This window comes from Brevibacillus sp. (assembly GCF_003521185.1).
In the GTDB taxonomy this organism is placed as follows: Bacteria; Bacillota; Bacilli; order Brevibacillales; family Brevibacillaceae; genus Brevibacillus; species Brevibacillus parabrevis.
Window position 1 is genome coordinate 57672 of sequence record NZ_DOTK01000007.1, and the last position, 57671, is coordinate 115342.

General features: G+C 54.6%; 47 protein-coding genes (2 of these 47 cut by a window edge). 4 read left to right on the forward strand and 43 right to left on the reverse strand.

The window, feature by feature from the left end:
• The 8 genes from DEP07_RS01890 to DEP07_RS01925 all read right to left on the reverse strand — a co-directional run.
• Positions 1-1550, reverse strand: partial view of a vWA domain-containing protein gene (locus DEP07_RS01890; protein ID WP_281869692.1) — the 5' portion only. The gene continues 307 nt to the left of window position 1, outside the view; the window shows 1550 of its 1857 coding nt (coding positions 1-1550); its start codon is at positions 1548-1550; its stop codon lies off the left edge, out of view.
• 16 nt (positions 1551-1566) lie between these two features.
• Positions 1567-2448 carry a DUF58 domain-containing protein gene (locus tag DEP07_RS01895; protein WP_242774300.1) on the reverse strand — a complete coding sequence of 294 codons (882 nt, stop codon included), beginning with the start codon at positions 2446-2448 and terminating at the stop codon, positions 1567-1569.
• A complete protein-coding gene (locus tag DEP07_RS01900; protein ID WP_122966381.1) occupies positions 2445-3428 on the reverse strand; it encodes an AAA family ATPase in 984 nt (327 codons plus the stop codon). The genes DEP07_RS01895 and DEP07_RS01900 overlap by 4 nt, the downstream gene beginning before the upstream one ends.
• 17 nt (positions 3429-3445) lie before the next feature.
• The gene (locus DEP07_RS01905) at positions 3446-5188 is read right to left on the reverse strand and encodes a hypothetical protein (protein WP_287102023.1); all 1743 of its coding nucleotides are present in this window, start codon (positions 5186-5188) and stop codon (positions 3446-3448) included.
• Positions 5189-5191: 3 nt separating this feature from the next.
• Positions 5192-6085 carry an ABC transporter permease gene (locus tag DEP07_RS01910; RefSeq protein WP_122966383.1) on the reverse strand — a complete coding sequence of 298 codons (894 nt, stop codon included), beginning with the start codon at positions 6083-6085 and terminating at the stop codon, positions 5192-5194.
• Entirely contained in the window at positions 6082-7008 is a 927-nt protein-coding gene (locus DEP07_RS01915) for an ABC transporter ATP-binding protein (RefSeq protein ID WP_122966384.1), read from the reverse strand. Before DEP07_RS01915 ends, DEP07_RS01910 begins: the two co-directional genes overlap by 4 nt.
• Positions 7005-9377 (reverse strand): DUF7408 domain-containing protein, encoded by a 2373-nt coding sequence (locus tag DEP07_RS01920; protein ID WP_287102024.1) that lies wholly within the window; start codon positions 9375-9377, stop codon positions 7005-7007. The genes DEP07_RS01915 and DEP07_RS01920 overlap by 4 nt, the downstream gene beginning before the upstream one ends.
• Before the next feature lie 179 nt (positions 9378-9556).
• Complete coding sequence (locus DEP07_RS01925) at positions 9557-10534, reverse strand: proline dehydrogenase family protein (RefSeq protein ID WP_287102025.1); 978 nt, start codon at positions 10532-10534, stop codon at positions 9557-9559.
• 123 nt (positions 10535-10657) lie between these two features.
• On the opposite strand from DEP07_RS01925, the gene pdxR (DEP07_RS01930) reads away from it, so the two are divergent.
• Complete coding sequence (gene pdxR, locus DEP07_RS01930; RefSeq protein WP_287102026.1) at positions 10658-12058, forward strand: MocR-like pyridoxine biosynthesis transcription factor PdxR; 1401 nt, start codon at positions 10658-10660, stop codon at positions 12056-12058.
• Positions 12059-12581: 523 nt separating this feature from the next.
• On the opposite strand, the gene DEP07_RS01935 is transcribed toward pdxR (DEP07_RS01930), so the two are convergent.
• The 9 genes from DEP07_RS01935 to pdxR (DEP07_RS01975) form a co-directional block, all read right to left on the reverse strand.
• Positions 12582-13136 carry a glycerol-3-phosphate responsive antiterminator gene (locus DEP07_RS01935; RefSeq protein WP_122966389.1) on the reverse strand — a complete coding sequence of 185 codons (555 nt, stop codon included), beginning with the start codon at positions 13134-13136 and terminating at the stop codon, positions 12582-12584.
• 13 nt (positions 13137-13149) lie between these two features.
• Positions 13150-14817, reverse strand: coding sequence for a glycerol-3-phosphate dehydrogenase/oxidase (locus tag DEP07_RS01940; protein ID WP_173596642.1), 1668 nt, complete (start codon positions 14815-14817; stop codon positions 13150-13152).
• Positions 14818-14972: 155 nt separating this feature from the next.
• Positions 14973-16472 carry a glycerol kinase GlpK gene (gene glpK / locus DEP07_RS01945; RefSeq protein WP_122966391.1) on the reverse strand — a complete coding sequence of 500 codons (1500 nt, stop codon included), beginning with the start codon at positions 16470-16472 and terminating at the stop codon, positions 14973-14975.
• Between the two features lie 104 nt (positions 16473-16576).
• Positions 16577-17428 carry an MIP/aquaporin family protein gene (locus tag DEP07_RS01950; RefSeq protein ID WP_122966392.1) on the reverse strand — a complete coding sequence of 284 codons (852 nt, stop codon included), beginning with the start codon at positions 17426-17428 and terminating at the stop codon, positions 16577-16579.
• A 283-nt stretch (positions 17429-17711) separates the two neighbouring features.
• A complete protein-coding gene (locus DEP07_RS01955; protein ID WP_287102027.1) occupies positions 17712-18158 on the reverse strand; it encodes a YvaD family protein in 447 nt (148 codons plus the stop codon).
• The gene (locus DEP07_RS01960; RefSeq protein WP_287102028.1) at positions 18155-18526 is read right to left on the reverse strand and encodes a DMT family transporter; all 372 of its coding nucleotides are present in this window, start codon (positions 18524-18526) and stop codon (positions 18155-18157) included. The genes DEP07_RS01955 and DEP07_RS01960 overlap by 4 nt, the downstream gene beginning before the upstream one ends.
• The gene (locus DEP07_RS01965) at positions 18523-19104 is read right to left on the reverse strand and encodes a TetR/AcrR family transcriptional regulator (protein ID WP_173596639.1); all 582 of its coding nucleotides are present in this window, start codon (positions 19102-19104) and stop codon (positions 18523-18525) included. The genes DEP07_RS01960 and DEP07_RS01965 overlap by 4 nt, the downstream gene beginning before the upstream one ends.
• A gap of 719 nt (positions 19105-19823) precedes the next feature.
• Positions 19824-20345, reverse strand: a complete 522-nt coding sequence (locus DEP07_RS01970; RefSeq protein WP_063231731.1) for a hypothetical protein — start codon at positions 20343-20345, stop codon at positions 19824-19826.
• 1135 nt (positions 20346-21480) lie between these two features.
• A complete protein-coding gene (gene pdxR / locus DEP07_RS01975) occupies positions 21481-22908 on the reverse strand; it encodes a MocR-like pyridoxine biosynthesis transcription factor PdxR (RefSeq protein ID WP_063231729.1) in 1428 nt (475 codons plus the stop codon).
• A gap of 114 nt (positions 22909-23022) precedes the next feature.
• On the opposite strand from pdxR (DEP07_RS01975), the gene DEP07_RS01980 reads away from it, so the two are divergent.
• Positions 23023-23595, forward strand: coding sequence for a GNAT family N-acetyltransferase (locus DEP07_RS01980; protein WP_287102029.1), 573 nt, complete (start codon positions 23023-23025; stop codon positions 23593-23595).
• On the forward strand, positions 23585-24469 hold the full coding sequence (locus DEP07_RS01985; protein ID WP_274874389.1) for a hypothetical protein: 885 nt from the start codon (positions 23585-23587) through the stop codon (positions 24467-24469). The genes DEP07_RS01980 and DEP07_RS01985 overlap by 11 nt, the downstream gene beginning before the upstream one ends.
• A 198-nt stretch (positions 24470-24667) precedes the next feature.
• Here the strand turns inward: DEP07_RS01985 and DEP07_RS01990 are convergent, their stop codons facing one another.
• From DEP07_RS01990 to DEP07_RS02035, 10 genes are all read right to left on the reverse strand, one after another.
• The gene (locus DEP07_RS01990; RefSeq protein WP_429827489.1) at positions 24668-26287 is read right to left on the reverse strand and encodes a ribonuclease H-like domain-containing protein; all 1620 of its coding nucleotides are present in this window, start codon (positions 26285-26287) and stop codon (positions 24668-24670) included.
• Positions 26277-28559, reverse strand: coding sequence for a DEAD/DEAH box helicase (locus DEP07_RS01995; RefSeq protein WP_287102031.1), 2283 nt, complete (start codon positions 28557-28559; stop codon positions 26277-26279). Before DEP07_RS01995 ends, DEP07_RS01990 begins: the two co-directional genes overlap by 11 nt.
• 178 nt (positions 28560-28737) lie before the next feature.
• Positions 28738-30108: an alkaline phosphatase gene (locus DEP07_RS02000; protein WP_122966783.1), complete on the reverse strand. Its 1371-nt coding sequence runs from the start codon at positions 30106-30108 to the stop codon at positions 28738-28740.
• A 210-nt stretch (positions 30109-30318) separates the two neighbouring features.
• Positions 30319-30825, reverse strand: coding sequence for a DUF4358 domain-containing protein (locus tag DEP07_RS02005; protein ID WP_122966782.1), 507 nt, complete (start codon positions 30823-30825; stop codon positions 30319-30321).
• Between the two features lie 16 nt (positions 30826-30841).
• A complete protein-coding gene (locus DEP07_RS02010) occupies positions 30842-31990 on the reverse strand; it encodes a DHHW family protein (RefSeq protein ID WP_242774279.1) in 1149 nt (382 codons plus the stop codon).
• 14 nt (positions 31991-32004) lie between these two features.
• Positions 32005-33411, reverse strand: coding sequence for an MBOAT family O-acyltransferase (locus tag DEP07_RS02015; protein ID WP_242774276.1), 1407 nt, complete (start codon positions 33409-33411; stop codon positions 32005-32007).
• A 43-nt stretch (positions 33412-33454) separates the two neighbouring features.
• Positions 33455-34123: a GDSL-type esterase/lipase family protein gene (locus tag DEP07_RS02020; RefSeq protein ID WP_242774273.1), complete on the reverse strand. Its 669-nt coding sequence runs from the start codon at positions 34121-34123 to the stop codon at positions 33455-33457.
• A 180-nt stretch (positions 34124-34303) separates the two neighbouring features.
• The gene (locus DEP07_RS02025) at positions 34304-36106 is read right to left on the reverse strand and encodes a sensor histidine kinase (RefSeq protein WP_287102032.1); all 1803 of its coding nucleotides are present in this window, start codon (positions 36104-36106) and stop codon (positions 34304-34306) included.
• Positions 36103-36780, reverse strand: coding sequence for a response regulator transcription factor (locus DEP07_RS02030; protein WP_122966778.1), 678 nt, complete (start codon positions 36778-36780; stop codon positions 36103-36105). Before DEP07_RS02030 ends, DEP07_RS02025 begins: the two co-directional genes overlap by 4 nt.
• 36 nt (positions 36781-36816) lie before the next feature.
• Positions 36817-37410 (reverse strand): TetR/AcrR family transcriptional regulator, encoded by a 594-nt coding sequence (locus DEP07_RS02035; protein ID WP_173598560.1) that lies wholly within the window; start codon positions 37408-37410, stop codon positions 36817-36819.
• Positions 37411-37527: 117 nt separating this feature from the next.
• On the opposite strand from DEP07_RS02035, the gene DEP07_RS02040 reads away from it, so the two are divergent.
• A complete protein-coding gene (locus DEP07_RS02040; protein WP_122966776.1) occupies positions 37528-38079 on the forward strand; it encodes a hypothetical protein in 552 nt (183 codons plus the stop codon).
• A 241-nt stretch (positions 38080-38320) separates the two neighbouring features.
• Here DEP07_RS02040 and DEP07_RS02045 read toward each other — a convergent pair whose 3' ends face one another.
• The 16 genes from DEP07_RS02045 to DEP07_RS02120 form a co-directional block, all read right to left on the reverse strand.
• Positions 38321-39751: a hypothetical protein gene (locus DEP07_RS02045; RefSeq protein ID WP_287102033.1), complete on the reverse strand. Its 1431-nt coding sequence runs from the start codon at positions 39749-39751 to the stop codon at positions 38321-38323.
• Between the two features lie 154 nt (positions 39752-39905).
• On the reverse strand, positions 39906-40217 hold the full coding sequence (locus DEP07_RS02050) for a hypothetical protein (protein WP_122966774.1): 312 nt from the start codon (positions 40215-40217) through the stop codon (positions 39906-39908).
• 22 nt (positions 40218-40239) lie between these two features.
• Positions 40240-40467, reverse strand: a complete 228-nt coding sequence (locus DEP07_RS02055) for a hypothetical protein (RefSeq protein WP_122966773.1) — start codon at positions 40465-40467, stop codon at positions 40240-40242.
• Between the two features lie 129 nt (positions 40468-40596).
• A complete protein-coding gene (locus DEP07_RS02060) occupies positions 40597-41847 on the reverse strand; it encodes a cysteine desulfurase-like protein (RefSeq protein WP_274874394.1) in 1251 nt (416 codons plus the stop codon).
• Between the two features lie 28 nt (positions 41848-41875).
• A complete protein-coding gene (locus tag DEP07_RS02065) occupies positions 41876-42592 on the reverse strand; it encodes an aspartate/glutamate racemase family protein (protein WP_280648614.1) in 717 nt (238 codons plus the stop codon).
• A gap of 41 nt (positions 42593-42633) precedes the next feature.
• The gene (locus DEP07_RS02070) at positions 42634-44211 is read right to left on the reverse strand and encodes a hydantoinase/oxoprolinase family protein (RefSeq protein ID WP_287102034.1); all 1578 of its coding nucleotides are present in this window, start codon (positions 44209-44211) and stop codon (positions 42634-42636) included.
• Positions 44208-45305 (reverse strand): DUF917 domain-containing protein, encoded by a 1098-nt coding sequence (locus DEP07_RS02075; RefSeq protein WP_173598563.1) that lies wholly within the window; start codon positions 45303-45305, stop codon positions 44208-44210. The genes DEP07_RS02070 and DEP07_RS02075 overlap by 4 nt, the downstream gene beginning before the upstream one ends.
• A 25-nt stretch (positions 45306-45330) precedes the next feature.
• Positions 45331-46656 (reverse strand): purine-cytosine permease family protein, encoded by a 1326-nt coding sequence (locus tag DEP07_RS02080; RefSeq protein ID WP_287102035.1) that lies wholly within the window; start codon positions 46654-46656, stop codon positions 45331-45333.
• Positions 46657-47142: 486 nt separating this feature from the next.
• The gene (locus tag DEP07_RS02085) at positions 47143-48516 is read right to left on the reverse strand and encodes a hydantoinase/oxoprolinase N-terminal domain-containing protein (RefSeq protein ID WP_122966767.1); all 1374 of its coding nucleotides are present in this window, start codon (positions 48514-48516) and stop codon (positions 47143-47145) included.
• Between the two features lie 3 nt (positions 48517-48519).
• Positions 48520-49629 (reverse strand): DUF917 domain-containing protein, encoded by a 1110-nt coding sequence (locus tag DEP07_RS02090; RefSeq protein WP_287102036.1) that lies wholly within the window; start codon positions 49627-49629, stop codon positions 48520-48522.
• A gap of 58 nt (positions 49630-49687) precedes the next feature.
• Positions 49688-51103 carry a sigma-54 interaction domain-containing protein gene (locus tag DEP07_RS02095; RefSeq protein WP_122966765.1) on the reverse strand — a complete coding sequence of 472 codons (1416 nt, stop codon included), beginning with the start codon at positions 51101-51103 and terminating at the stop codon, positions 49688-49690.
• Positions 51104-51242: 139 nt separating this feature from the next.
• Positions 51243-53048, reverse strand: a complete 1806-nt coding sequence (locus DEP07_RS02100) for a DUF2201 family putative metallopeptidase (protein ID WP_173596625.1) — start codon at positions 53046-53048, stop codon at positions 51243-51245.
• A gap of 3 nt (positions 53049-53051) precedes the next feature.
• A complete protein-coding gene (locus DEP07_RS02105; RefSeq protein ID WP_122966553.1) occupies positions 53052-54116 on the reverse strand; it encodes an AAA family ATPase in 1065 nt (354 codons plus the stop codon).
• Between the two features lie 212 nt (positions 54117-54328).
• Positions 54329-55474, reverse strand: a complete 1146-nt coding sequence (locus DEP07_RS02110) for an HlyD family secretion protein (protein ID WP_287102037.1) — start codon at positions 55472-55474, stop codon at positions 54329-54331.
• A 36-nt stretch (positions 55475-55510) separates the two neighbouring features.
• Complete coding sequence (locus DEP07_RS02115) at positions 55511-57070, reverse strand: DHA2 family efflux MFS transporter permease subunit (protein ID WP_287102038.1); 1560 nt, start codon at positions 57068-57070, stop codon at positions 55511-55513.
• Between the two features lie 12 nt (positions 57071-57082).
• Positions 57083-57671, reverse strand: the 3' portion of a protein-coding gene (locus DEP07_RS02120) for an HlyD family secretion protein (protein ID WP_287102039.1). The gene runs 68 nt beyond the window's last position; 589 of the gene's 657 nt are visible here — the last part of the coding sequence; its start codon lies off the right edge, out of view; the stop codon is at positions 57083-57085.

Genomic DNA, 57671 nt, shown 5'->3' on the forward strand with positions numbered 1-57671 from the left:
CCATCGGGATACGTCAAGCTTCTCTCCGTTGCCCCCGGCGTGAGCGGAATGCTCAGGCTCTCTCCCGGATGACTGGTGGCGATGGGTGCCGTTTGCGCTGGCGACAGCCAGTTCACAACATTTTGCATGAAAATGGGAAAAGCCGGGCGCAACGGAAAATCGGAATCGTGCAAGTCAAAAGCAAACACGACGATGCGCCTGCCGTCGATCACGCCTGCCTTGACCAAATCCGCGTCACCAGCTCGCACGAGTGTCTTCATCCCGGGCATTTCGCCTAAAACCGCCGCTTTGGCAATATGCACCTCGCGCCAATCCACGTATTTGAGCATCGGATCATCTGCGGAGACGGCTTGCGGTCCCTGCTCCAGCTCCTGCTCGCCTGCAAGCGGCAGCCAATCCGTTTTCCTGTCTGGCGCGATCAGCAAAATATTGCCCTGCGGCAGCTTGTCCGGCACTTCGCCGTCGAACACCCACAAATCGCGCGCCTCGGCATTCGGCTCGGGAGCGTTCTGGACGGTTTCCACCTCCAGGCTGCCAACGGTCTGCATGACCTGATGCAAAAAGCGATTGCCCGCCGGAGTGTACAGCACGGCTTTTCCTTTGCTCGCCGCAAATGGCACGCTCCAGATTTCATTGTCTTGCGGCAAGCCGTCCTGCTCCGGCGCAATGACAGCGCGATAGGCAGTCGAGACAGGCAGCTCTGTGAACGAAAACGTCCCGGAACCTGCTGTCTCGATGGCAAACTGGTTCGTGTCCAGCAGCTTGCCTTTGTCATCAAAAATCGTGACGGTTCCTCGCGACTGGGCGCTGCCATGGTTATCGATGCGCAAAAGGGCTTCGACACCGTTTGGCCCGGCCTGTGTCACAAAGGCGGCAATCGCCGCATTTTCACGCGTTCGCCCCATCTGCATGAAGCGAAAGCTTGCGGACGAGGCGGACAATGACTGAGTCGTCAGCTTGCGCTCCACATTGCCATCCCCGATCCAGATGACGCCGCTTCCCGGTTCATTCGCCGCGATCGCTCCCGCCAGCGACAGCGCAGACAGCGGGTCAGACGTTCCCATGTTGGCTGTCAGCTTTTGCAGCGCCGCTGTCAGCTCGGTTTTGTCGGCGCTTTTGGACACCAGCACATTCGGCTCGCTCCCGGCGGCAATCACGGTCATCGTCTGAGCGCTGCCGAGCTTCTCGACCAGCGCCTTCGCTTCGGAGACGGCCCGTGACAGCCTCGTCTCTTCGCCCTCTTTTGCCAGCATGCTGCCTGATGTATCGACGACAAGCACGGTGTGGTCAGCCGTGATCCCTTCCGTTGGCATGGCTGGTCTGGTCAGCGCCAGAACGAGCAAGCATGCCGCCAGCAGTTGCAGGAACAATAGCAAGTTGCGCCGCAGCTTTTCCCATGGCCGCACCGCCTCCCAGTTTTGCAACGTTCGCTGCCAAAGCAGCGTGCTCGGCACGACGCGATCCTCTACTTTTCTTTTGAGCAGGTAGAGGACGATGATGGCCGGGATGATCAATGCAAACCAGATGCTGGAAAGTCCCATCCACTGCATGAAGTCTCTCTCCTCTCTAGCGAATCATGCCCGCCTGCCGAAATACGTGAAAGACGACCGATTCCAGCGATTGCTCCGCTTCGATCTCTGTGTAAGCGATGCCTCTTCCGTAAGCAAAAGCAGCCAGCTCCTGGCGAAAATCGCGCAAGCTTTTCGCGTACTCGGCCAACAACAAGGCAGTCATCGATGCTTCTTTTGCCTGTCCGGTCTCGGCGTCGATCAACCGGAGCTCGCCTGCGTAATCCGGCTGCCGTTCCTCCTGGGAAAGTACCTGCACAAGCGTCACCTCTTGCCGCGCCGCCTGCAAGTAGGCCAGCCCTTCCGCGTAGCCGTCCGGGAACAAAAAATCGGAAAGCACGATCGAAATACCTGCTTTGCCGCGAACTGCTCCAGGCTGGCGGAGTGCGCCATGCAAATCCCCCGGGCCGCCTTCCCCGATCGCCGATAAAAAGGAAAGCAGCCGATGCGCCTGACCTTTGCCCTGCAACCCTTGCAAGGACGCTACGATGCGGTGATCGAATGCGTAGACGGATACGTGATCGAGGTGGCACAGCGACAAGTACCCCAAAGCCGCGGCAATCTGCACCGAGCGCGACAGCTTGCTCGGCTGCCCGTAGCCCATGGAGCGGCTGCAATCGATATACAAGCTCACGTGAAGCTCGGTTTCATCCAAATACTTTTTCAAAAACAGCTTGCCGGAGCGCGCATACGCATTCCAGTCCAACTGGCGCAAGTCGTCTCCCGGCACGTACGCCCGGAAGTCGGCAAACTCCATCGAGCTGCCCAGCTGTCTGGCCCGTCTCTTTCCCGCATGGCTGCCGCTGACGGCTTTCCTGGTGGCAAGCTGCATCCGTTCCAGTCTGGCAAGCCATGCCGGGTCAAGCAGGTGCTGACTCATGCTTTCTGCCCCGACAGCGCGTCCAAAATATCGCGGATGATCTGATCGGCCCGCACTCCGCTCGCCTCGCCTTCAAAATTGAGGAAAATGCGATGGCGAAGGGCTGGCAAAGCTACCGCTTCCACGTCCTCGTAGGCGAGATTGTAACGCCCGGAAAGCAGCGCCCGCACTTTTGCCAGGGAGACGATTGCCTGCACCCCGCGCGGCCCTGCCCCGTTTCGCACGTACTGATTGACAGAAGCGACAGCCCGCTCGCCAGGGTGAGTCGCAAGCAGCAAGTTGACAGCATAGTCCAGCACCGCATCTGCCACCAAAATGTCGCGGGCGGCCTGCTGAATTTGCCCGATTTGCTCGCCGGATGCCACCTTTTCTACCGGAATCGCTTGCCCGGTCGTCGTGCGCTGTACGATTGCCTTCAGTTCGTCAGCTGTCGGGTACGGCACGTCGATTTTCAGCAAAAAGCGGTCCATCTGGGCCTCGGGCAGCGGATAAGTCCCTTCTTGCTCCAGCGGGTTTTGTGTCGCCAAAACGAAGAACGGCGCAGGCAGCGGTCGAGTGACGCCCCCTGCGGAAACCGTGCGCTCCTGCATGGCCTCAAGCAGCGCGCTCTGCGTCTTCGGTGTTGCCCGGTTGATTTCATCGGCGAGTACGACATGGGCAAAAATCGGTCCGTGCTGGAACTGGAACGACTGCTGCCCCGTCTCGTCCACGAGAAGAATGTTTGTCCCTGTAATATCAGTCGGCATCAAATCAGGAGTGAACTGGATGCGTTGAAAAGACAGTTCAAAAGCTTGCGACAAAGTTTTCACGAGCAGCGTCTTCCCCAGACCGGGTACGCCCTCCAAAAGAGCATGGCCTCCCGCGAACACCGCCCACAAAAGTTGCTCGACGACGTCTTTTTGTCCCACCAATACTTTTCCGATCTCTTGTCTGACTAGCTCTACTCGCTGCAAGCAATCTTCTAGCGTTTGCTGTGCCATAGCCGCGCCCTCCTTTTCTAAGGCTCAATTTTGCTGAAATAGTCTTTGACGATATCTTGATAGTCGCCGGGAATCGTGCCTTTTTCCATGCTCTCGCGGGCGAACTGCTCGTACTGGCCGTACACTTCCTCATACGGCAGCGTTCCGCCGGAGGTCACCTGTGTCTGGCTGTTTTGCTGCGACTGGGAAGGACCTGCTCCCAAAGGGCCGCCTACCGTTTCGGAAGGGCCATTTTCCCCGCCGATGCGGCTGGTCGGAATCGTGACCAGCTCGTGCTTTCCTGCGCCCAGTCCGCCTCCCGGCCCTTGACCATTTCCGTTTCCGTTTCCGCTTCCGCCGCCTGCGCCTGCTCCGGCGCCATTTCCCGAACCATTTCCCGCACCGTTCCCGGCACCTTTTCCTGAGCCGTTGCCTTGACCTGCTCCTGTGTTGCCGTTTGCAGGCGGATTCGCCTGATTCGTCTGATTGGCCGCAGCGTTCGCATTGGCTGACGCTCCGCTGCCCGTTGCTGCCTGGTTGTTTCCCGGGGTAGTCGACGCAGGGACTGCCTGGCCTGCTCCGGTTCCACTCGCCCCGTTATTGCTTCCGGCAGCTGCGGCGCTTGCCAGCGTCATCTGCGACTGAGTGAGCGAAGCTGCCGCCTGGGAGGCCGCGAGCATCGCCTGCTGGGACTGCTCGGTTGCTCCCATCGCTTGCAGCAGGCTGTTTTCCAGCGCCTTCATCGCTTCCGGGTCTTGCCCGGCTGCGATTTCCTTGGCGGCCTGTGCCAACTGGTTGGCCGTATCCGCCAGCTCTTGCGCATTGGCGGATTCCGCGTCCTTTTTCAACTGTTCTGCGGCTTTTTCCAGTTCCCGGGCCAGATCAGCCCGCTCCTGTTCTTTCATCTTTTCCAGCTCTTTTGCCATCTCGGCAAGCGCCGTTTTCAATGCTTCGCGATCGCTTTTGGCCAATGCGTCGGCCACTGATTTTGTCGACTTCTGGCTGCCGAGACTGCGTTGCAAGCTTTGCAGCGATGCTGTCTTGTTCTGCTCCGCTGCCCGCAGCTTTTCCAGCTGCTTTTCTGCCGCCCGCAGCGCGTTGAGCCGTCCGGCGGGATCGTCTGCTTTGGCGATGCTCTTCTTCGCTTGCTCCAGCATCTCTTCCAGCTGTTTCTTCTGAGCCTCGCTCAACCCTTCATTTGCTTTCGTTTTCGCCTTGATTTCCTCGATTTCTTTTTCCACCTTGGCGATTGCCTGTTTTGCCTGCTCCATCTGAAGAAGCCGCACATCTTGCGGATTGGGCCAAACCAGGAGCAGCAAGCACAGCAAAAGCAAACCGCCTGTGACGAACAACCTGTTTTTCAGCCCGGCCCAAACGCGAATGCTCTCGATAATATCCGGCAAGTTTTTGCGCAAATGCCGCAGCGCATCTTCCCGCTGCATGACCGCGACGGAGGAGGTGCTTTCGCGATGCTCCCACGCCGTTTCCACACGCTGGGCAAGCCCGTTGCCGTCTGCCGCCTGCGCACTCTTTTGCCAAGTCGTTTGTCGCCACTTCGTGCTCATCCAGCCAATCGCCAGCCCTAGAGGAAACATGGCTACCGCCAGCCACGCGTAATACGGGATCGGCCAAAAACGGGCAGCGAGGAGAAGCAGTCCGCTTCCCCCCGCCCCCCACAAGCCGTACAACGTGATTTGTTGGATCAGTACCTGGTTTTGCAGCTTTCTGCGTACTGGCTTCAGCAGCGACTTCAGCTCATTGTCCGGTTTCGCGGTAAACATGGCTTACTGCTCCCCGGCTGACGCCTTGCGCTTCCGTCCGCGCACAGGCTGGATGAAGTAAATCGCAAGTAACAAGCAGACAACAGTCAATCCCCCATAAAACAGGCAGTAATTCCAAAATGGATCGACATTCGCCCAAAAGCTCTGGGCGTTGGTGAAGCTGCTCAAATCCTGGACAGGCCCTTCTTCAAAAATGTTCAGCATGGCAAACACCGGGTTGATGCTGTGCAACAGATCGGGCCAGATGGAGTTCGGCGGAGAAGTCACCTGATTCATCCGATTTTGATAACGGATGAACTGGCGAATAATTTCCGCCAGCACGCTTGTGCCGATCGCCACACCGAATACGACTGCATAACTGACGACCGTGGCAATTCCCGTCCGTTTGATCAAGGTCGATATAAGTACGCCGATGCTGCCGACTACCAGCATGGTAACGACGTAGAAGCCGAACACTTTGATCAGTTGCAGCGGAGACACCCCGCCATACAAAAAGACAATCGCATACAGCGGGATGGTGGCGAACACGAGAAACATCATGAAGCTGAGCGAAGCCAGCCATTTTCCCAAAATCAGCCTCGTGGCGCTTATGTTTGTCGTCAGCAGGATGCTCAGCGTCTGCCGTTCGCGCTCTCCCGAGATTACGCCGGCGGTCAGACCCGGAACGAGAAAGCCGATCATGCCGAGTTGAAAGATCGACAGCATCATGAACAGCTCCCGCGTCTCGCCAGGCTTGTAGTAGCTGCCGCCATTCGTCATGAAAAAGATGGCGAGCAACGTCATAGTTCCCAACACCAGCAAGTAAAACAAAATGATCCACGGGGCGCGGTTCGTCCGCATCCGCAATTTCCATTCGTTGAATAACACAGGGTTGCGCAATCTTCTCAGGACGTTCATGAGCCCACCCCTTTCGTAATTTCCAAAAAGATGTCTTCCAGATCGCCCACCGCTTCGTTGAAGGCTGCCACCGGATAACCAGCTGTCGTCAGTTCCCGCAACAGCTCCACCTGCTGCTCGTCGTTTCCGGCAAACCCGGCGACAACCCAGCTTCCTTCACGCGTTACGCTCGTGATCACAGGCATTTCACGCAACCGCGTCATCGCTTCCTCAAGCTGGCCAGTCAAGCGAATGCGCAGCACGCGCTGCTCCTGCATTTTCGCGTAAATCTCATCGACTCGTCCAAATGCGACGAGATTCCCTTCTTCAATCACCCCGATGACATCGCACATCTCTGCCAGCTCAGGCAAAATGTGCGAGCTGATGATGATCGTCTTCCCCATATCGCGCAGTTCCTTCAAAATCTCGCGCAGCTCGATCCGCGCCCGCGGGTCCAAACCGGAGGCGGGCTCGTCGAGAATCAGCACTTCCGGGTTGTGCACCAGGGAGCGGGCCAGCCCAAGCCGCTGCTTCATCCCCCGCGACAACGAATCAACGTACGCGTCGCGCTTGTGGCTGAGATTGACCAGATCGAGCAGTTGCGGAATGATCTGTTTTCTTTCCGCAGCCGGAATATCGTAGTTCGCACCGTAAAAGTCCAGGTACTCCTCTGCCGTCAAGTTGTCGTAGACGCCGAAAAAGTCCGGCATGTAGCCGATCAGTTTGCGGACTTCCTTCGGGTGACTCGTCACCTCGTAGCCGCCCACGTACGCTTTGCCGCTCGTAGGGGCAAGCAAGGTAGCCAGAATGGACATGGTCGTAGATTTTCCTGCCCCATTCGGACCGACGAAACCGAAAACCGTGCCCTTTTCAATGTCCATTGTCAGGCCCTTCAACGCCTGCATTTTCCCGTAGCTCTTTTGCAAATTGCGAATTTGGATCACTGCTGGCTCACCTTCCCTTCCACGCTCACATTCGGAATGCCGATATGGCGTTCATCAGGCAGCTGATGGGCAAACTTGATGCGCATCATGCCGTCTGCCGACACGTACAGGGCAGCCTTGTCGCCTGACATGACGGTGTTGTTGAACGCTTTTTCAAACGGCTCGTAAGCTTTTGCCTTCCAGTTGTACACTTCCTTGGAAAATGGCGTGTTGTCATCCGACCAGGTGTACAAATACACGTTTGTGATCTTCAGCTTCTTGTTTTCCTGACTCAGATTGAAGTCAAAGGTAATGTCTCCTGCCGGCAAGCGGTAGCCGTCCCCTTCATCGCCAACCGGAACGGAGCTGCCCGACATCGTGACATCGAATGTACCTGTCGGATAGTAGACATGTCCGTCTTTGGAAGGCTGCACCTTCAGTTCGGAAGTAATTAGTGTAAGGCTCTCCAGCTTGGTGTTTTCGTTTTGCACGACAGCATCGACAACCGATTGGTTGGTCCAGCCTGCGATTCTCACGATTTCGTTCTGATTGTTTCTGCGATCAGTCATTTCCAGCATTTCGATCATGACTTGCTCACGCGTCTGCTCTGTTTGAATGGAGCGCAGATGCGCAGGCAGCGCCGTCGTAGCGTACGATTGACGATTGCTCCATCTCGCCTGGGCTGCTGGCTGGAACGGCAGATTGACTTCAATGCTTGCTCCAGGTGCCAGCTCGCTAATTTCCTGCACTTGGTTACCGGAAAAAATCGTCAAATCGCGCAGGGCAAACTTGGTCTTGTTCGTAACCGTTCCTGTTAAGGCTCCTTCTTTGTAAGACAAGTTCGACTCAAAGCTGCCTGCATCGGAAATCGTATGCTCTGTCGCCACTTTGCGCGTCGACCAAAATTCTACGTCGCGGAACTGAATATCCGTTTGATCCGCCTGGGTGGAAGTCCAGATTTTAGGAATCACATCTGTCCGCTCCCGATCTGCAAGCGGTTGGGCTTGTCCTTGCCCTTTTACAGTCAGGCGATACTCACCGTTTCTTGGCACAAAAAAGGAGGTAAGCCCGTTTACTTTTGCCTGTCCATCGTTTTGCAGCTGGACGAAGCTCACTTGATGGACGAGGACGCCCGTACCACGCTGCAAAGCGCCAAACGAGAAAATCCCGATCCCCGTGAGAATCGCCAAAGCTGGCACGATGCCCCACATGTAGCTTTGTTTGCGCCATGCCCGCAAAATGAAAAACAAAATAGGTCCGGCAATCAGGGCATATATCCCGAACAACAGGGCAAACCAGCTTACTTCCGGAATTTTCAGGTCCGGATTCATATCTGATGCTTCGCGCAGCGGCCAAATGCCGTCAAGCGAAGACGACTTGAAGTCGCCGAGCGAGGAACCAAACGCTTTGATTAAAAGGTCAGACCAGAAGCGGCTGTTCCCGGCCCAGCTGGCGACAGGCTCCTCCGCCAGATCGTAGGCTGCGTACAGCACTTTGCCCTCCCCTACGTTATGTACGACAAACAGCGGGATTGTTCCCTCGCTGTACAGCACTTTCCCGGCTTTTACTGTACCGTTGCTGACCGTAAACGGAGCCGTCAGCTCAACGGGCTTCGTTTTATCCGTCTTCAAGTTGGCCAGCGACTTCACGCTCGTAGTCCCGGTCACTTCCACAGGAGAGAGGTCAGCGAGCGCTCCTGCGGTTTTCTTGTACTGGGCACCACCTGCCAGAACGAGCTTGCCCCCGGCTTTTGTCCAGTCGCGTATCGCCTGAATTTGCTGCTCATTCAACGAATCCAGGGCAAAATTGTTCAGGATCAGCATGTTGAGCATTTGCAGCTGCACGCCCGAAGTCGGAACATTCTCCGGCTTCATCGGCACTGCTTTCGCCGGATTCGGAAACGTGTCCCGCGGCAGCGCCGAGAGGAAATTCGCGGTATCTGCGTTTTGCCCCAGCACCCCGATCATTACCATATCGTTACTGTAGCTTTGACCATTCAAGGGCGCTTGCGCTACGATCTTGTCGTTTACCATCATGGCTACATACGTACTGTTGTACAGCTCTGAACCAGGCACCATGATCGTTACTTGCTTGGTCACGCCTTTGGCAATCGACACTGGCTGGTAATAGGCGGCGGAATACTGATTGTTCCCTCTGTTCCCCGTCGCTACCATCAGGTTGCCTTCCGTATCAGCGCCTCCATTTGTTACAGTCACCACAATCGGCACTTGCCCTGCTTCCTTGTACGCGCCATCGATCCCTGCGCTCACCCTTAGCTGGATCGTGCCCTCTGCCAGAGCGACCGCCCCTTGGTGCGCAGGTCCCAACACCAGCAGCAACAGGAGCGCGAACATGGAAAGCAGCCATCGCTTGCCCTTCACCATTTTCATTCCCTCAATACCTCCATGGTCAATTCGTTTGCAGTCTATTCGTCTTTTTCATACAAATTAAGACGCGATTGACGGGAAAAAAGCTACAGTTAATTTTGCACAGGGGAACGATTGGCCTTCATCGCAGGTGGAGTGTATGCAAAAAGCTGCCCCGCACGGAAAGGAGGCAGCTTTTCGTCTCATGCTTCGACTCTGGTTGTGTCGTACTCGGAATCGCGAATCCGGGTCGGATCGAACATGTCCGCGATTGCCTGATGCACATGCGCCGGATGCTCGGCAAGCCTGTGGCACAAGTACAAGTACCACTCGGTTCCATACGTCAAATACACCCGCACGGGCAGCCCCTTTTTGCGCAGCTCGCGGGCCAATTCGGGCCGCACGCCGTAGAGCAGTTCCAGCTCCACATTCGGCCGCTGCAAGTAACCTCGCTCACAGAGGGCAGCCACAATCGCCTGGTCATGCGTTGCCAATGCGCAGTCGTGACCAGCCTCCACGCACCGCTCAGCCAGTTGCAAATACCGCTCGTTCAGCTCCGGCGACCTCGGCAGCGCCAGTTGTTGCGGCTCCTGGAACGCTCCTTTGACGAGGCGAATTTTTCCTGGCAGATGCAGCAGTCGCTTGAGATCGTCCACGGAGCGGTGCAGATGGGCCTGAAGCGTGATGCCTACGTTAGCGTGGCGCTCTGTCAGGCGCTCGTATATTTGCAAAATCGCCTCGGTTTTCTCCGACTCCTCCATGCTGATCATCAAATACTGCCCGTGCGCTTTGGCGCATTCCGCCATTTCCTTTACGTGTTCCAGCGCGGTCTTCGGCTGAATCAACAGCCCCAGATGCGAGAGATCAAACGAAATGTTGGCAGCGGTGTCCAGCCGGGAACAGTCTTTCGCTACCTGCAAAAATTCCCGCTTGGCAAGCTGTGCCGCTGCTTCGTCCAGCGTATTTTCCCCGATGTACTCGATGGATGTCTGATAGCCCCACTGCTTTAATCTGGCGGCAATATGCATCGCTTCTTCACGAGTCTCGCCTGTTACATAGCGCTTCGCGGCGGATAAAAGCAGCTTGTACAACTGGGGTGTGCTTTGGACAAATTGCTTGATGCTCTCATCCCGGGCGATTGTTTTCAATACGTGGGCAGTCTGCTTTTCCTGGTTGTTCACATGCACTCTCTCCTTTGACTGGGCAATCTTCTCTTCCCTCACCCTAACATGATAAGCTGGAGACGATCAGATCCAGTTTGGGCCTGTTTGGACAGGACCAGTTGGAAAGGAGGCGCATTCGCCATGCTATGGGTGCCCATCGATCGGGACAAGCCGATTCCTTTGACCCGGCAAATTTATACAGAATTTCGCGACAAAATATTGCGTGGCGACTGGGCAGCCGGCTTCAAGCTGCCTTCCACCCGAAAAATGGCGCAAGAGCTGCGCATTTCCCGAAATGTCGCGATCGAAGCCTACGACCAGCTTTTCGCTGAAGGATATATCGAAAGCAGACAAGGCTCGGGCTATTTTGTCGCCGCAGGCATTTATTTGGAGCAGTTCGCTCGCGGACAGGAACGACCGCTCCCCTCGGCAGGCGATCAGCCGGAGCACCTCATTGATTTTCGTTCAGGCGTGCCTGCGCTCGAACAATTTCCCCGCAGCTTGTGGGGCAAAACCGTACAACAGGTGTGCCACGATGCCCCCTTGTCGGCTTTCGGCTACAATCGGCCCGAGGGACGCGCTGAGCTACGCGATGTACTGAGCCGCTATCTGTACCGGACGCGCGGCGTGCAATGCACTCCTGAGCAAATCGTCATGACCTCCGGCGCGACTCAGGCGCTTACTTTGATTGCCAAAGTTTTGCTGAACCGCGAAAGCTGCGTGCTCATCGAAGACCCGATCACCCAGGATATCCAGTCGATCTTCACCTCGACAGGAGCCAGACTTTGTCCGGTTCCCGTTGACGAGTACGGCATGAACATGCACAGTCTGCCTTCGCCACTCGCTGGCAGCAGACCCCGTTTTGCCTTTGTGACGCCATCCCACCAGTTTCCGCTCGGCACTACGCTGACGATCCAGCGGCGAATCCAGCTGATCCAATACGCGCGCTCAGTCGATTGCTACATCGTCGAGGACGATTACGACAGCGAATTTCGCTATGAGAGCCCGCCCATCAGCTCGATCCAGGGGTTGGCCCCCGAGCGGGTAATCTACATCGGCTCCTTCAGCAAAATATTGTCGCCTGGCCTGCGCCTCGGCTACCTTGTCCTGCCGGAAACATTGGTCGAGCGGTATCAACAAGCCAAATGGCTGTCCGACCTGCACACGCCTTCGCTCGAACAGCTCGCTCTCGGTCGCTTCATCGAGGAAGGCCATCTGGAAAAGTACATCAGCAAAATGAAAAAGCTGTACAAAAAACGGCGCCAATGCCTGATAGAGGCGCTGCGCCGCACGTTTGCCGATCGCGCCACCATCTGGGGAGAAGCTGCCGGGCTGCACATCGTCGCTGCTTTTGACGGCATCTCTTTTACACCGGATGTCTTGACTGCACTGGAAGCTGCTGGCGTGCGCGTCTACCCTGTGGAGGAACATGCGATTGGGAAAGGCAGACATGAAGACAAGATTGTGATTGGGTACGGCAATGTTTCCGAGGACGGCATAGAAGAAGGTGTCCGCAGAATGGGAATCGTTCTCAGCCGTTGACCTGCAACGGACCAAGCCATGCAGCCCCGCATTGAAAAAAGCCAATCTCCCGCTAATGTGGAAGATTGGCTCTTTTTAAGAGAGAAATTACCAATGACGACGGCCGCAGCATTGGGGCGGACAGTTGCGGCAACGGTCAGGACATCTGCGTCTGCGGTTCCAGCCTTGCGAGCTTCCTCCGCCGCGATGATCCCAGCCAGGAGGGCGTTGACCATCCCGCTGCCATGGATAATAGGAAGATTGCCCAGTCGAAGAAGAATACGAGGACTGCCATTGCGAACTTTGATAATTCATGCTGTCGCCTTCTTTCCTCTTGTTTTTGGATGACTATATGTATATATGCCAGAGGAGGTAAAGCCGCATAGACAACTATCTTTCCCAGAGGAAAAATCAGGTATCTACCTATGTTTTCTACTACCTTTCCCAGCTGCATGCCTAAGACGCCTGACGCGCCAAAAGGCAAAAAACCGGAACATTCCCCGCTTGGAATGTCCGGCTTTTTGCTGGATTCGCCCTTGTTATCCTATGATTTTGCCCACAGCTCTCTGCGGGAGGTAGTGACAGAGGTCGCACCTGCCTGCAAAGCCCGATCCACGTCTTCCTTCGTACGGATGAAGCCACCTGCGATGATCGGGATACGGGTCCGCTCCATGATCTCCTCGATCAAATGCGGGATGATCCCCGGCAGCACTTCCACGTAATCCGGTTTCGTCCGCTCCAGCTGCGTAAGGCTGCTGTCCAATGCCATCGTATCGATCAGGAAAAGACGCTGGATGGAAATCAGCCCTTTTTTCTTCGCGGCCAAAACCACACTGTTTCTCGTCGTGATGATTCCGTCAGGCTTCACTTCCTGCGCAAGAAATTCCATCGCATACTCATCCGACTTCAATCCGTCGATGAGGTCGGCGTGAATGAGCAGTTTTTTTCCAAACGCTCTCGCCCGCTTGCCCAAAGGCTTTACTTGCGCTACATGGGCGTTCAGCAAAATAATGCGTTCGTAGCACGTCTCCATCAGCTCGTCAAATTCTTTCAGTGTTCGGGCAGCCGGAAGAATAGGCTGATTAATCTGGTTGGCCAATCAGGAGTCACCCCTATTGAAATGTTTTGGCTAGATGGTATTCCTCGGCAAAAGCTTTCAAGTCCCGGTCTTTTTGCTCTGCGTCCGCATGCAGCTTGTTGGCCAGCTCATCGGCCACCATCGGGTATATGCTTTCCAATGAATCGCGTTCAAAAAACAGTCGGCCTGTGCGACGGATCAAAAAGTCGCTGACAGTCATGACCATTTCTTCTTCCAGTGCGTAGTGCAGCTCAGCCAAAAGCAGCGCTTCCGCCGCCGACTGTGTCTCGTTGTTGGCAATGTATTCAAGACACGCTGTTACTATTTTTTCGCTATTGCTGCCGAACTTTCCTACAAGAACGCGAATTTGCTCTTCCGAGATGCCAAAATCGCGCACCCGCTCTGCTTGCTTTTTCACATAGGCAGGGATCATTTTCCCGGAGGCGAACTCGCCGCCCGACAGCACGATTGTGTCCGTTTGGCACGGCTTGAACGATCTTCCTTCTTCTGCCGTCAACTGTTTGGCGACTACGTCCACGATGCGCTCTGCCATCTTGCGGAATCCGGTCAGCTTGCCGCCCGCAATCGTAATCAGCCCGCTATTCGAATAAAAAATCTCGTCCTTGCGCGACAGCTCGGAAGGCGATTTGCCATCCTCGTGAATCAGCGGTCGCAGCCCTGCCCAACTGGAGCTGACATCCTGCTCGGTCAGTTTGGCAGTCGGGAACATTTCGTTGGCGGCGCGAAGCACGTACTCCATATCTTCACGCGTCACCGTCGGGCGCTCCAGCACTCCCTGGTAGTTCGTGTCTGTCGTGCCGATATACGTGCTGTTATTCCTTGGAATCGCAAACAGCATGCGTCCGTCCGAGACATCGAAGTAAACGGATTGTTTGAGCGGCAGTCGGTTGTACGGAACAACGAGGTGGACGCCTTTGGTCAGGTGCAGTCTTTTGCCGTACAAGGAACGGTCTTTTTCCCTGAGTTGATCGACCCATGGGCCTGCGGCGTTGACGATTTTTTTCGCGTACAGCTCGTATTCGCTGCCGGACAGCAAATCTTTCGCACGAATGCCTGTCACTTTGCCGTTCTCGTAAATAAACTCGGTTGCCTCCGTGTAGTTTGTGCACAAAGCCCCGTGCGCGCGCGCTGTCTTCATGACTTCGACCGTCAGACGGGCATCGTCGGTGCGGTATTCGAAGTACAGTCCGCCGCCTTTTAAAATATCCGTGCGCAAAAGCGGCTCTGCTTCCATCGTCCGCTGTTTGTTCAGCATGATGCGGCGCTCTTTGCGCTCGACGCCCGCCAACACATCGTAAATGTACAAGCCGACGGACGTAGCCAGCTTGCCGTACGTCCCTTTTTCCACGATCGGCAAGATCATTTTTTCCGGAATGACGATGTGCGGAGCATTGCGATACAAAATGGCGCGCTCTCTGCCCACCTCGCGCACGAGCTGCACATCGCCCTGCTTCAAGTAACGCAATCCTCCGTGGACGAGCTTGGTCGAACGGCTGCTCGTACCTGCGGCAAAGTCTTGCTTTTCTACCAGTCCTACGGTAAGTCCGCGCGAAGCGGCGTCAAGGGCAATCCCCGCTCCGGTGACGCCTCCTCCGATGATTAAAAGATCGAGGCGCTTGCTCGCCATTTCTTCCAGACATGCCTGACGCGTAAATGATGACAATTTTCGTTGAGCGTTCATCGTTGATCTCATCCTTTCTGACGAAAAAACAAAAAACAGCCAATATCCAAAAGAAGCAACGACATTGTCCATTGCCCTTTTGATACTGGCTGTCTCCACGGTCTCCACAGCAAATGATTAACTTATCTTTACTCTATTCCTCTTTGGCGCAAAAATCAATGCCTAATCTTGTAACCCATCGTCGCCTTGACAGCCTGCTTCCAGCCCTCGTACAACTCCTGGCGTTTTTCCTCGGCCAGATCAGGCACAAACGAACGCTCGACGACTTTGTTGTGCACGATGTCTTCCTTGCTGTTCCAGTAGCCGACAGCAAGCCCCGCCAAGTAAGCAGCACCGAGTGCAGTCGTCTCGTTGACGCGCGGGCGCTCTACTTCTGTCGCCAAAATATCGGACTGGAACTGCATCAGGAAGTTGTTGGCTACCGCTCCGCCATCAACAGCCAGCTTTTGCAGCTTGATCCCGGAATCGGCTTCCATCGCTTCCAGCACGTCACGCGTTTGATACGCCAACGATTCCAGGGCAGCGCGAATCAGATGATCCTCGGTCGTACCGCGAGTCAAACCGAAGATCGCTCCTCTTGCCTCCATGTCCCAGTATGGCGCTCCCAAACCGACGAAGGCCGGAACCATGTATACTCCATCCGTGCTGTCTACTGCCATCGCATGCTTTTCCGAGTCGGATGACTTTTCGATCAGCTTCAGTCCGTCGCGCAGCCATTGAATCGCCGCGCCCGCCACGAAAATGCTGCCTTCCAGCGCATACTCGACTTTGCCGTCTACTCCCCAGGCAATCGTCGTCAACAGCCCGTTTTTCGAAGCAACCGCCTTTTCGCCTGTGTTCATCAGCATAAAGCAACCTGTGCCGTACGTATTTTTCGCAGCGCCCTCGGAGAAGCACGCCTGCCCGAACAAGGCAGCCTGCTGATCGCCCGCGATTCCGGCAATCGGGATCTGCACCTGGAACACTTTTTCATCGGTGTAGCCGTACAACTCGCTGGATGGGCAGACGCGCGGCAGCATCGCTTTCGGAACGTGCAGCATGGCGAGCAGCTCGTCGTCCCACTCCAGCGTGTGAATGTTGAACATCAATGTGCGCGAAGCATTGGAATAGTCGGTCACGTGCACGTTGCCGTTTGTCAGCTTCCAGATCAGCCACGTATCGATCGTGCCGAACAGCAGGTCGCCGCGCTCTGCTTTTTCTCTCGCACCTTCCACGTGTTCGAGCATCCACGCTACTTTTGTTCCAGAAAAATACGCGTCGATCAACAGTCCGGTTTTTTCCCGCACGGTTTGCTCGTAACCTTGCTCCTTGAGCTGGTTGCAAATATCGATGGTCTGTCTGCTCTGCCAAACAATCGCATTGTAGATCGGCTTTCCGGTGTGACGATCCCAGACAACGGTCGTTTCCCGCTGGTTCGTGATCCCGATGCCCGCGATTTGCTCCGGCTTCACGTGATTTTCCAACAATACCGCTTTCAATACTTCCAATTGCGACTCCCAAATTTCCTCCGCGTTGTGCTCCACCCAACCCGGCTTCGGATAAATTTGCGTGAACTCTTTCTGGGCAACCCCGATGATCGCACCGGATTTATCGAATAAAATAGCGCGAGAGCTTGTCGTTCCTTGGTCGAGCGAAAGCATATATTTGTTGTCCATAGCGGCTATTCCTCCTTATAATAGAAGCATCGGATCTTTTCTATTTAGCTACAGGCAGGGTATTTTCCCTGCTTCTTTTTTTATGGGTGAAAACTTCTATATCGTCAATGCGATTGGGAACGCGCCCGGTCTGTCACCAGACGTTCTTTGCCAGTCGCACTTGCTGCATTCGATTTTTTGCTGGCAGCGCCTACGGCTATGGCGATGACCATAAATACAGCCAAGCCTACAACCCCTGTCAAGCTGTGATCAGTGAACGTCCATTTGTAAAAGAACGCGCCGCCCACTGCTCCGATGATCGGACCGACAACCGGAATCCACGCATATCCCCAGTTGGAATGACCTTTGCCATGAATCGGCAGCAGGGCGTGCGCGATGCGCGGCCCCAGGTCGCGGGCAGGGTTGATCGCGTAACCAGTCGTTCCGCCGAGAGACAAGCCGATTGCCACGATGAGGAAACCGACGACAAACGGATTCAATCCTTCTGCAAATTTATTCGCTCCAATCGCCAGAAGACCAAGCACGAGGAAGAAAGTACCTAAAATTTCGCTAAACAAGTTGGCTACTGTGTTTGGAATCGCTGGACCTGTGGCAAAAATCCCCAATTTGGCTGCTGCGTCATCTGTTTCGCGCCAATGCGGGTAGTAAAAAATCCAGACGAAAGTCGCTCCCATAAATGCCCCGATCAGTTGCGCGATGACGTAGCCCGGCACCTGCTCCCACGGAAATTGACCGATGCTGGCCAGTGCGATCGTAAGCGCCGGATTGAGATGCGCGCCGCTAATGCTGCCTACGGCGTAAGCACCGCATGCGACTGCAAGACCCCAGCCGAGCGTGATGACAATCCAGCCTCCATTTTGCGAGTATGCCTTTTTCAAGCTTTGGCCGGCGCATACACCTGCCCCCAAAATGATCAGGATCATCGTCCCGATCAACTCTCCTACGTAAACAGACATGTCCCTTACCCCCTTATTTGGAAAACACCTTGTTCCAAGAGACTGCACATCGCGTCGCGGGCAACCCAATTTCGAAGCGCTTACATTTCGCCCAACTCCTTTGCGTCGTTTATGGAGAAAACAAAAAAGCCAATACTCGCAAAAATGCAGGGCGCTGCCCTCTTTTTGCAAATATTAGCTGATCTCCCAATCTCCACAGCACTATTAACTTATGTCCTACTATATAGTGGACATATAAAATCTGTCAAGAATCCGTTTTCTTTTCAATCGCAGCTTTTTTGGTTCATGGCTGGCTTTGCGCTTCGCACTGCGGCTTGCAGCCTTTTCGCCCCACGCTCCCCGCCCTTAGAAAGCCCGGCAGAAAAAACAGGGGATAGATCAGCAAAAACAAGTTCGGCAACCACCACGACCAGTCGAAGTCAGCCTTGAACGCCCAAAAGGCGATCGCCTGCAAGCCGGAGCACGATGTGAGCACGAGCGAAACGATGGCGAGCGGCTTCCAGTTGTCGCTCCCCCTCCGGTAGCTGTAGAGGCTTGCGAACCCCGTGAGCGAAACCAGCATATCCAGAGGAAAAAAGGACAAGTTCCACGCTACCAGGTTCGGATCGCGATAATCCTGGTACATGTACTCCGCAGGCAACAGCCCGAAAAACACAATCGCCCAGTAGACGATGAAAGCCACATCCGTCAGCCAGAAAAACCAGAACAGCTTGGGCTTCGCTCTGCTCATTTGACCGTCAATCCCCCGTCCTGCTGCGCTTTTGCAGGCTCTTGGGCATGTGCGCCGTCACCGAGATTCAGCAGGACGCAGCCCGCAATAATCAGCCCGACCGCCACCATCTTTTTCACGGTAAAGGCATCCTTGAAGATGATGACACCGATCAGGGCAATAATCGCCGTGCCCAGCCCGGACCAGATCGCATAGGCAGTGCCCACCTCCATCTCTTTGAGCGCGAGGCTCAACGAAGAAAAGCACAGCACGTAAAAAACAAACATCAACACAGTAGGAACCGGCTTGCTCAGCCCTTCCGACAGCTTCATGGAAGTCGTTCCCGCTACCTCCAGCAAAATCGCCAGCAGCAAATACACCCAACTCATTCTCCCTGATCCCCTTTCTCCGCTGACGAAGCCAGCACACCGCCGAGCAAAATATCGATAATCGCGTCCAACGCTTCCGCGATTGTCATCTGGTAGCTGGCTGACAATTGTTGGTCAATCAACTGTTCGAGCGCACCTGTGTACATCAAAATCAGGATGGGCAGCTGCACGCGGCGGAACACGCCTGCCTCGATGCCTTGCTCCAAAAGCACGCGGACATGCTCCCACTCTTCTTGGTAAACCTCTTCAATCATTTGCCACTGCGCAGGATAATAGCGCTTCAACTCGTACCAGACGCGCAAGTCCGTCCTGGAAAATCCGCCCGGCACCAAAGCCAGCAGCTCGCGCATTTTTTCCTGCAAACCGAGGTTTGGATCGTACAAAATCCGGTCTTCTTCGGCCTTCAATTCCTCGATGCTATCCGCAATGATCCTCTCGATGAGCGCTTCCTTGGAGGGAAAACTTGCGTACAGCGTCTTTGTGCTGATTCCCGCCCGGCGAGCCAAATCGGCCATCGTAAAACGGATGCCTCTCGTTTCGATTTCCTGCTGGGCGCATTGTAAAATTCGCTCTTGCATGTTCAGGAAAGCTCCTCTCGAAAACTCAGGAAAATATTTTGTTTTCTATATTTTCCTGTGACTACAACAAGTAGCATACTTGCCTGCTTCCTTGTTGTCAACTTGTCAGCTGTCGCCAAACCACGCCTGGCACAAAGCGGCAATTCCCGATCGAAATGAACTGTCACAGAAAAACATTCCAAATTTCCTACGAAAATGCGCTCTAGCTATTGCTTGAACACTAAGCAAATGATCGAGAGAAGTCTGAACTGATCCGCTAAGTGTAAAGAGTCTTACGAGAAGGCTTACTAAAACACATGTCTCCATTAGCCTAGGAACATATCAACTTCCTTAGAGAGTATGGTTTTGATCCGAAAGAAGTTACTACCTTAGAAACATTGAGACCATTGAACATTCGTATTTTGCAGCTCCCTCATGCGCTAGAAGACTGGAAAAACAAAAAACGCACAGGTACCTAAAGAGGTTTTCGCCCCTAGAACTGTACGCCATAACTGCACTATTGAATTTCCACTTAAAGATGGATCTAAACAGCTCATTACAATGCGCATATTTCGCTGTTTTATTAGTTGGGGTAGTACCAGCGTCGCTGACACCACCCTCAACTTCATCGATTAAACCGGAAATTTGCTACATTTTGATCGAGCCAGGCTTGCATACCACCGTAAAACTTCCAAGCTTAACACTAGAGTCAACTAGAAAAAAAAGTTATTAACGATTCATTACTTATATAGGTAATCATAGTCGACTACAGTACTATAAGTAGTGTCACCTAATTTGACTCTATCAACATCACCACTCCAAGTAGTCACCGGCCCATAAAATTTTCCGTATTTATTCTGCGTTACAGTAAACTTTACAGGACCACGCTCAGATCGATCCCGAATTTCAGTACCAAAATCACTATCGTAAATCGAAGTGAGTACTGCAATACCAGCCATGTACGGCCCCACAGTTGGAATTAAGCCCATGAGATATTCAGCAGCTGCCTCTGCATAGCCTGTATCGTAATTTTTTGCAAATTTACGCGCTTGTGGGGCCATCAAATAAAACTCATAATCTGTTTGCGACCAGTTAGCCTGACTCCATTGAGATTTATGATATATTTGCCTTTTTACTACTACACCAACAACATCTCCTTTTGCTGCTTGAGCAACATTTGAAGAAGCGCCGAATCCTGCAACCCCCACTAACATTAGAGCAAAAGTCATTACCATCGCTAAAAGTCTTTTCATTTTCAACATTTTTACAGTCCCTTCAATTAATTTAGTTTCGAAACAAAAAAGTTGTCATTCCTCCCCTTTCCCGGCAGAAATTAACCTCTTTTTTGTTGCAGTAAAAGGGACTTTTGTTGTTTAATTAAAAGGATGTAGCCCTTTTTCACAACAAGAAAGGGGTTCACGCTAAGCCGCTACCAAGGGTGACTCGCCAAAGTTCTACTTGGTACGGCTTTTTTCTACATTTCTACAGAAATAATTGTAATTTCTTCTAATTTTATCCTTTTTAGTTAATTTTTTGTATTATTTTTATATTTTTAACAATACACATATAATTTTCCATATAAATAAAAAAATGTAAGAGCAAATTAAAATACTCTTACATTTTTTGTCTCCGTTATTCTTTTAAACTTTTTTTATCCTGAAAAATCCAGTTACCCAATGAGTTACTATGTGAACTATTATGGAGATTAAATATATCTTAAGAAAACTATACTCTTTTAACCATTCAATATTTTGACTATACGCAAGAATAAAAAGAATTATCAGACATAATATTGAAGCGCACAAACTAATTAGATATCTTCTTTTCATATGGTTAGACATTAAAGCATACCCCCATAAAATTACTTTTAAGCTTTTGTAAATTCATTAAAAATTACAATTCCCGACTTTACCCTATCACTTAATTTATATCTCCAAAAAAGTGCTATTTCGATGGCGTTGATAAGCGCGTTCTACATTAGTGAGAGGCTTCTCTTTTAATTAGCCTTCAGAACGTTTTTTAAGCCATTCATTTACTAATTGAGGGCCAAACAAGTTTTACGTGCCGACAGTCTATAAACTGGCATACCTTGTTAAATGTACCTCGTCAGTGTTGCTTTAGAAATTCCCAAATAGTCCATGACCTCATTTGATTTGAGATACTTTTTTTCAATCATTTGCTATTTCATTTCCCCCTCCACGCCAAAGGGTTTTACATACACAAAAGGATTAAATTGGTATTGATTTAATTTTATGTGAAGGCTCAGTAAAAATCAACAAAGATCATAAACAATCAATCATTACCTCATTTTCACTCAACTCGTACCTGACGCGCAAATCCGTCCTGGAAAATCTGCCCGGCTGGCCAAATCGACCATCGTATCCCGCTTGCTTGTTGTCAACTGTCGCCAAACCACGCCTGGCACAAAGCTGCAATTCCCGGTTCGATCTGGTCGAGGGCAATGCCTGAGAAGCCGAGGAAAAATTCTTTGGGCATGTCCGCAGGCGGCTTGAGCCATGTAAAAGCCGCAGAAGACGCCCGCACTCCCGCCTGAATCGCCAGCCGTTTCAGCTCTTCTTCCGACCGCTCGCTGTAGACGCGCAGCAATACGTGGAATCCGGCATCTGCTCCGATCACTGCGGCCCGCTCGCCAAAATGCTTTTGAACGGCGGCGAGCAGGGCATCGTGCTTTTTCCGGTACAGGCTGCGCATTTTGCGGACGTGCTTTTCCAGATGGCCGTTTTGCATGAATGCTTCCATCGCGCGTTGATGCAGCCGCGACGCTGACTGCTCCAGCAAAGTGTCGCGCAGCAAGGTGTAGTAGACATCCAGCAAGGAGCTTGGCAAAACGATGTACCAGATGCCGAGCGCAGGCGCCATGACTTGCGCGAAGCCGCCCATGTAGATGACATTATTTTGCGGCAACAGCCCTTGCAGCGCAGGAATCGGCCTGCCGTGGTAGCGAAACTCGCCGTCGTAGTCGTCTTCGATGATGTACCCGTTGACGTTTTGCGCCCACTCCAACAGCTGCAACCGCTTGGAGACAGGCATGATCATCCCGCGCGGATATTGGTGCGAGGGAGAAACGACGGCGAGCCGCACCTGCGACTCGTACAGCTCGGAAACATCGATCCCGTCCTCCGTGAGTGAAATCGGCACCGTCTCATATCCATGCTGGCGGAATGTATTGGCATAGAGCAGGTAGCCCGGATTTTCCACGCCGATGCGCTCCAACTGCGGCTTGAGCATCAGACAGATGAGCGAAAGCAGCCCGAACTGATCGGCTCCAACGACGATTTGATCCGGCGAACAGGTTACTCCGCGATACCTGTGCAAATAATCGGCGATTTGCCGACGCAGCCCCGGCTCGCCCTGCGGATCTCCATAGAACAAATCTTCTTCCCGCGCCGGGCACAGTAGTTGATTGTACAATCGGCGCCAGAGCGTGTACGGAAAAAGAGAAAAATCGTTTTGCGACATATGAAAATCGTATTGGTAGTTTCGTGCATCACGCACAGTCGGTCGGTTCCATCCTAAGTGTTCATGCTGCCTTTTTTCTTTTGGCGAAAATTCGGGATCGGGCAGCTTTTCCACGAAGTAGCCGCTGCGCGGTCTGCTCTGAATGAATCCTTCGGCGAGCAACTGCTGGTAGGCCATTTCTACAGGTGTCGTGCTCAGGCCAAGCGAATCTGCCAGCTTGCGGACGGAAGGAAGGCGAACTTTCTCCGCCAGCCTGCCCGCAATGATTTCGTTTTTGATATACGTATACAGCTGCACATATTGCGGCTCGTTTGTCGCTTCATTCCATTTGGGTGTCAACAGCAGCATCGTGTATGCTCCCTCATCTGTCCTTTTGTTTTTTAGCAAACTGCGCATTTTCAAGTATACACTTGTCCACTATGCTGTTAAAAAGCGAATCTGGCAAGGAGGACAGCAAACATGTCTACTCATAACGAATACAGCGCCCCCGTCCGTTTTCTGGAGGGACAGCGCGTCTATCTCCGCCCTTTTGGACAGGACGATGTGGACTTTTACTATCATTCGCTCTACAGCAGCGATACACGAAAACTGACAGGCACGCAAAAGCACTTTACCCGCGAGCAGATCGAGCAATATTTTGAGAGCAAAAGGCAAGATTCTGCCAGCGTGCTGCTTGCGATCGCCTTGTGCGAAAACGATGAGGTGATTGGTGACGTTCAGCTAGGCGATATCGACACTTTCAACCGCAACGCCTACATTCGCATTGCCATCCATCAACCCGCCTACCAGAGCAAAGGCTACGGCAGTGAGGCGCTGCTGTTGATGCTCGACTACGGGTTTGGCATTCTCAACCTGCACCGGATCGAGCTGAACGTATTCGCCTACAATGACCGGGCGATCCACACTTATGAAAAGCTCGGCTTCCAGCGCGAAGGCGTGCAGCGTCAAGCGCTCTTTTACAACCATGCTTATCACGATTCGATCCTGATGTCCATGCTGGCTGAGGAGTATCGGGGGAGATATGTTAAATAAAACGGCAAGACCCTCCAATCAGAGGGTCTGTTTTTCATTAAACGGTCATGAGCGTTTTTTAGCGGCTGTTTTGTTTTGTGCAGGATTCATCTACTTGCTGTTGAAACGTGAAAAGATCGTAAATATTATAAAATCAAGCGTATCTGGCAGAAAAGGAGCTTTTATGAAAAGGAACTTCCTTGTCTCTATCTTTTTGACGCTGCTTCTTCTGACTCAACTGAGCGGATGCAGTAACGAAGCAGCCTCTTTTCAACAAACCGACAGTGCTGTGACGGAAGTGGGGGAAGCACTAACCTTTGTCTTTGACTCAAAAGAATATGATTTACCCATCAATCAAATTCAAGTCCTGCAAGATTATTTGAACGAGTACACCCCCGAAGAGCAACGGATTGAAATTGATCGGATTGTCGTCAAGCCACTCTGGTCGGGAACAAACGGGTTGTTTGCCGATGTGGCCTACGCCTGCGGCACTAAATTATGCAGTCATATTCTGGTCCACCTACAAGGCGACAATGTCAAAAGTCTTCCGTTAGAACCTTCCAGCATCTTTCAGCAAGCGATTTTATCGCCTGACGAAAAGTACGCAGCGATCCTCCTTGGCAGAAACGAGGGGAATGAAGTGATTCGGCATCATCTGTCGATCATCGATTTGAGGAAGCTGGAGCTGCTTCCGATCCACAAAGCCGAGGAAAAACTGCAACCGCTGCTATCACCGGAGTCTTTTGAGCTGCCCATCACGGATTTGGCATGGGTCGACGGGCACACGCTGGAAATATCGGTACCGATGCTGACTGATTTTTCGTACGAAGCGGTCGCCAAATGGTTCAAGGAAGACGGGCCAGTAACGAAGCTTCGTTTTGACATAGAAAACTGAGAAAAGGCCTCCCCCGGTTTGGGAAGGAGGCTGGTTTTTTTATCGGAAAGCTACACTTTTTAGCTAATGCTTCTGCTGATCCCGTAGTCGCTGTTTACCTGATAGCTGCTGTTTTACCCAGTAGCTACTGCTTACCGATAGCTGCTGCTTTCCCGACAGCTACTGCTTCCCCGACAGAGCCTACCATTATTGCGCTATTTACATTTCTTCCCGCTCATCCGACCAATCCAAAAACCCGGACAAAAGGCTCTCCTGCTCCGCTGCGCTTCCCTGTACCTTCGCTTGCAGGCGGTCGATCCGTTTTTGGTACGCAGCTGCTTCGGACTGGGTACGGTTTCGCAGCAAGGTGCCCCGCTTTTTCCACTGCTCGTAAGCTTGCCGCGTATAGCGCAATGCTTTTTCCGCATCGCCCAGCTGATGCTCGCACAGCTTCGCCGCCTCGATGTACACCTCTTCCGGGACATAGCCGGACGACGCTATGCACGCTTCCCAGACCGTCAATGCTTGCTGCCAGTTCTTTTGCTTTTTGTACAGATGGCCGATGGCGAGCTTGGCCCGGTTGCTCCAAACATGGTCGCTATCCGCAACCAGGCGGTATCCCGCCATGGCCGCTTCCTGGTCACCCAGTGCATCGTACCATCTGGCAATTTCAAATCGTTCCGCAACAGAAACGTCGCTGCTCGGCTGATCCGCCAACAGCCGGGTCATGTGAATGTAAAGCGTGATCAGCGAGAGAACGTCTGTCTCGTTGTGCCGCAGCACCCCTTCGATCACGTCAGGGTCCTGCGAATGCAAAAAGTCAAAGTACCGCACAGGAGCCAAAAAGCCCGGCAAATCATCCTCGCGAAACACGTCCAGCTTTTCCTGCTCGATGATTCCCAGGCGACACGATTCCAGCTCAGCCTTCCACAGCCTTCTGGCTCCGTGCAGCAAGTCGAGATGACCGAACGTCGGCAGGGCAGGAACTTGATCGCGCACCAGCGTATGCCTCGTCCGCACCTGCGGCCAGTCGAACGATTTCCCGTTGAACGTCACCAGATGCGAAGACTTTTGCGCCTGTTCGAGAAACGACTGGTACAAAGTCGCTTCCGCATACGGAGCCGGAAGGAAATGCTGGCGGACGATCACTTCTTCCCCTTCCAGACGACTGTAGCCAAGCAAAAAGACGGCATTCCCGACGCCGCCGGACAGCCCGGTTGTCTCCGTATCAAAAAACAGCAGCTCGTCCGCTTTTTTGCCCGCTGCCGACAACGGATGCTGTCGGCCGGAAGCTTCCCAGATAGCGATTGCCTCGTTCAACTGGGCAAACGTGTACGCCCCGTGGCGCTGCCCGATCGGATAGCGAACCTCGCGAATCATGACATGCTCGTCTTCCCAAAAGTAGGGGAACGCCTGCATTCTGCTCCATTTGTCTGCAAAAGGAATCGGCAGTTTCCCTGCTTGTGCGGGAATGGCAGAAAGTGATTCTGAGTCAGCGGGACTTGATGCGGTAACTTCTTCCTCTGCGGACATCTTAGTCGTTTTTGGTGCTCTGGCTGATTCTTCGGTCGTTTCGAACGCTCCAGCTACTTCAGCCGATGCCTTAGCCGCAACGGACACTCTGGTTGCCTCTGCTGACACCTCGGCTGTTTCGAGCACTCCGTCTGCTTTGGCCGACACCTCGGCTGTTTCGAGCACTCCGTCTGCTTTGGCCGCCAATCCCGCAGCCGACTGCCCCTGCGCTTCCTCAGCTGCCCTCGCTGCGGCGGACGACGCCCTTTTTTCCGAATCCAGCGCCATATGTCCCTTCATCCGTTGCAGCTTGGATTTAAGAGACATATGTGCTTCCCCCCTGAGCGATGCGCAGCAAGGTCATCGCCAGCTCCTTGCTGCCGTCATCAGTCGCCCCGACGCAGGAAGGACAGCCCGAGGTACACGCACAAAAGCTGATCAGCCGCTGCGCCTGCGTGAGAATCGTCTCCATTTCCTTGTACACTTGCTCGGATAGCCCGATGCCGCCCGGATAGCGGTCGTACAGGAAAATCGTCGGTTCCTGGGAATGCACCGCCTTGCGCTGGGGAATCACGTGCAAGTCCATCGGGTCGCACATGACAAACAGTGGCGCCACGTGCTGCAATACGTGGGCCAGTCCAACCAGCCCCCGCTCCACGTCCTCCGTCCCGATCTCCGCAAGCAGCGAGTCGGAAAAACCGATCCACGCCGCGTTCGTGTGCAGCTCCTCCTCAGGCAAATGAATCGGCCCCGAACCGATATTTTCATGCGTCTCAAACTTGATTTTCTTGAAAATCGTCGCCATGGCGTGCACCGAGACTTCGCCGTAGGCAACGACACTCTGCCCGTGGTGGCGCGTCTGGTCCTGCTCCAGCACTTTCAGCTGCACGGCCAGATTGGCGTCTGTATAATAGTCGACCTGCACTTCCCGAACGTACGCTTTCTTTTCCTCGTAGTCCAGCTTCTCCACCTGGTACTGCGTTCCCTGGTGCAAGTAAATCGCTTCGTCATGCAAAAGCGTCATCGAGCTGAACCGGTCCATTTCCCCGATGACCCGCTCGTTGCCGCGCTCGCTAATATCGATGATGACCACGTTTTCCTGCGATGCCGAGCGCAGGCTGATGTTGTGTGCCGGGAATGAATCGTTCATCCAGAACCATTTGCCGCGGGAGTAGTGCAGCACTTGCTCCTCGGTCAAAAATTCCAGCACTTCCGTGATTTCCGCGCGGCCGAACGTATCCCCTTTGCTAAAAGGCAGCTCGTACGCCGCGCATTTCAGATGATCGACCAAAATAATCAGGTTGTCAGGGTTGATCCGTGCCGTCTCCGGACTCCGATCGAAAAAATACTCGGGGTGGGCGATCACGTATTGATCCAGCGGAGTCGAGCTGCCGACCATAATGACCGCCGACTCGCCTTGCCGCCTGCCTGCCCGTCCCGCCTGCTGCCACGTGCTCGCCACCGAGCCTGGATACCCGGTAATGACGCACGCCTGGAGCTGTCCGATGTCCACCCCAAGCTCCAGCGCATTCGTGCTGACGACCCCCATGATGTCGCCATTGCGCAGGCCGCGCTCAATCTCCCTGCGCTGACTCGGCAAATAGCCGCCGCGATATCCTTGAATCGTTTTCGGGCCGAGCTTGCGCTTGATCAGCTCCTGCAAATACGTCAGCAAAATTTCCACGCGGACGCGGCTGCGCGCAAACAAAATCGTCTGGATGCCATTGGTCAAAAACTGCTCGGTAATGTCCCGCGCCTCCAATGTGGCGCTTCGCCGGATGTTCAGCTGACGGTTGACCACTGGCGGATTGTAGAACACAAAATGCTTGATTCCCGACGGCGCGCCGTTGTTATCGACCAGCTCTACCTGCTCCTCTGTCAACGCTTCCGCCAGCTCTCGCGGATTGGCGATCGTAGCCGACGTGCAGATGAATTGCGGCGTGCTGCCGTAAAAGGCGCAAATCCGTTTCAGGCGGCGAATCACGTTGGCGACGTGGCTTCCAAAGACGCCGCGGTATGTATGCAGTTCGTCGATGACGATGTATTTCAAATGCTCGAAAAAAGAAACCCATTTGGTGTGATGGGGCAAAATGGCTGAATGCAGCATGTCCGGGTTGGTGATGACGATGTTGCCCGCTTTGCGCACCATTTGCCGGATGTTGGCAGGAGTGTCGCCATCGTACGTCTCCGACTTGATGGCCAGCCCCATTTCGCCAATCAGCTCGTGCAGCTCCGCTTTCTGGTCCTGGGCGAGCGCTTTGGTCGGAAACAGGTAAAGCGCGCGGGCTTGTGTGTCTTCGGCCAGCGTCTGCAAAATCGGCAGATGGTAGCACATGCTTTTCCCCGATGCGGTCGGCGTGACAGCCACGATATGCTTGCCTCCGCGCACATGGCGAAACGACGTCTCCTGGTGCGTGTACAAAGAAGTGATCCCTCTTCGCGTCAGCGCATCCTGAATACGCGCATCCATCTCCTGCGGAAACGGAACCGCTTTGGCCTCGCGTGCCGGAATCACCCGCCAGTGGGCGATATTGTCCCGAAAACGCTCGTCTGTTTTCAACTGCTCCAAAATACTTGCCATATCTTTTTTCATCTTCACCAGGCTCACCTTCTTGCCCTTATTCTACGAATGGACGTTCGGGATGTAAACCCCTATAGCTGTTTTGGCCGAAGCGACTTTCGCGAGAAACATGCAGGCAGGACGGGAGACTCTCCCCCTTGGCCCGCGCAAAAGAAAAAGCTGCCAGATAAGCCTGGCAGCTTCTGTTCTTGCATCCTTATTTCTTCGCCTTGCCGAGAATCTCGAAAATGACTTCGGCGTTGTGCGTATTGTCGATCAGTCCGGCAAATTGCTCTTTGCCTGGGCCGTAAGCGTATACGTTGACATCTTCTCCCGTATGTCCGCCTGTTGTCCAGCCAGTGAAGGTGCGCTTGTCAAAAATCGCTTCGATAGCGTTGTCGATATCCACCTGCTTTTTGGTGGCAGCCGCTTTGTTCACGGAAGCAATTTCTTCCGGAGTCAGTTGCAAATCAATGTACTTTTTCAGCGTTTCTTCTACGTTTGCGCCTTTGGCGATTTCGGCAGAAATGAAATCAGGGGTGCGCTTCGCCGCTTTGATCGGCCCTACCAGGAAGTTGTACTCCTCTTTCGCCCCTACAGACAAGCCGCCTGTGGAGTGGTCTGCCGTTGCGACAACCAGTGTGTTGCCGTCTTTTTTCGCGAAATCGATCGCTGCTTTGAACGCTTTTTCAAAGTCTTCCATCTCGCTCATCGCGGCAACGATGTCGTTGTCGTGACCAGCCCAGTCAATCTGGCTTCCTTCTACCATCAGGAAGAAGCCGTCCTTGTTTTTGTTCAGTCGCTCGATTGCCGCTTTCGTCATGTCCTCCAGCGAAGGAGACTTCTCCGTGCGGTCGATCATTTTGTCCATTCCGCCTGTTGCGAACAAGCCGAGAATTTTGTCATTTTTGTCGCTCAAAAGCTCTTGTTTGGTCGTGACGTAGCTGTAGCCGTCTTTCTTAAACTCTTCCGTCAAGTTGCGATCTTTGCGTACAAAGTTGTTCAGACCGCCGCCGAGCAACACGTCGACGGAATGCTTGCCGTTGATTCGCAGATCGTAGTAGTCGTTTGCGATCGCGTCCATGTTTTTGCGGCTCTCATCGTGCGCACCAAAAGCCGCAGGGGTCGCATGCGTAATCTCCGAGGTAGCTACCAGTCCAGTAGATTTCCCTACTTTTTTGGCCCGTTCCAGCACCGTCTCTACTTCCGATTTGTCGTTGTCGACCGCAATCGCGTTGTTGTACGTCTTCACGCCGGAAGACATGGCAGTCGCCGCAGAAGCCGAGTCGGTGATGTTTTGCTTTTCGTCCTCGGCATAAGTCATTTGCGCCCCGACCAAATATTTGTCAAACTCGGTCGGCTCCATCACAGTAGTCTTCGGGTCGTCTTTCATGTAGCGGTAAGCAGTTGTATAGGACGTACCCATGCCGTCACCGATCAGGAAGATAATGTTTTTAACTTGGGCGTTGCCCGCTTTATTTTCTGCCGCCTTGACCAGACCGGGAGTGCCGCCAAACAGCGCCGTCGTCAGGGCCAGAGAAGAGATGACAGCTACTGGGACAAGCTTTTTCGGGAATGTACGAAACATTTTGTACCTCCTGCAAATAGGAATGTTCATAAGCATGTCACCAATCATAGTCTTCTTCTGTTGAGATAGGACGGGCTTTGTGTAAAGAAATGTAAGGGATTGGTAAAGGCTGCGTTAACAAATGGGTAGTGCCTGGTCTTGGCGAAAACGCCGCTGTTGTCCCGGCTGTCGGCAGACCCACGGCTTCCCGCGCCCCTTTTTATGCGTGGTCTACGGCAGCGAAAAAGCCTCCTCGAATGCCCGCTCGACCTGCCCGGCCTCCCGCGAGACGGCGAACAGCGCGAATCTGTCTTTTGTTTTCCACACATGCTCTTCCACGAGAGTCGCCTCGTCCGGACGATAGTCGCTGAATTTGACCAGTTGCGCCTCGATGCGTTTTTGCACGTTTTCCTTGATCGCCCCGAGATCAGCCGCGTCCTTCACCTGCAAGACGAGAATTTCGTCTGCCCGCACATTCGACTGTGACGTTAGCAGCATAAAGCCCTCGACCTCCTCTGGCGCGATGTGGTAAAGCTTTTGCAGCTTGGCCGCATCGCCTTGCTTCAACTCGGATACGTTCACGGCTTGGCTGATATGTTCGGCGATTTCCTCTATCGTCGGGGCAGCTTCCTCGCGCTCCGCATCGGAGCATCCGGCAGTTGCCATCACCAGCGCGGCGCAGGCAAACAGTGCCGCCAGCCACTTCCGGGCGCCTTTGCCCCAGATCAAACTTGTCATTGCTTTTCCCTCCCGTTTATTGCCCTTGTCCTGCCAAAGCGAGGATGGACGGATCTTCCGCAAACGTCTGCACATTGTAGAGCAGCAGCATGTCGCTGTACTGCTGCTCGCGGGCGAGCCGGGAAACATCTCCCTCGTAATAGCGCAGGTCGACGACGGCGATTTCCGCAAAGTGCGGCACGAGAAACGGCAGCAGGCTGTTGGCATACGAGTCTTTGACGACGAGCAGCTTCCTTTTCGCCTGATTGTCCGAGCGAATGTGGAGCAGGCCGTGGTTGCCGCCGAGAAAGACGGCGTACTTGTCTTTGCGCTTGAGCTGATCCAGCTCGTACAACGAATGGGACTGCCGCTGTTCGTCCACGAACTCGACGCTGTACGTTTGCGCCGCGCGCGGAACATACAGTTCGATGCTGTCCGGCTGCACATGTCTGTAGCCGCTTTTGGAATAGAGCGAGCCGTAAAACGCGTCCGACCCTGTCTCTATCCGAAAGTCTTCCTCGTCCTGCGGTTCCAGGCCCATTTGCCTTGCCAACGTCTGGTAGGCATAAAAAGCGCCCTTCGTCGTCCAGTGATGGTCTGTCTTGTAAAAAATCGCCTGTTTTCGCTGCGCAGTCAGCGCCGGATACACATCTACAAACGCAATTCTTTCGTCCAGAAGCTGCCTGATCTCGTCCCGATAGGCAAGCTCTCCGCTGCCAGAGACGTAAGGCGGCAGCTTGTCGGTCAGCACGCTTTGCGCTGTCGGGACGAGCATCACGTATGTGCGCAGGCTGGGCACTGCATCAGCAAACGCCTGGATCGCCGCGGCTTTCGCCTCTGCGTCGCCGGGCGCGGGCGGCGTGAATTTTTGCAGCAAAAATCCGTCCCGCCCCAGGTAAACGCCATGCCGCTCCACTTTGCCCAGCGCGCTCTCCACTTCCGAGCGCAGCCCGACCCAAAACTCACGGGCCGCAAACTGGTCGGCGACGTACTTCTCCACCTCGGTCGCGAGCTTTCCTGTGACCAGACTGTGCACGGAAAACGCCGGGAGCTGCTTCAAGCTGCGATTTTCCGCTTCGGAAAACGACTGGTCGGGCGCGAGCAAGTTCCAGCCGAGAATCCCGCCGGTAAAAACGACCAATAGCAGGGCGACCAGAGGCCCTTCCCACGGATTGGCTTTGTTCACAATCACCACATCCTTCAAAAACGAAAATATAAGAAAGGATTGTACGTCTCATCGACCAAAAAAGCCGTAGACAGCAGCAACAGCCCGACATGCACAGCCGCCGCCACAGCCCCGCCCAGCAAGTGCCGCCTGTCTCTGAGCAGCGCTGCTGCCTTTTCTGGAAGCGGCGTCGAGCAAATTGCCAGCACAAGCAGCAAGAGCCAACTCGTCGACCAGTAGTAGAGCGCCTGGTCGTCCATGAAGCCTTGTCCCGCAAAGCCGAACATCGCCCGCAGGAACTGCCAGGCCACAGGCAGGCTCGCGCATTCGAAAAATACCCAGCCGATCAGCACGACCACAAGCGTGTAGACGTGCCCGACAGCGGCATGCGCCTTTTGCAGCAAGCGCAGGAGCAGCCATTTTTCCAGGATGATGAACAGCCCGAAATACAACCCCCAGATGACAAAGTTCCAGCTTGCTCCATGCCAAAGTCCGGTCAAAAACCAGACGGCCAGCAAATTCGCAGACTGCCGCAACAGCCCCGCGCGGTTGCCGCCAAGCGGAATGTACACGTACTCCCGGAACCAGCTCCCTAGCGAAATGTGCCATCTTCGCCAAAACTCCGAAATGCTTTTGGACATGTACGGATAGCGAAAGTTTTCCATAAAGTCAAAGCCGAACATTTTCCCCAGTCCGCGCGCCATATCCGAGTAGCCGCTGAAGTCAAAGTAAATCTGGAAGGCAAAGGCGACGATGCCGAGCCAGGCGAGAAAAGTCGTCAGCTCGTCGGGCGGCGTCACTTTCACGTCAGACCACAACAGCCCGATGTTATTGGCGAGCAGCACTTTTTTCGCCAGTCCTCTGACCAACAGCGCTGCCCCTTCGCCGAATTGCCCGAATGTCACCGTGCGGGCGACAAGCTGCCTGGCGATATCGCCGTATTGAATGATCGGTCCCGCCACGAGCTGCGGAAACATCGCCACGTACAGCCCGAAGGACAGCATGTTTTTTTGCGCGGCTACCTTGCCCCGGTACACGTCCACGATGTAGGACATTGTCTGAAACGTATAAAAGGAAATACCGACAGGCAGCGGCAGCTCTGGCACAGACAACGAAAGCCCCAGCCACTGGTTGAGGTTGTCTGCGACAAACCCGGCGTACTTGAAAAACCCGAGCACCCCCAAGCTCCCGGCGAGCGAGAACAAGAGAATCGCCCTGGCTACTCCCCTTCGCTCCCTGAACTTGTCGAGCAATAAACCATTGGCATAATCAAACGCCGTGGAAGCGAGCATGAGAAACACGTACACAGGCTCGCCCCACGCGTAAAACACCAGGCTTGCCACGAACAACACCGCATTTTTCAGCCGCGCAGGCGCTATATAATAAAGCAGCAATGTAAGCGGCAAAAAGTAAAAGAAAAACAACAGACTGCTAAAAACCAACGCTCGTTCCCTCCCTGCCCGCAACGCTCGGCAGACGCGCCTGTCAGTTCAGGCGGTCTTTCAAGTAATCGAGCAGCAGCCTGTAGTATTTGCCCTTGAAGTGAATCCCGTCTGTATCGTACAAGTCTTCGTTGCCAGCAACCAGCGGAGACACGTCGACGAACTCCACGCCGTACTTGGCCGCCAGCTCCTGCAACCCTTTGTTGTACGCTGCAATGTTGCGATAGCGCGGCTCCTGTTTCTCTGCCTCCGCCGTTACGGGAGTCACGGACAAGATCGTCAGCTTCGCCTGGGGCAGCTTTTCCTTGAGACTGTCGATCAGCTTGGCGTAATGCTTGTACGAATAGCTCACGGGATCGTCTGTCGGCCAGAGGATGTCATCTGATCCCAATTGGATGAAAATACGCTCAGGCTTGCGCTTGGCGATCTCCTCGACATCCTCCAGCGCAAATTCAGCCGTTTTGCCTGCCCCTGCCGCTACATTCGCCTCATCCAAAACATCGTGGAAGGACAAGCCTTCCGTGATCGAATCGCCGAGAAATACGCTTGTTTGAAACAACGACCGATACGTCGGCTCCGCTGTCTGCCCTGCGGCTGTTCCCGCGCTTCCTCGCTCGGCAGGCTTGGGCTGCTCTGCCTGTTGATTTCCGCATGCGGCAAGCGACAACCCGATGCTCCCTGCCAGCAACATGACCAAAGCTTGTTTTTTCATGATTCTCTCCCTCTCTTTTTGAAAATGACGCGCAATGCGCAATGCAATGCTTGCCTTGTCTACCCAAAGAGCGTACAGGGCCGAGATCAAGATCAGATGCAGAACAAATCGACGCGGCGTAAAAAATGGATAAAAACGACCAGAACAAAAAAGCGCAGAAACGTGTTCTGCGCTTGAATGCTATTCGTTTTTCGGGAGCAGGAAGAAAAACTCGACGCCTTCCTCCGTATTGCACACGCCGAACGGCACGTCATGCAGCTCCAATATTTTTTTGCAAATAGCCAGCCCGAGTCCGGTTCCTCCCGTGGAACGCTGGCGGGACGGCTCTCCGCGGTAAAAGCGATCCCAGATTTTTTCCAGTTGTTCCTCGGGAATACGGCTGCCTTTGTTTTCGATGCTGACCCGTGCCATCCGGCCCTCGTCGCGGATGGACACGACGACGACTTCCCCTTCCGGCGTATAGCGAATGGCATTGGTCAAAAAATTGACGACGACTTGCTCGATGCGCAGTTGATTGGCGACTGCCACAACAGGCACAAGCTGTTTGTGCAGATGCAGTTGTTTGCCCTCGATGTCCGGGCGCAGCTTGTCGCAAACCTGCTCGATCACCTCGTGCAGCGCAAACGGCTCCCGCTGCATCTTGTACGTTCCTGATTCGTACTTCGCCAGTTCCAGCATGTCGATGATCAGCAAGTCCATCCTGTTCACTTCTTTTTCCATCGCCTCGAAGTAGTAGTCCTTTTTATGGCTCGCGACCCCGTCCTTGACGATCGACAGACAGCTCTGGATTACCGACAGCGGCGTTTTCAGCTCATGCGATACGCCTGCGATAAATTCCTTGCGCGTATGCTCCAGCTGCTTTTCTTTTTCGATATCCTGTTGAAGCTGCTCGATGTAGGCGTGCAGCCGCTCCGAGAGCTGGTTGATGCTGCGCGAGAGGTCGCCGATCTCGTCATGGGAGACGACGGGAATTTTCTCGGAGAAATCAAGGCTGGCCATCTTTTTCGTCGTCTGGTTGATCGCAAGCAGCGGACGGGCAATTTGCTTCGAATAGTAGAAGGAACTGAGCAGAATGAGCAGGAGCACAAACAGGATGAGATACACGTAGTAATCCTCGATCATGCTGATCGCCTCATCTACAGGCTGCAACGATGTCATGGCAAAAAGGTAAATCGGCTGCTCGTTCGCGTAATGCACAGGCTGGACGAACAATTGGTACGAGATCGCGTTTTCTGCGACCTGATACGTCAGCGGTCCTGCTGGCTTCGCCTTTTCCGGATTCACCAGCAAGTCCGCCTGAAACTGCTTGATCCGGTCGACAAAGGCCGGATTGCTGTACAAAAAGCGCGGCGTTTCCCCCTGGTCCGGGAGGTGCGCCTGCGTGATGGTCCCGTAGAGCAGCCTATTCGGAAATGCTTCGCTCTTCTCGGCTGGATTGGGGTTTTTCGAGATGATCTCGTGCTCTTTTTTCACAAAATATTTGTTCTCGAACCAGACTTTGTCGTACTCCACTTCGAGCCGATACGGAACCAGCTCCTCGCCGCTCTGAAACACATCGATGGCGACCATCTCACCCGGACGCAGGAAGCGGCTACGCTGGTACAGGTCTTCTGCGTTCAAGAGGCCGTACAGCGGAAGGACCAATGTCCGATTGGCAAAAGGGTTGCCCTTTTCCGGGAACAGCCTGACTTCGACGGAAAAATCGGCCGCATCGCGAATGTTGCCGAGCTGATCGAGCGTGGTGACCCATGTGTTGTGCTGGCGGTAAAACTGTTGCTCCAGTTGCCGGACAGCTTCGAGATCGTTGCGCTTTTGGGCGTACTCCTGCTCAAACGCCCGCAAGCTTGCCTGCACGTCCGCGACTTTTTGGTTGATGTAAAACTGCTTGAAAAAAACGGTCTGTCCCACGTAAATCACGGCGAGGATCAGGACGCACAAAGCGGTCGTCCAGATGAACAGTTTGGTGACAACACTGCTTTTCATGCCCGCTCCTCGAACTTGTACCCGGACCGGACAACGGTGACGATACAGGACGCCTTCTCTTCCAGCTTGGCGCGCAAATTGCGAATGTGGCTGTTCACGGTGCGATCGTCTCCGGCAAAGTCGTACCCCCATATTTTCGTAATCAACTGCTCCCGGGACACAATCATGCCTTTATGCTTCAGCAAATAAGCGAGGATTTCAAACTCCGTGTGCGTCAAATCAACCTGCTTCTCCCCGATTGCCACTGTGCGCGAAGAAAAGTCGATCGTGATGCCGCTGCCAGACAGGCGCTCGCCCGCCGGAGCCAAAAAAGCCTCTCTCTCCAGCAGCCGTTTGGCCCGCGCCAGCAAAACAGGCGGGCTGTACGGTTTGGTGACGTAATCGTCAGCGCCCAGCTCAAACCCGAAGAGCGTGTCATCCTCGTCAGCGCGAGCCGTCAGCATAATAATCGGCACACGGGATATTTTGCGGATGCGCTGGCAGACCGACCAGCCGTCCAGCTCCGGCAGCATGATGTCCAAAATTATCAGGTGGACGTCATGCGCCTGAAACAGCGCCAGCGCTTCTTTGCCGTCTGCCGCTTCCAGCACCGCATAGCCTTCGTTTTCGAAGTAATCCTTCATGATTTCCCGCAAAATCGGTTCGTCTTCGACTATCAGGATGTTTTTGTTCATGTCTGTTCTCCCCGTGTCATGTTTACCTGACATGGCTCAATCTTCCGTTGCCATCAGCGCTGACAAGTGATGAATCAGCACGCGCTCTACCTTCGGCCCGTCCAGGCGCTGCGGTTCGAGATAGGCGTGCAGCGCAAGCCCGTCGACCAAGGCGTAGAGCCGCTCTGTCTCCATTTCCTTGTCGATGTTCGCAGGCAGCAGTCCGGACTGCTCGGCATAGTCCATAAGCTTTTGCAAGCCGGGGTAAATGCCGTCATACTGCGCGTCCAATCCGCCCGGCTTATGGCGAAAGTAGGCGGTAAAGGCAAACCAGACCTCCATTTCCGCCATCTTTTCCTGATTGGTAGGCACAAGCTCCAGAATCGTTTTGATAAACTTCTCTCTCGGCGGCAAATCAAGCGAAATAATCTCGCGGATGCGAGCCGTCGCCCTCTCCTTCACGAGCTTCATCGAATACGCCAGCAGCTCATCCTGCGTGCTGAAATAATGCCGCAGCGCACCTAGCGACAGCCCTGCCTCTGCCGCGATATTGCGAACCGTCGCTCCCTCCATTCCCCGCTCGCTGATGACCCGCCAGGTCGCTTCGGCTATTTGTTCTCTTCGTTTTTCGTGATCGATTTGTTTTGGCATAGCTGTATTTTACCAAGCCCGAACGGGACGAGCAATTAAACAATACACTTGTATTAAATAAAAACAGATGATAAAATCTTTTTACAATACATCTGTATTAAAAAGGAGAGCGTGAACGTGAACTGGATCGCGTGGATGATCGTTGCCTGTGAAATTGGTTTTTGGGTCGTGATTGCCCTCGGATTGGCCGTGCGGTATGGCTTGGGAAAAGAGCGGCTGGGGCTTTTCATCCTGGCGCTGACTCCCGTGGTCGACCTCGTTTTGCTGGCCGTGACCAGCGTGGACTTGTACCGGGGCGCGACTGCGACCATGGCTCATGCGCTGGCTGCTGTCTATATCGGCGTGTCGATCGCTTTTGGCAAAGGCATGATTCGCTGGGCGGACGACAAGTTTTTGTCCTATGTAAAAAAGCAGCCACTGGCGAAAAAGCCGAAGCTGTACGGGATGGCTTACGCCAGGTCGTATGCCAAAGGCTGGTTCAAGCACGTCTTCGCCTACCTCATCGGGGCGGGGCTGCTGCTCGCGATGATCTTTTTTGTCGGGGATGCCTCACGGACCGGAGCTTTGGAGCGGGCGATACTGCAATGGGCGGTCGTGCTCGGCATTGACCTTTTGATTACCGTCAGCTTTTTCGTCTGGCCCAAACGGAGCAAAAGCGCCAGCTCGTGACGGTAAAGGTATAACCGTCGACGCCCAGGCAAAAGCCAAAGCCGGGCTGGCACAGATACGATGATGCAGGGACAGCGAAACCAGTGTGCGCGCGGCACTGAGACGCTGTTCTTTTTTGACATAAAAGCCACGCCAATGTCGGGCCGGAGCTTTTGGATGCGCTGCGCAAGCAAAAATGGCCTGTCGGCAAATCCCCCGGATACGGCTACGCTCCGGACAGAAGATAGAAAACCAGCTTCCCTTACCAGATGCCAAACGATTCAGGCTCCACCTTGCCGATCTTGTCCACGCTGGTTTTATCCAGTTCCATCATCAGTTTGGCGAATGTTTCGATTTGCTCGTACATCAGCTCTCCGTCGATTTTGTCTGCCTCGGCATGATCCGGGGCCGTGCACAAATAATCCGGGCCAGGGATGAGCGACACTGTCGGAATCCCTTCCTGAAAAAGCGGCTGGCCTTCGCCAAAATAAATGCGATTGCGCGGGCGCAACAAGACTGTCCGCACCTTTTTCCGTCCCTGCAAAGCTTGCAAGTACAACGCCGCAAGCTCTTTGTTCGCTGTATAAACCAGCTCCGGCGCAATACGGCCTGTCGGCAAAAAGTCTGTCTTGTCCCGATTGTCGCTCCATTCCATGCAGCCCAAATGCTCCAGGGTCAGCCCTGCCACCGCACGGGCGTGGCCCTCTTTGCCGTCCCACAGCTCAGGATGATCGCGCAACCAGCGGGATGTCGCCTGACGATGGTTCAGTCCGAATTGCTCAAGCTGGAAGTGACCCGTCACGAATACAAACAACATCGTTCGTTCGGGCTTCTCCGCTTGATTCCGCAAAAAATGCATCATAGCCAGCATGCCCAGGCCGCCATTTTCCTCGATTCCATTCGGCCCATCCGTATGCGTGTTGACCAGGATGACCTCCTTGTCCGTTTTTCCGGGAACGACTGCATAAATCGTCTCGCTCGCAGCCTGTTCCTGCAAACTGGCGGACAACGTCAACCTCGCTCTCTTCTTTTTCGAGATGCCTTCCAGTAGAGCTTCTCTCGCCTCGCGATCGACCCACACGCCGGGAAGCCCCTGATAGTCATTGCCAAAAGGCAAGTATTGGTCACGCGCATTTGCCGTGGATATATTTCGCCAGATGCCAATCACTGCCAAGGCGCCTGCTTCTTTCGCTTTTTTCAAATCCGGCACGCCAAGAAACGATTGCAAGACCGGATTTTGCAGGAAAAAAGACAGCTTCGCGTCGTCGGGAAACACGGCGCGCTGTTTCATCAAAAGTGTCGTGGGCAAAGGCCACACCGCTACCTCGACGACTGCAACCTTTCCCCGCGCATGCTTGTAGCTGCCTTTTCCTTTGCCGCAATAAACAAGCTCTCCTTCTATTCCTTGCGAAGAAGTCATGCCTGAATACGGATAAATCGAGGCGACGCGGATTTCTTGCTCCGTTCCGTCAGCCGCCAACAGGTGCAGATTTGCTTGCTCTGCCTCCCACTTTTGAAAGTAGTGCCGATCTGTTTCAACTTGATAGCCGATGGCCGTGATTTGTTCCCGCAAAAATTCGATAAAACGCTGATGCGCAGCCGTCCCCGTCAACCTCGGCCCGAGCTGGTTCATGTACGCTTGCCAACCTGCGATTGTCGCGCGATCAGGCAATCCTGCCAAAGACTTGTTCACAAGCACTTCCTCCTTTATGCGCTCTCCGCAAGGTCAGGCTTCAAACAAGCTCTTTGACACGGGCACTGGAAATCCCTTCCACCAAACAAAAAATCCGCCGATGATTGGCGGATGAAAGTGGGCTGTGTACGTGCACGAATCAGCTGAATCTGGACTATCCGTTGAGAATGCCCATGGATTGGATATGCTGCTTCGTTTCCTCTGTCCCGCATTCGTAAATGGCGCGGTATATTTGCGTCAAACAATCGTCGTACAGATCGTTTTCCGCGTCAAAATGATACGGGACAGCCAGGGCATGCCCGCGGATGAACGTGTCAAATTCCGTTTCTGTCCTTTGCTCAAACAAGCTTTTCAAAGCGTGTACTTGCAGGTCTGTCGCCTCGATTTCGAACTCGTAGGCAGAATCGCCCTGATTTTCCATGATTGTCCCTGCCTGAACCGAGACGTAATATCTTTTTTTGTCCATTGTTACTCTCGCCTCCCGAACGCTAGTATACGAGTACGGAAATCAGCAATATCGCGAGCAGCACCGCAAACGCTCCCAGGTAAAACAGCATCCCGACATTCCCGAGTACCTTGTGCTTGACGGTTGTTTCGCTGATGTTGTTGTCCAGTTCTTTCGTCTCCTGGCGTTTGGCGTAGCGTATGGTCCAAAACAGCCCGATCAAAAAAAGCAGGCCAAAAATAGCATAGTAAATCCCTGGGTAGTGGAGCATTCCTTCCCCCCGCTTCCTCTTCTGATGATTATCTATAGTTTGCGGGGTAAGGCTTTTTTTATTCACCGGAATCCGGGTATGCTCCGCGTCGATTCAGCTTGCGCCTACACGCCGATCATTTCTGGAGATTCAGACTTCTTTTCGCGCTCGCACCATTTGCGCAATCCCTTGGGCCAACCGCCGGATTTCTTCTTCCGTATTGTAAGGAGCAATCCCGGCCCGAATCCACCCGCCCTTGTCGGCAAGTCCGGCCAGCTCAGCGAGACGCGAGGCGTAAAAATCGCCGCTCGCGATAAACACGCTATGTTCCTCTGCCATTCGCAAGCACGCTTCTTCCGGGTCGATTCCTTCCAAGCGAAAGGCAATCGTCGGTGTTTTTGGCACATGCGCACCAGCCTGGAACAGCTTCACGCCTGCTGTTTGTTGCAGCTCGCTTCGCAAGACGTCAGCCAGATGGTTTTCATACTTTTCCAGCCGGGAAAAAGCGTCCGCCAGCCGTTCGCGGCGGTTGGCACCTGTTCCGAGCGAAGCGATGAAGTCAATCGCCGGGGCGATGCCCGCGATTCCTTCGTGGTTTTGCGTTCCCGTCTCCAGCTTGTCAGGAATGTAGCCCGGCGCTGGAGCGAGTTTGTACGTTTTCAATGACTCGAACAGCGATTGGCGAATGACGGCCATGCCCACATGCGGGCCAAAAAATTTGTAGGCGGAGCACAGCAAAATGTCTGCGCCGAGCTGCTTGCAACTGATCGCCATATGCGGCGCGGCGTGGACGGCATCCACCGCGACGACAGCGCCGACTCTTCGCGCAGCGCGAGCGATCCGCGCCACGTCGTTGATCGTGCCGACCGCATTGGATGCCAATCCGACTGCGACGAGTCGGGTTTTTTCGGTCAAAAGCGTATCCAGCTCCTCGGTGGCAAGCGTCAACGTCTCTGGATCGGCTTTGAGCCACCGGACGAGCACCCCACGGTCCAACGCAGCGGTCAGCCACGGATCGACATTCGCCCGGTGGTCCAGCTCGGAAAGGATGATCTCATCTCCTGGCTGCCAGAAACGGGAAAGCGCACGCGCAATGGCAAAAGCCAAGGTCGTCATGTTCGCGCCAAAAGCGACTTCCTCCGGTGCGGCGTCCAGCAAATCGGCAACCGCTTGCCTGGCGTCGGCAATGATCGCTTCTGTTTCCCGGCTGGTAGGAAACGCTCCGTGCAGATTGGCTCCGCCGTTCTCCATATACCGGAAGACGGCTTGCATGGACGCTGCCACAACTTGCGAGCCGCCCGGCCCATCGAGATAGGCGACGGGCTTGGCGTGGTACGTGCGCTGCAAGGCTGGAAACTGCTCGCGAATTTCTTGCACAGGAAAAGCAGAGGTACGTGTCACTGGCTTTGTCCCCTTTCCAGTCTGCAAATTATTTCCGCCACTTTTGTCTCGGAGGCATGTAGGTCAGCCTGCTTTGCTTGACGCCCATGGCGATCAGGCTTTCCAGCATTTTCGCCGAGGCAAACGACGGATCGATGACAGGCACTTCGTAGCCGTGTTGTTTCAGCCGTTCCTGGAGCGAGGCGGCGACGCCAAGCATTCCCGTGCAGCCAAGCACGAGTCCGTGCGCCTTGTCATCCTCAATCGCCCGCACCATTTCCGCGAACAAGGCGTCTTCCATTTTCGCCTTGTCCACCAAATCCAGCACCGGAATGTCCACATAGCGGACAGATGCGAGCTTGCTGTTGACCCCTGTCGTTTTGCTGACGTTTTCGATCATGTGAATCACATGCGGGAGTACGGTTACAACCGAAAAGCTTTTTCCCAGCATGCTGGCGATGAGCATGGACGACTCCCCTGCTCCCACGACCGGGATGCTTACGACCTCGCGTGCAGCCTTCACGCCCGGATCGGCAAAGCACAAGCTGATGACGCCGGAGCAGCCCTCCTGTTCCGCAGCAATCGCCTTTTCCAGCAGATTCGGGATGCAGAGAGCCTCGTCGTACTCGCCTTCTACGGACGCCGGCCCGTAGTCCAGGTGGCACACGTCTACTTCGACCTGTTTCCCCACATATTGCGCAAACTCCTGCTGCACCTCCTGGTTAAACGTATCCATAATCGTGGGCAATATCACTCTGATTTTCATCCGTCATCCCTCTTTTTTAGTGATGTAGGTTGTTCAGAAGCTTAGTTGCTGTCGCTCGTTTGCAAAACCCCGGCCAGTGTGCCCGCCGCTTTTACCCGGATGCGTGTGGCATTGCCGAGATAAGCGAGCGGAATATCTTCAAATTCCACAATCTCCACCGTCGCTGGATCGGCGCCAGCGGCAATCGCTTCCTCTACGGCAATGCTTTTCGCCTGCTCCAACGTCTCTGCCCGGCCTTTTTCATCCAGGGAAAAGACGCGATCAATCTGTCCGCTGATCTGGGCGATAGCCGCTCCAATCGCGTTGGCAACGCCAGAGTTTTCCGGGCGGATGATCTGCGAAGCGCCTTTGAGCGTATCCGGCAACAAAATGCTGCCGCCCCCGACGAGAATGACCGGAACTGGCTCGCTGCTCGTCTTCATCTTGTCGATCGCTTCCTCGATCATCTCGACCATGCGGCTGTACACCTGTTCAAGCAATGTCCGATCCAGATGCGCTACCTTTTGGGCATCTCCGAGGTTTGCTTTGCCCAGGGCAATGACGACATCTGTCGTCGTCAGCGTATCGCCGCCAAACGCCAGCCCTTTTTGCGGCAGCCGATACCCGACGCTGTCAGGTCCGACTGAAAATTGCCCGTCAGCCTGCACACGGACAATCGTCCCGCCGCCGAGGCCAATCGAGATCAGGTCAGGCATGCGGAAATTCGTCCGTGCGCCGCCGATCTCGACCGCCAGCGAGGACTCGCGCGGAAAAGAATTGACCAGGACGCCGATGTCTGTCGTCGTTCCGCCCACATCCACGACCAGCGCGTTTTCCAGCCCGGACAAGTAGGAAGCGCCGCGAATGCTGTTCGTCGGCCCGCAGCCAATCGTCAGGATCGGGTACTTCATCGCGTACTCGATGCTCATCAATGTTCCGTCGTTCTGCCCGAAAAAGACGCGTGCCTCCACCTGCTCTGCCTTGAGCGCACTCAAAAAGCCCAAAGCCGTTGATTTTGCCACGTTCACAATCGCCGCGTTCAGGATAGTCGCATTTTCCCGCTCCAACAAGCCGACGCTGCCGATTTCATAAGAAAGCGAGATCGGCACGTCATCCCCGAGTACATCGCGGAAAATTTCCGCTGCACGCAGCTCGTGTTCTTTCGATACTGGCGAAAAGACGGAGGTCACCGCTACCGAATCGACTTTGCCTTTGATTTCGCCCGCGATTGCATACAAATGGGCTTCATCCAGCTTGACGATCTCTCTGCCGTCAAATTCATGCCCGCCTGCCACGATGTAGACCCGTTTGCCCAAGTGTCCGCGCAAGTCATCCGGCACGCCTACCAGCGGCTTGATCGCCAGCGTCGCCGGTGCTCCGATGCGAATGACGGCAATCTCGTTCAAATGCTTCCGCTCCACAATCGCGTTGGTGCAATGGGTCGTGCCGAGCATCGCGTACGTGATCTGCTCGCGCGGAACGCCCGAGAGCGCGATCACTTCGCGCATCGCCGCGTAAATCCCGGAGCTGACGTCTTCTGTCGTCGAGCATTTCGTCTGGGCCAACACCTGGTAATCTTTGTCCAAAAGAACAGCGTCTGTATGGGTTCCGCCTACGTCGATTCCAATCCGGTACGTCATTTTGCAACACTTCCTTTCCCGACCAGCTCTTCCACCGGAACGTAGTCCGTGTCATAGCGGAAGTAGCGCGGCCCCACTGTTTGAATACCTTTTTCCGTGCGCCATTTCGGGTGGCATGGCATGCCGATGACGACGACACGCGCCCCGTAGCGCAAGCCTTCTGTCGTGATTGGCAAACCTGTCTCCGAGTCGACGACCGCGATCAGGTCGGGAGTGACACAAAGCAGACGCTCTCCCGATTTCGCCAGCAAATGTTCGTTTTGGAAGCGCAGCTCGACCGTCTGGCCTTTGTATTCGCGCAATCCTTCGATATGGGCTGTGCCAAGCGCCCAACCGCCCTCTGTTTTGCGGTGGACGTCCACGACTTTTCCGGCGAACAACTCAAAGCCGTTCGTCAGCTTCAAAACTTCTTGCACCGGGTCAAGATTGGCTTCCTTGGACAAGCGTATGGCGCGGCCGATTTGTTCTTCCAGGCTCAAAATGTCGTGGATGCCGCTATCCTTCAAATTTTTTCCTGACATCGGATAAATCGCGGAGGTCGCCGCGCCGCCTTTTTGCACCGTAACGCTTCTGGCAATCCGCTCTGTCCACGCATTGTCGATCGTGTCCATAATCGTCACATTGCCCTTCTCGTCCGCCAGCACCATCGGCGTAGCAGAGATGCCATCGAGATAAAACGTCGTCATTTGCAGCTCCGGGAAGGCGCGGCCCATGCCGTCCGCATCAATGACAGGCAAGCCGAGCTGAGCGGCCAAAGCCAGCGGAAGCATCGAGTTAATGCCCCCCGCTTCAATCGGATAAGTCGCGAATACTTCTTTTCCGATGTACTTTTCCAGCGCTTTGAATGTTTGGGAAATCTCGTGCCCGGAAGGTATTTTCTCAACCAAAACGGTCGGCGCGCCCATCCCCCCTGACGCCACCACCAGCGCATCGTCCGGGACTTCATCAATAGACAGCAGCGTAATCGGCCCGTATTCCTCTACAGCTTGCAGGGCCATCAGCTTGCCGATGTACGGATCGCCGCCCCCTCCTGTGCCCAATAAAGCTGCACCGACAGCGATGTCTTCAATTTCTTGCTTACCGATTTTTCTCACGATGATCTCTCCTTTTCTGCAAATGTCAGCCAGCGCGGTTCATATCTGATTTCGTCAGCTTGGCGTCTGGTGCGGAACCAAACAGCTTCATGCCCAAGTAGTAGACGATCCCGCTGGCAACGAGCGAATTGATTGACGGGATGCCCCAGTCAAACAAGTAGCCTGTGAAAAAGCCAAGCGCCCACGCCGCAAGCGCAACTGGATTCATCGATTCGCAAGTGTCAGGCAATGCGCCTCGCTTGCGGCTCTCCTCCAAGATGGCCCGGCTGCGCTTCAAAATGAAGTAGTCGACGACCATGATCCCCGCAATCGGCGGCACCCACACCCCGAGGAAAATCAGGAAGTTGACGAACTGATCCAAAATGCCAAGCACAGACAGCACAGTCCCTACGACACCGACGACCAACGTAATGAAGCCGCGATTGACGTTTTTGCCAAAAATCGAGTCGATAAAATTGGTGATCCCGAGCGATGCCGAGTACAAGTTGATATCGTTGATCTTGACCGTGGCAAACACGACTGTGGCTGCGCCGAGCCAGCCGGACGTCTGCAAGGCAATCGTCACGACGTCGCTGCTTTGGACCGCATGCGCCATGAGCACGGCAATCAGGTTGATTCCGATTTCCCCGATCACAACCGAGATCAAGGTGGACCAGAGGACATCCTTGCCGCTTCGGCAATACCGCGTCATATCGGGAGTGAGTACCGCACCGACCATGAAGCTGCCAGCCACCATCGTCGCCGCTGTGCCCAATGTCAAGGCTGGTCCCGGAGCAGCCGACGCGATCAACTCGCTGAGCGAGTGATTTTCAAACACGTTGTAAATCCCGTAGGCAACCGCGAGCAAAAAGCCTGGCACCGCGATTTTGGCTGTCAACCCGAGCCATTTGAAGCCGAAAACGACGATCGCGGTCACGAACAGCCCCGTCAACGTGGCTGACAGCGGAAAGCCGAGCGCCCCACCCAACGCATCGTTCAGCCCTTGACCGAAGATCGAGTTTTGCACCCCGAACCAGCCAATCGTCGCCACGGCGATCACCAAACCGATCATGCTGGAGCCGTACTTGCCGAATCCGGTCCATCTGGTCAGCATGCTCGTGGACAGCCCTTCCCGCATGCCCGCGATCCCGATCAAAAACGTAATGACCTCCAGCAAAATACATCCCAGCAAGCTCGCCAGTGCCGCATCCCAGAACGTCATTCCGTATCCGAGCGCCGCCCCCAAAATAAACTGACTCAACGATGTAAAAGCCCCGATGCGAATGACCAGGATTTCCCACATCGGCACCCGCGCCTCTTTTGGCACGCGCGTGAGCGAGAAATCGTCTGCCATCTTGGAATGACCCGCCATCACATTCACCCTCCTTCATGTTGTTTGTGTGCCTATCCATCTAATAAGGGAATAAGTGCGAAAAAAGTGTTGCCCGTTGCCCAAAAGTCTTTGTCAGCCTTGCTTCATGCAGCCCTCGCTTTCCTCGATAATGTTGCGGCAGCTCCTTTGACGAATCAGGGATAGAATTTTGTATTATCTGAAAATTTTATAAAAGCAAATCCCATGCCAACCCGTTTTCGCTTATACGCACAAAAAAACAGATGCGAGCTACATTCGCTGCATCTGTTTTTATCATATTTGTAAAAATATAGTTGAAAATTTCGGGAGCAGTCTGGAAAAGCAGCGAAGCTCTCCTTGATGACAAACCGTTATTTCTCTTCATTTCTCATACTTTCTCACATTTTCGCAGTTTTATCACTTTGAGAAAATCGCTTGTGCGAAAAAACGGGGAACGGCCAAGCCCCGCCAGCCGCTTCCTGTCAGCTCTTATCGCTCTCTCCGCTTTTACCGCCTCTGCCCGATCGCCTTCACCCTCATGCGCAAGGCGCGCGTCGGCATATACGAAAGCGGGATCGTCTCTGCCGACTGCACAAACACCGTCTCCGGCACAGCCCCAGCCTGGATCGCAGATCGGATCGCCTCCGCTTTTGCCACCTCGATGATCTGTTCCCGCTTTCCTTCCCCCACCAGCCAGTAAATCCGGTCGACGCTGCCGCTGACGGGCGCTATACATGCGCCAATCGCGCTGGCATGAGGATAAGCAGGCGGGTGAACCACCTCAGACCACGGGTATTTGAAAAAGGCAGCCAAGGCTTCGCTCTCTTGCCCGACGAACACGATCGGAAGCGGCTCGAAGCGCGGCTGAAAACGCTGGATCGCGTGATAGACCGCATCCAGCAAATCATCGTCGACCGCCTCATGCCCGTCGCGCGCAATCAGCGCCGTATCCGGCATCTGCAAATTGAGGCGGATTCCCACCAGCTTTTGATTGCGCCTGCTTTCTTTGGGAAAGCCGCCTTCCAGCACACCGACGCAAACCTTTTCCCGGCTCACATCGACGACGATACAGTCATTCATCCGGGTCAAAAGCGCGGCGCCGCGGAAGCTGTCCGAGATTCTGGCGCCAAACGTGCGGATCGGGTGGCGCAAAGCCGATTCGTACGTGAGCAATGAGCCGTCGCTCTGCGTCAAAAAAATCTCCGCCGCAAGCTTTTGCCTGTCGAGCAGCTCCCGCAAGCCTGACAGCGAGTCGTGCGTAAGCTTTGACAGAGCGGCATTGAGAATCGTCGCGTTTTCCCTTTCCAAAAAGCCGATGCTGCCCAGTTCATGCGACAGAGCCACGGGCCGCTCCTCGCCGCAAATCTCCCTGACCCATTCTGCCACCTGGATTTCATGCGCATGACTGACAGGGGAAAAAGTTCCTGTTATGGCAAAAGCTTCTGCCTGTCCAGCATCCAGGTCGCGCAGCTCCCGCTCGACTTCCGCCCGCGTCAGTTGGCGCAAAGAAACACTTCCATCCAGCTCATGTCCGCCGTATACGTGACAAGAGCTCAGACCGATTGCCTCCTGCAACCGGACAGGGGCACCGTACAGCGGAGGAATCATGCTTTTCGCCTGGCCGATGCGTATGGAGCATACTTTTGCCAGCTTCTTTCCTTCGCGCAGCGCATTTTCAAAGTAGTCCGTCCCGATAATGACATCCGCGATCTGGCTGCTCCACGCTTTGTTTTCCCGCAAGATGGCCTGCAAAACTTCCGCGATGCCGGACAGCATGTCCGGTGAGGTGCGCACCTTGGCAGTCGCGACAATCGCTGCATTTTCATCCATCAGCACGGCATCTGTGTGCAAACCGCTGACGTCAATTCCCAAGCGCAGCATCGCTCACCCGCTCCCTTCCTCGGAAAACCGCTGTTCCACCGGCACGTAGCTGTCTCCTACCTCGAAGTTCCACGGCCCCACGAAATCGAGCATCTTGGGGTGACGGAGGATGATCGGGCACGGGATGGCGATCACCCAGACTTTCATCTGCTTTTCCAATTCGTCGATCATGAGCGGAAGACCGCTGTCTGCTTCCAAAATGCAAATCAGGTCGGGCACAGTGGCAACAATCCGCTCTCCTTGTCTCGCCAGCAAGTATTCACTCTGAAACTCGATCTCGACCTGTTCCGTATGGTGAAAGCCGCTTCCTTCCACCAGCAGCTCTCCGCGCAAAAAGCCGTCCTGCAAATAACGTTGCAGCTCGACGATCCTGCCTTCGATCAGCTTGCAAGGCTTGCCGTAGATCGAGTTTTGCAGTTCCGCCGCCAGACTGCTGTAGACGCGCTGCACGCTGCTTCCTGCCGCCAGTACGCTTTCGCCAATTCGCTTGCACACGGAAAACGTATGATGGATCGCGGCTTCCTGCAACAGCTTGCCTGTCATGGGAAAGCTCGCCAATGCTACCGAACCGCCCATGTTCGTCATGGAAATCCGCGCCGCCCGCTCGATTTCAATCGTGGACGGATGCAAGTAACGCTGGCACTTGCCGTTGTCGGCACAGATGATGAACGGCCTGGCTTCGGCTCCAAAAGCGTGAAACGTCGTCATCTGGCACTCGGGAAAAGCCCGGCCCATCCCGTCTGCATCGACCAGCGGCAAACCCGTCAGCGCTGCCGCCAGTATCGGTGTGATCGCATTGATGCCCCCGATTTCCAGAGCGATCAGCGCCCTGGCCTTGATCTGCTTCTCTTCTTCCAGCAGCCGAAGCGCCATGATCAGCTCATGCCCTGACATCATTTTTTCGTAATGGACAGCGGGCGAGCCCATCATCGACATCGAGACGACCCATGCATCGTCTTGCAGCTCGAAAGGAGAGAGCAGCCGGACCGGGCCGTTGTCGTGAATGGCCTGCTTCGCCATGATTTGCAAAACGGTCGTGTCGCCAGCTCCTCCAGAGCCGAGAAACATCGCTCCGCACGCGATCGAGTCCACGTCTTTTTCCTCCAGATACATGCCACTCTCCACTCCCTCTCGTTGAATATCCTCATGCCCTTGTCAGCGTGGGAGAAGCCTACTTGCGATTGATTTTTTGCAGGCGTCTGTACAGGGTAGCGACGCTAATGCCCAAAAACTCCGCAGCCTTCCGCTTCCCTTCGGTGCTTTTGCCAAATTGCTGGATCGCTTGCAACAGAAGCTGTACCTCCGCTTGCTCGCTTGAATCGCCCAGTCGGATGGGTACAGCGTCTGGCGGGACAGACGCATGCGCAGACGCAGCCACGGACGGCGCTTGCGGCAGGACAGCAAGCGCTTCTTCACTGGTGCGATTCCCGCGAATGATCGCAGGCAAACTGCTGATCGTCACCAGGTCGCCGATCTCCAGGTTTACGATGTATTCCAGCGTGTTTTCCAACTCGCGAATGTTTCCCGGCCAGTGGTAGTCGATCAAACATTTCAACGCCTGGGCGGAAAAGCGCTTCGATTCCTTGCCCAGCTTGTCCGCAAACAGCTTCAAATAGTAGTGGATCAGGTCGTACAGGTCGTCTTTTCGCTCGCGCAACGGCGGTACGTGCAGCGGGATGACGTGCAAGCGGTAGTACAAGTCCTCGCGAAACTGACCGCTGACGATCATCGCGTCGAGATCCTTGTGCGTGGCTGCGATCAACCGGACATCGACAGGGATGCTTTCTGAGCCGCCCACCCGCTCGATTCGCCGCTCCTGCAGGACGCGAAGCAGCTTGGCCTGCAAAAACGGCGGCATATCGCCGATCTCATCGAGAAACAGCGTCCCGTGCAAAGCCAGCTCGAACCGCCCTGCCTTGCCGCCTTTTTTCGCTCCGGTAAAAGCCCCTTCCTCGTAGCCGAACAATTCGCTTTCCAACAAGGCTTCCGGTATCGCCGCGCAGTTGATGGCGACAAACGGCCCGCTGCGGCGCGAGCTGGCATCGTGAATCGACTGGGCGAGCACTTCCTTGCCCGTCCCGCTCTCTCCGCGAATCAGAACCGTCGAATCGCTTTTGGCAATTTTGGCTGCCGAGTCTTTCAGCGCCCGGATCGCCTCGCTGTTTCCGCGAATGTCGGCAAACGTATAGCGCGTGACATACCGCCGATTTTTTTCCTGCTCCGACTCCTTGCGCTGCTCTGTGAACTGCAAGATCGCTCCTTCCGGCTGTTGCCCGATGTACAACGGATGCAGTCGGCAGAGGCAAGGCAGGCGTTTTCCGCTCCCGTCGACAATCTCCACGGGAAAATCGCGCAGCGGCTTGCCCTTTTTCACAAAGTCGAGCAGCTTGGCAGAAGGCGCGAAAGCTTGCAAGTTTTTCGTCAAAAGGACAGCCAGGGAACGTTGCCATACGTGCTCGGCCGCATGATTGGCATGCATGACGCGACCGTTTGCATCCACAACCAGCACCGGCTGGCCGATGAACGTCAACAGCCCTTCGACTTCTTGCAGCAGCAGTTTTCTGTCCTTGCTCTCCTGTCCTGTCATCCCTGCACTCCCCGTTTGCGATATTTTCAGATTTATTATACAGAATAGCTCATGCCACTCCCGTGTTCCAGCAAAAGCCTGCACCAAGTTTTTTCCACGCAAAAAAGCACCGCCATTACGGTGCTTCAATGCTGCTTCCTTATTCCATCCGAAAAATCGGGCCTTTCGCCACAAAAGGCAGATGACTTCCTTTTGGCAGCATGAACGCATGGCTGCGCGTAATCCGCAACCGATCGCACTCCCCGTCTGTAATGATGAGAATCGGACCATCCTTGGGAAAATCGTCGGCCTTCTCCAGCAGGTCGATGCCCGGCTGCAAAACCGTACCGCCGCGCCCCTTGACACTTACGCGATCCGCGATATCGTCGGGCGAAAGATACCCGGCATCGTACGCTTGCGCATCGCAAAAGACGACACGGGCATACGGAACATCGCGCGCCTCGCTGTAGCTCGCAATCGCTCCCAACGCTTTTCCCAAAAGCTTCGTTCCCATCGATCCGGACGTGTCGATCACGACTCCGAACGTACGCGCCAACTGCTCCGTCTCCATATGCGCCCAGGCCGGGCGGGCAATATCCGGCGTGGAGGATTGCCTGCGGCTGGCGCGAGCGTACGTGCGTCTCTTTTCCAATGGCGGAAAATGCTCGTCGAACCAGCGTGCCAGCTGCACATCCCACGGGATCGGCGGTTGACCCAGGGCGCGGATTTCTTCCACCAATCCTGCCGGCAAAAGCCCCCTGCCCCGCTCCTGGTGATAGATCAGACCTTGCGACATGGCACTGCGGTAAAAGTCATCCAGCGTCGTGCCCGGCCCCATTTCCCAAAAGCGCGGATCATCTCCGTCCAAAATATCGCCCATGCCAATTCCTCTGAGCGTGTACAACTTGCGGTACGTCCGCATATCCGTGACGATGCGATCGTAGATGGCTTCGGCCGACAGCCCTTTCAAATCGGGATCGTACAGCCCGCCAATCTGCGGAAACCGCCCCACTCCAAGCTCCATCAGCCATTGATTGATCACGTAGTCGCAGCTTACATTCCAGAAGTACGGGTCCCTGCCCTGACAACGCTCATGGTGGCGCAAGCCCGCGTGCAGCAGTTCATGCGCCATCACGAACTTGCATTCTTCCTCGTCCAGCCCTGCCGCCGGATTGATGAAAATCTCTCCGGCGTTCACATCGATGGCAGCCACCGATATTTGCAGGCGCTGACAGATCAGGGAGTCCTCGATAATCGTGAAATGGCTGGCCAACGAAGCAAGCAACGGGTAGTGATTGATGAACCAGCGCTTGGCTTTTTGCGCATCCGTCAGCTTGACCGCTTCGCTGCCCAGCGCATCGGCATATCCTCCCGCCACGCTCACAGCGCTCTGGACGGCTTGGGATAGCCCGATGCCGAGAAGCCGCTCCCACTTCACGTCCCGGTTGTAGTTGTACCGCACGTATTTGTCCGTGAACAGCATATCCGGCTGTCTTTCCCCGCCTGTTCCGAACAGCTTCAAATGCTCGGGAACGCCGTGCTCGACAAACCATTCGTACAGCTCTTCCTCGCTCTTGCCGGACAGCTCCAGCTCGTAGGACATCTCGGCAGGAGGCTTCCCCAGCTTCATGTCCTTCAAAAAGCGGGTGACGTAACAATCGCAAGCGATGTTCCACAGAGCAGGATGCTTTTTTTCTACAAAGTGCCCAAACCCAAGGTGCAGCAGAGCATGGGCGAGGACGTAAATCCATTCCTCAACCTCTCCCCTGCGCTTCGCATGGACGTGTATGCTCCCGTGCTTGGTCACGACTGCCCAGCCGTTGTCCGGGCATAAATTGTGCTCCCTGCGAAACAGGTCGGCGCGGGAGAACAGCGGCCCGAACATCGGATGATGCGCCAAAAACTGGACGGCCTGCTGATAGTTTTGCGTCGCGGGATCGGTGTTTGCTCTCGCTCCTTTTCCCATCGGCTACTTGCCCTTTCTGTCCAGAGCCAGGCGCGGCAAATCGCGGATGACTTCAACGACAAACCAGTCCGGCAGCCCATCCCCGTCGTCGTGGCGGGCGACGACCATCTGCGCCATCTCCAGCGAGATCGCCGAAAGATCCTTGAGCAAAGCTTTGGCCCGGTGAGCAAACCGCTTGTGCAAATCGCTTACGGAAGCTTTGTCTTGCGGCAGCTCTTTTTTGATCTGGGCGCGGAACGAATCGGCCAAAAAGTACAGCACATCCCGATCCTCAGGCGCACTCGGGAAAGAAGTCTCTCCTTCCAAAATGCGATGAAGCTGGTACTTGCCTTGCAGGTTCTTGTGAAAAGCCTTGAACTGCGCGGCATGCTGCGGCGTCAGGCAACCGTACGCGAGCACACCGACCATTTCGCTAGTCAGGCCATCGCCAAACTCATGCAGCGCGTCCGACAGCATATGCCAGGAACGCGGGGTGGAAAACGGTTCTTCCGTCTTCGGCGGCTGCGACCACAAATAATCGGGACGCACCTCCAAAAATTGCAGAACGTACGAGTGAATCCCGTTTGTATACGCCCAATTCAGCCATTGCTCGTGGGAAACCAGCAGCTGCACGTGAAACATCCGGTTGATCAGCGCCGACGACATCGGCTTGACAATCGCGCTGTCCTGGGCACGGTTTCCCGCCCCGATCACAATCGACCCTTCCGGCAGGTGGTAATCCCCGATTCTGCGCTCGTGAATCAGACTGTAAAACGCTTTTTGCACCTCTTGCGAACACGCATTCAGCTCGTCGAGAAAGAGGCAGTACGGCTCTTCCCGCGCGATTTGGGCAGGCGGGCAAAAGCGGCTTTTGCCGTCCACAATTTGCGGGACGCCGATAATATCTTCCGGTGCCAACTGACTTCCCAAAAGGGAGACGCAGGGCAAGCCTACCTGCTGGGCAAACGCCTCAACAAGGGCGGACTTCCCGATCCCCGGCGCTCCCCAAATAAAGACGGGACGGGCCACAGCTACATTGAGCAGCACGTCCATCAGTTGATTTTGCGTTACGTTGATGGCTAGATTCATTCCAATACCTCTCTTGTTCGAATAATGTTAGCGGCAATCGACCTCTTTCCTTCGTGTATTCCATTGGCTTTAGCGACCGTCACACCACAAATATTTCCTAATTTTACAAGATGTCTGGACAGCAGGCAAGGAAAAAAGCTCGCAGCAGCGTTTATTGCCTTCACGCTGCTGCGAGCTTTCTTCGTACCTTTCGCGACTTCCTTCCGATGCGATCAAAGCGAGACGGCCCCTGTCATGCCTGAGCGCAGGTTGCCTTTTGCGTTGCTCACGACAATTTTCACCGTGTACATGTTCGTTCCCGGGTCTGCTTTCGGGCTGATTCGCGCCACTTTCCCCTGGACGTGCTGCCCGATCGCCTCAATCGCCACATCGACTTGTTGCTCAGGGGAAAAGCGAGCAATGTCTGTCTCGGAAACGCCGATGACGACATACAGCCGATCCGTGTTGACCACGCTCATAACGGCTGTGTTTGCATTCGCCATTTCGCCTGCCTGCACATTTTTCGTACTGATGTAGCCGCTGATCGGACTTTTCAGCGTAGCGTTATCCAACTGGTACTGGGCATTGGCTACCGCTGCTTGCGCCTTCTGCACGCTGGCCTCGTATTGGGCAATCTGCTCCTTGGTCGCCCCGTTCTTCGTTTTGTCGTACATCGCCTTCATCTGGTCGACATTGGAGGCAAGCGATTGCAGCGCCGGCTTCGTTACCCCTTGTTTGGCCAGCCTTACCTCTTCCTCGGCTCGCACGTACTGCGCTTCTGCCTGCGCCAAAGCGGTCTGCGCATCGTCCAGCCCCTGACTGGAAAGGCCGCCTTGCTCGTATAAAGCTTTGGCCCGCGCATACTTGGCTTTGGCAGATTCGTAGACGGATTTCGCCGACTGTTCGGACGCCGCGAGCTGGGAAAGCTCCTCGGGCCGCTTGCCGTTTTTCACTTCTTCATACTTGCTTGCAGCCTGTTGCCAGCCCGCTTTTGCGTATTGCAAGTCTTCCGCCCTCGGCCCTTTTTTCGCTTCCTCCCACTTCGCCTGTGCCATGGCAAGCTCCGCTTTGGCCATGCTCAAACTCGCCGCAAGCTCGACTGTCTCCATCTCCACAAGCGGAGCACCTGCTTCTACCCGGTCGCCTGTATCGTGAAGAACGGCTTTCACTCTGCCCGCTGTCTTGGGGAAAATCGTCACCTCTTCAATCCCGACCATTTTTCCGCTGAACACATGCGTCCCCGCTTCTTTCGCTGTCGCCTGCGCCCCTTGGACAGTGTCTGTCGACAATGCCACAGGCTGCACCGATCCGCAACCAGCCAGGCAGATCATTGCGACGCTTCCTGCCAATACAGCCAGCCGCTGTTTATACTTTTTCATGGGAAACCCTCCTGATAAGTGATGGGGAAAAATCGATCAATCTACGATCGCCGAACGACTCGCTTCCTGGCCTGCTTGCAGCGCGGCCTTGTTTTCTTTCACAATCAGCATGGTCAAAAACGCCGCTACCAGCACGAGAACCGCCACGAACAAACTATCTTGCAGCGCAGCGATTGCCGCGTATTTTCGCACGAGTTGACCGAGCAATCCGACAGCCGACGAATAGGCTTCCGAAAGCGACATGCCTTTTGCCACGTACATTTGCTGCCATTGGGACAGCGTCTCCACGACGGATTGCCGCGTGGTCGTGACCTGCTCGCCCATTTGTGCCGCGTGCACCGCGCCTCTTCTGGTAAACAAGGAAATCAATCCGGCAATGCCGATCGAGGTAGCCACTTGCCGGGAAATATTCGTGATCACCGAAGCTGCGGGCACTCGTTCCGGCTCAGACACGGCCACCAGCGGAATTTGCATGGAAGTCATCAGACACATGCCGAGTCCGATCCCGCGCAAGGCAAGCAGCCAGTGAATCGTCGACATGCTGGTGTTCAAATCGACTTGGGTTAAAAAATATCCGGGCACGATGCATAAAGCGAGACCGACGACAATCAAAGGCTTCAAACCGATGCGCGTCGCCAGCATGCCGCATATCGGCGTGACGATCCCGGAGGCAATCGCTTGCGGCAGCATCATCAGCCCGGTATCCATCGCCGTGCGACCGAGCATGTTCTCCGAGTAGATTGGCAGCAGGTAAATGACGCCGAAATTGCCGACCATAATCAGACTGTTTACCAAAAGACCGAGCGTAAACTGCCGATTGGCGAACAACCGTACATCGACCAGCGGATGAGCCGTCGACAGCTCTCGCATCACGAACATGTACCCGCAGATCAAGGCACTCATCAGCAACGATACGATCGTAAAAGAGTCCCAGCCGTACTCCTCGCCTTTCGTCACGGCGAGCAGAAGACTCACCAGCGCAACGGCCGACCAGACAAACCCTTGCAGATCAAAAGGCTGTTTGCGATTCGCTTCGCTTTCCTGCAAGCAGCGCCACACCAGAAACATCGCCAAAATGCCAAACGGAATGTTCACCGTGAAAATGAATCGCCAGTCGAGATGCTCGACGAAATAGCCGCTTAACGTCGGCCCGACAGCGGGAGCGACAAAGACCGAGATGCCGAATACTCCCATGGCTGGGCCGATTTTTTCGCGCGGGACGACGAATTGAATCATCGATTGCCCGATCGTCATCATCAGTCCGCCGCCTGCCGCCTGAATGATTCGCGCCGCGATCATCGTCCCGTTGCTGACAGCCAGGCCGCACAGCAGCGAACCGATTGTGAACAGGAACAGGCTGGCGAGATAGCTTTTTTTGATGCCGAACCGGATACCCAAAAACCCGGCCAGCGGAATGACAGCAGCCATCGTCAATGTATAGCTGGTCACGACCCATTGAATTTCCTCCGTCGACGCCCCGAACACATTCATCATTTCCGGAATCGCCACATTGACGATGCTCGTATCGAGCACAGCCATGAACGTACCAAGCACGATCGCAAACACACCCGGCCAAAAATTTTCTTGAGGACTCATCGCTACACATCCTTATCGCACGTGGATGGACACATTGGCATTCAAACCTGGCTGAAAGTCGTACGGCCCCTCGTCAAACGTAATTTTTACAGCGATACGCTGGGTTACTTTGGTGAAGTTTCCGCTCGCATTCACTGACGGCAGCAAGGAAAATGTCGACTGGGTAGCTTCGCCGATGCGATTGACCGTTCCGCGGAACGTTTGCCCCGGGTATTTATCCAGCACGATATCGACCGGCTGCCCGACCTGGATATAGCCCGCTTCTGCTTCCTCCACATGTGCTTCCACGTACAGCTTCCGCTTGTCGACGACCAGCGCCAACGTGTTGCCTGCCCCAATGACCTCGCCTTCCTTGGCGGCTCTTTGCAAAATCACGCCGTCGATCGGGGAACGGACCATCAAGCTGTCCACCTGGGTCGGACTTGCCGCGTTGACTTGCTCCTGTTCAGCCACGATCTCGTCTTTTTGCACCTGACTGCCGACATCGACCGTCACATGCGTCAGCTTTCCCGCCACCTTGGGGGCAATTTTGTAAATCTCGCCCGTCACGACAGCATCTTCCGTTTTGACGTAAAAATAGCTCTGGTAACCGTAGTAGCCG

Coding starts and splice junctions, on each gene's coding strand:
- DEP07_RS02070 (WP_287102034.1), bottom strand. CDS start 44,211: ATGACGTACCGGATTGGAATCGACGTAGGCGGAACCCATACAGACGCT.
- DEP07_RS01985 (WP_274874389.1), top strand. CDS start 23,585: ATGTTAAATAAAACGGCAAGACCCTCCAATCAGAGGGTCTGTTTTTCA.
- DEP07_RS02095 (WP_122966765.1), bottom strand. CDS start 51,103: ATGACAGGACAGGAGAGCAAGGACAGAAAACTGCTGCTGCAAGAAGTC.
- DEP07_RS02035 (WP_173598560.1), bottom strand. CDS start 37,410: ATGCCAAAACAAATCGATCACGAAAAACGAAGAGAACAAATAGCCGAA.
- DEP07_RS01970 (WP_063231731.1), bottom strand. CDS start 20,345: ATGTTGAAAATGAAAAGACTTTTAGCGATGGTAATGACTTTTGCTCTA.
- DEP07_RS02090 (WP_287102036.1), bottom strand. CDS start 49,629: ATGTATCTGGAGGAAAAAGACGTGGACTCGATCGCGTGCGGAGCGATG.
- DEP07_RS01950 (WP_122966392.1), bottom strand. CDS start 17,428: ATGTCTGTTTACGTAGGAGAGTTGATCGGGACGATGATCCTGATCATT.
- DEP07_RS02080 (WP_287102035.1), bottom strand. CDS start 46,656: ATGGCGGGTCATTCCAAGATGGCAGACGATTTCTCGCTCACGCGCGTG.
- DEP07_RS02085 (WP_122966767.1), bottom strand. CDS start 48,516: ATGCTGCGCTTGGGAATTGACGTCAGCGGTTTGCACACAGATGCCGTG.
- DEP07_RS02020 (WP_242774273.1), bottom strand. CDS start 34,123: ATGAAAAAACAAGCTTTGGTCATGTTGCTGGCAGGGAGCATCGGGTTG.
- DEP07_RS02000 (WP_122966783.1), bottom strand. CDS start 30,108: ATGTTTCGTACATTCCCGAAAAAGCTTGTCCCAGTAGCTGTCATCTCT.
- DEP07_RS01910 (WP_122966383.1), bottom strand. CDS start 6,085: ATGAACGTCCTGAGAAGATTGCGCAACCCTGTGTTATTCAACGAATGG.
- DEP07_RS01980 (WP_287102029.1), top strand. CDS start 23,023: ATGTCTACTCATAACGAATACAGCGCCCCCGTCCGTTTTCTGGAGGGA.
- DEP07_RS02100 (WP_173596625.1), bottom strand. CDS start 53,048: ATGGGAAAAGGAGCGAGAGCAAACACCGATCCCGCGACGCAAAACTAT.
- DEP07_RS01960 (WP_287102028.1), bottom strand. CDS start 18,526: ATGAGTTGGGTGTATTTGCTGCTGGCGATTTTGCTGGAGGTAGCGGGA.
- DEP07_RS01900 (WP_122966381.1), bottom strand. CDS start 3,428: ATGGCACAGCAAACGCTAGAAGATTGCTTGCAGCGAGTAGAGCTAGTC.
- DEP07_RS01895 (WP_242774300.1), bottom strand. CDS start 2,448: ATGAGTCAGCACCTGCTTGACCCGGCATGGCTTGCCAGACTGGAACGG.
- pdxR (WP_287102026.1), top strand. CDS start 10,658: ATGCTATGGGTGCCCATCGATCGGGACAAGCCGATTCCTTTGACCCGG.
- DEP07_RS02005 (WP_122966782.1), bottom strand. CDS start 30,825: ATGACAAGTTTGATCTGGGGCAAAGGCGCCCGGAAGTGGCTGGCGGCA.
- DEP07_RS01955 (WP_287102027.1), bottom strand. CDS start 18,158: ATGAGCAGAGCGAAGCCCAAGCTGTTCTGGTTTTTCTGGCTGACGGAT.
- DEP07_RS02105 (WP_122966553.1), bottom strand. CDS start 54,116: ATGAATCTAGCCATCAACGTAACGCAAAATCAACTGATGGACGTGCTG.
- DEP07_RS02025 (WP_287102032.1), bottom strand. CDS start 36,106: ATGAAAAGCAGTGTTGTCACCAAACTGTTCATCTGGACGACCGCTTTG.
- DEP07_RS01990 (WP_429827489.1), bottom strand. CDS start 26,287: ATGTCTCTTAAATCCAAGCTGCAACGGATGAAGGGACATATGGCGCTG.
- DEP07_RS02110 (WP_287102037.1), bottom strand. CDS start 55,474: ATGAAAAAGTATAAACAGCGGCTGGCTGTATTGGCAGGAAGCGTCGCA.
- glpK (WP_122966391.1), bottom strand. CDS start 16,472: ATGGACAACAAATATATGCTTTCGCTCGACCAAGGAACGACAAGCTCT.
- DEP07_RS01905 (WP_287102023.1), bottom strand. CDS start 5,188: ATGTTTACCGCGAAACCGGACAATGAGCTGAAGTCGCTGCTGAAGCCA.
- DEP07_RS02065 (WP_280648614.1), bottom strand. CDS start 42,592: ATGAAAATCAGAGTGATATTGCCCACGATTATGGATACGTTTAACCAG.
- DEP07_RS01940 (WP_173596642.1), bottom strand. CDS start 14,817: ATGAACGCTCAACGAAAATTGTCATCATTTACGCGTCAGGCATGTCTG.
- DEP07_RS02115 (WP_287102038.1), bottom strand. CDS start 57,070: ATGAGTCCTCAAGAAAATTTTTGGCCGGGTGTGTTTGCGATCGTGCTT.
- DEP07_RS02050 (WP_122966774.1), bottom strand. CDS start 40,217: ATGGACAAAAAAAGATATTACGTCTCGGTTCAGGCAGGGACAATCATG.
- DEP07_RS02055 (WP_122966773.1), bottom strand. CDS start 40,467: ATGCTCCACTACCCAGGGATTTACTATGCTATTTTTGGCCTGCTTTTT.
- DEP07_RS01920 (WP_287102024.1), bottom strand. CDS start 9,377: ATGAAAATGGTGAAGGGCAAGCGATGGCTGCTTTCCATGTTCGCGCTC.
- DEP07_RS02030 (WP_122966778.1), bottom strand. CDS start 36,780: ATGAACAAAAACATCCTGATAGTCGAAGACGAACCGATTTTGCGGGAA.
- DEP07_RS01965 (WP_173596639.1), bottom strand. CDS start 19,104: ATGCAAGAGCGAATTTTACAATGCGCCCAGCAGGAAATCGAAACGAGA.